The sequence below is a fragment of the Cutibacterium acnes genome, from assembly GCF_003030305.1.
Lineage (GTDB): Bacteria > Actinomycetota > Actinomycetes > Propionibacteriales > Propionibacteriaceae > Cutibacterium > Cutibacterium acnes.
Window position 1 is genome coordinate 56,567 of record NZ_CP023676.1, and the last position, 57,671, is coordinate 114,237.

Annotated in this window: 47 protein-coding genes (2 of these 47 running past the window's edge); 29 read left to right on the top strand and 18 right to left on the bottom strand. The window is 61.4% G+C overall.

Annotated features, from left to right (window positions below; all coding sequences use genetic code 11):
- The 3 genes from CPA42_RS00320 to CPA42_RS00330 all read right to left on the bottom strand — a co-directional run.
- On the bottom strand, window positions 1-59 hold the beginning of the coding sequence (locus CPA42_RS00320; RefSeq protein ID WP_002518585.1) for a carbohydrate ABC transporter permease. 772 nt of this gene lie to the left of the window's left edge; 59 of the gene's 831 nt are visible here — the first part of the coding sequence; its start codon is at window positions 57-59; its stop codon lies beyond the left edge, outside the window.
- The gene (locus CPA42_RS00325; protein ID WP_002518586.1) at window positions 56-952 is read right to left on the bottom strand and encodes a carbohydrate ABC transporter permease; all 897 of its coding nucleotides are present in this window, start codon (window positions 950-952) and stop codon (window positions 56-58) included. The genes CPA42_RS00320 and CPA42_RS00325 overlap by 4 nt, the downstream gene beginning before the upstream one ends.
- 84 nt (window positions 953-1,036) lie before the next feature.
- Complete coding sequence (locus CPA42_RS00330) at window positions 1,037-2,341, bottom strand: ABC transporter substrate-binding protein (RefSeq protein ID WP_002525247.1); 1,305 nt, start codon at window positions 2,339-2,341, stop codon at window positions 1,037-1,039.
- A gap of 346 nt (window positions 2,342-2,687) precedes the next feature.
- Between CPA42_RS00330 and CPA42_RS00345 the strand changes: the two genes are divergently transcribed.
- From CPA42_RS00345 to CPA42_RS00370, 6 genes are read left to right on the top strand one after another with little or no spacing between them, the layout of a single operon-like run.
- Window positions 2,688-3,446 carry a DeoR/GlpR family DNA-binding transcription regulator gene (locus tag CPA42_RS00345; RefSeq protein ID WP_002515785.1) on the top strand — a complete coding sequence of 253 codons (759 nt, stop codon included), beginning with the start codon at window positions 2,688-2,690 and terminating at the stop codon, window positions 3,444-3,446.
- A complete protein-coding gene (locus CPA42_RS00350) occupies window positions 3,443-4,831 on the top strand; it encodes a 6-phospho-beta-glucosidase (protein ID WP_002515923.1) in 1,389 nt (462 codons plus the stop codon). Before CPA42_RS00345 ends, CPA42_RS00350 begins: the two co-directional genes overlap by 4 nt.
- Entirely contained in the window at window positions 4,824-7,952 is a 3,129-nt protein-coding gene (locus CPA42_RS00355) for an alpha-mannosidase (protein WP_002515843.1), read from the top strand. Before CPA42_RS00350 ends, CPA42_RS00355 begins: the two co-directional genes overlap by 8 nt.
- Window positions 7,949-9,004 (top strand): alkaline phosphatase family protein, encoded by a 1,056-nt coding sequence (locus tag CPA42_RS00360; RefSeq protein ID WP_002515768.1) that lies wholly within the window; start codon window positions 7,949-7,951, stop codon window positions 9,002-9,004. The genes CPA42_RS00355 and CPA42_RS00360 overlap by 4 nt, the downstream gene beginning before the upstream one ends.
- Window positions 8,998-9,642 (top strand): HAD family hydrolase, encoded by a 645-nt coding sequence (locus tag CPA42_RS00365; protein ID WP_002515706.1) that lies wholly within the window; start codon window positions 8,998-9,000, stop codon window positions 9,640-9,642. The genes CPA42_RS00360 and CPA42_RS00365 overlap by 7 nt, the downstream gene beginning before the upstream one ends.
- Window positions 9,639-10,934 carry a glycoside hydrolase family 125 protein gene (locus tag CPA42_RS00370; RefSeq protein ID WP_002515827.1) on the top strand — a complete coding sequence of 432 codons (1,296 nt, stop codon included), beginning with the start codon at window positions 9,639-9,641 and terminating at the stop codon, window positions 10,932-10,934. Before CPA42_RS00365 ends, CPA42_RS00370 begins: the two co-directional genes overlap by 4 nt.
- Here the strand turns inward: CPA42_RS00370 and CPA42_RS00375 are convergent.
- The gene (locus CPA42_RS00375; RefSeq protein ID WP_002515908.1) at window positions 10,918-12,456 is read right to left on the bottom strand and encodes a beta-N-acetylhexosaminidase; all 1,539 of its coding nucleotides are present in this window, start codon (window positions 12,454-12,456) and stop codon (window positions 10,918-10,920) included. The genes CPA42_RS00370 and CPA42_RS00375 overlap by 17 nt on opposite strands.
- Before the next feature lie 66 nt (window positions 12,457-12,522).
- Between CPA42_RS00375 and CPA42_RS00380 the strand changes: the two genes are divergently transcribed.
- A complete protein-coding gene (locus CPA42_RS00380) occupies window positions 12,523-13,497 on the top strand; it encodes a carbohydrate kinase family protein (protein ID WP_002518588.1) in 975 nt (324 codons plus the stop codon).
- 18 nt (window positions 13,498-13,515) lie between these two features.
- Here the strand turns inward: CPA42_RS00380 and CPA42_RS00385 are convergent, their stop codons facing one another.
- Window positions 13,516-14,886, bottom strand: a complete 1,371-nt coding sequence (locus tag CPA42_RS00385; RefSeq protein WP_002515816.1) for a sensor histidine kinase — start codon at window positions 14,884-14,886, stop codon at window positions 13,516-13,518.
- Window positions 14,887-14,993: 107 nt separating this feature from the next.
- Between CPA42_RS00385 and galE the strand changes: the two genes are divergently transcribed.
- The gene (gene galE / locus CPA42_RS00390) at window positions 14,994-16,055 is read left to right on the top strand and encodes a UDP-glucose 4-epimerase GalE (protein WP_002518589.1); all 1,062 of its coding nucleotides are present in this window, start codon (window positions 14,994-14,996) and stop codon (window positions 16,053-16,055) included.
- A gap of 72 nt (window positions 16,056-16,127) precedes the next feature.
- Here galE and CPA42_RS00395 read toward each other — a convergent pair whose 3' ends face one another.
- The gene (locus tag CPA42_RS00395; RefSeq protein WP_024513528.1) at window positions 16,128-16,760 is read right to left on the bottom strand and encodes a TetR/AcrR family transcriptional regulator; all 633 of its coding nucleotides are present in this window, start codon (window positions 16,758-16,760) and stop codon (window positions 16,128-16,130) included.
- Between the two features lie 116 nt (window positions 16,761-16,876).
- Here CPA42_RS00395 and CPA42_RS00400 point away from each other — a divergent pair, with 116 nt between their 5' ends.
- The 3 genes from CPA42_RS00400 to CPA42_RS12640 are packed head-to-tail and all read left to right on the top strand — an operon-like array spanning window position 16,877 to window position 22,152.
- Window positions 16,877-19,609, top strand: coding sequence for an MMPL family transporter (locus CPA42_RS00400; protein ID WP_002515814.1), 2,733 nt, complete (start codon window positions 16,877-16,879; stop codon window positions 19,607-19,609).
- Entirely contained in the window at window positions 19,606-21,975 is a 2,370-nt protein-coding gene (locus CPA42_RS00405) for a YhgE/Pip domain-containing protein (RefSeq protein WP_002515790.1), read from the top strand. The genes CPA42_RS00400 and CPA42_RS00405 overlap by 4 nt, the downstream gene beginning before the upstream one ends.
- 21 nt (window positions 21,976-21,996) lie before the next feature.
- Window positions 21,997-22,152, top strand: coding sequence for a hypothetical protein (locus CPA42_RS12640; protein WP_002512781.1), 156 nt, complete (start codon window positions 21,997-21,999; stop codon window positions 22,150-22,152).
- Between the two features lie 8 nt (window positions 22,153-22,160).
- On the opposite strand, the gene CPA42_RS00410 is transcribed toward CPA42_RS12640, so the two are convergent.
- Together CPA42_RS00410 and CPA42_RS00415 are read right to left on the bottom strand one after the other, a co-directional pair.
- Entirely contained in the window at window positions 22,161-23,615 is a 1,455-nt protein-coding gene (locus tag CPA42_RS00410; protein ID WP_002518590.1) for an FtsX-like permease family protein, read from the bottom strand.
- Complete coding sequence (locus CPA42_RS00415; protein ID WP_002515702.1) at window positions 23,609-24,361, bottom strand: ABC transporter ATP-binding protein; 753 nt, start codon at window positions 24,359-24,361, stop codon at window positions 23,609-23,611. The genes CPA42_RS00410 and CPA42_RS00415 overlap by 7 nt, the downstream gene beginning before the upstream one ends.
- 214 nt (window positions 24,362-24,575) lie before the next feature.
- Between CPA42_RS00415 and CPA42_RS00420 the strand changes: the two genes are divergently transcribed.
- The 7 genes from CPA42_RS00420 to CPA42_RS00450 all read left to right on the top strand — a co-directional run bounded on the left by CPA42_RS00420 (window position 24,576) and on the right by CPA42_RS00450 (window position 33,897).
- The gene (locus tag CPA42_RS00420; RefSeq protein ID WP_002518592.1) at window positions 24,576-25,445 is read left to right on the top strand and encodes a class I SAM-dependent methyltransferase; all 870 of its coding nucleotides are present in this window, start codon (window positions 24,576-24,578) and stop codon (window positions 25,443-25,445) included.
- Window positions 25,446-25,665: 220 nt separating this feature from the next.
- Window positions 25,666-26,676 (top strand): ABC transporter substrate-binding protein, encoded by a 1,011-nt coding sequence (locus CPA42_RS00425; RefSeq protein ID WP_459166219.1) that lies wholly within the window; start codon window positions 25,666-25,668, stop codon window positions 26,674-26,676.
- On the top strand, window positions 26,676-27,845 hold the full coding sequence (locus CPA42_RS00430) for a FecCD family ABC transporter permease (RefSeq protein ID WP_002515839.1): 1,170 nt from the start codon (window positions 26,676-26,678) through the stop codon (window positions 27,843-27,845). Before CPA42_RS00425 ends, CPA42_RS00430 begins: the two co-directional genes overlap by 1 nt.
- The gene (locus CPA42_RS00435; protein ID WP_002517542.1) at window positions 27,838-28,605 is read left to right on the top strand and encodes an ABC transporter ATP-binding protein; all 768 of its coding nucleotides are present in this window, start codon (window positions 27,838-27,840) and stop codon (window positions 28,603-28,605) included. Before CPA42_RS00430 ends, CPA42_RS00435 begins: the two co-directional genes overlap by 8 nt.
- A gap of 82 nt (window positions 28,606-28,687) precedes the next feature.
- Window positions 28,688-30,145, top strand: a complete 1,458-nt coding sequence (locus CPA42_RS00440) for an NAD-dependent succinate-semialdehyde dehydrogenase (RefSeq protein WP_002515931.1) — start codon at window positions 28,688-28,690, stop codon at window positions 30,143-30,145.
- Between the two features lie 44 nt (window positions 30,146-30,189).
- Window positions 30,190-31,476, top strand: coding sequence for a chloride channel protein (locus CPA42_RS00445; RefSeq protein WP_002515888.1), 1,287 nt, complete (start codon window positions 30,190-30,192; stop codon window positions 31,474-31,476).
- Between the two features lie 54 nt (window positions 31,477-31,530).
- Entirely contained in the window at window positions 31,531-33,897 is a 2,367-nt protein-coding gene (locus CPA42_RS00450) for a glycogen/starch/alpha-glucan phosphorylase (protein WP_002515833.1), read from the top strand.
- 64 nt (window positions 33,898-33,961) lie between these two features.
- On the opposite strand, the gene CPA42_RS00455 is transcribed toward CPA42_RS00450, so the two are convergent.
- The 4 genes from CPA42_RS00455 to CPA42_RS00470 all read right to left on the bottom strand — a co-directional run bounded on the left by CPA42_RS00455 (window position 33,962) and on the right by CPA42_RS00470 (window position 38,674).
- Window positions 33,962-34,354, bottom strand: coding sequence for a hypothetical protein (locus CPA42_RS00455; protein ID WP_002515781.1), 393 nt, complete (start codon window positions 34,352-34,354; stop codon window positions 33,962-33,964).
- A complete protein-coding gene (locus CPA42_RS00460) occupies window positions 34,339-34,974 on the bottom strand; it encodes a sigma-70 RNA polymerase sigma factor region 4 domain-containing protein (protein WP_002515718.1) in 636 nt (211 codons plus the stop codon). Before CPA42_RS00460 ends, CPA42_RS00455 begins: the two co-directional genes overlap by 16 nt.
- Window positions 34,975-35,161: 187 nt before the next feature.
- Entirely contained in the window at window positions 35,162-37,378 is a 2,217-nt protein-coding gene (gene gnpA / locus CPA42_RS00465) for a 1,3-beta-galactosyl-N-acetylhexosamine phosphorylase (protein ID WP_002515765.1), read from the bottom strand.
- A gap of 129 nt (window positions 37,379-37,507) precedes the next feature.
- On the bottom strand, window positions 37,508-38,674 hold the full coding sequence (locus tag CPA42_RS00470) for an ROK family transcriptional regulator (RefSeq protein ID WP_002518597.1): 1,167 nt from the start codon (window positions 38,672-38,674) through the stop codon (window positions 37,508-37,510).
- A 433-nt stretch (window positions 38,675-39,107) separates the two neighbouring features.
- On the opposite strand from CPA42_RS00470, the gene CPA42_RS00475 reads away from it, so the two are divergent.
- The 7 genes from CPA42_RS00475 (at window position 39,108) to CPA42_RS13005 (ending at window position 45,726) form a co-directional block, all read left to right on the top strand.
- Complete coding sequence (locus tag CPA42_RS00475) at window positions 39,108-40,427, top strand: carbohydrate ABC transporter substrate-binding protein (protein WP_002525244.1); 1,320 nt, start codon at window positions 39,108-39,110, stop codon at window positions 40,425-40,427.
- 100 nt (window positions 40,428-40,527) lie between these two features.
- Window positions 40,528-41,406 carry a carbohydrate ABC transporter permease gene (locus CPA42_RS00480; RefSeq protein WP_002515942.1) on the top strand — a complete coding sequence of 293 codons (879 nt, stop codon included), beginning with the start codon at window positions 40,528-40,530 and terminating at the stop codon, window positions 41,404-41,406.
- Window positions 41,406-42,287, top strand: coding sequence for a carbohydrate ABC transporter permease (locus tag CPA42_RS00485; protein ID WP_002515782.1), 882 nt, complete (start codon window positions 41,406-41,408; stop codon window positions 42,285-42,287). Before CPA42_RS00480 ends, CPA42_RS00485 begins: the two co-directional genes overlap by 1 nt.
- Before the next feature lie 28 nt (window positions 42,288-42,315).
- Window positions 42,316-42,480: a DUF6903 family protein gene (locus CPA42_RS12550; protein ID WP_002518601.1), complete on the top strand. Its 165-nt coding sequence runs from the start codon at window positions 42,316-42,318 to the stop codon at window positions 42,478-42,480.
- 49 nt (window positions 42,481-42,529) lie between these two features.
- Window positions 42,530-43,546 (top strand): LacI family DNA-binding transcriptional regulator, encoded by a 1,017-nt coding sequence (locus CPA42_RS00490; RefSeq protein WP_002525243.1) that lies wholly within the window; start codon window positions 42,530-42,532, stop codon window positions 43,544-43,546.
- Window positions 43,536-44,810 (top strand): glycoside hydrolase family 95 protein, encoded by a 1,275-nt coding sequence (locus CPA42_RS13000; RefSeq protein ID WP_002518603.1) that lies wholly within the window; start codon window positions 43,536-43,538, stop codon window positions 44,808-44,810. Before CPA42_RS00490 ends, CPA42_RS13000 begins: the two co-directional genes overlap by 11 nt.
- Window positions 44,752-45,726, top strand: a complete 975-nt coding sequence (locus tag CPA42_RS13005) for a glycosyl hydrolase family 95 catalytic domain-containing protein (protein WP_023032812.1) — start codon at window positions 44,752-44,754, stop codon at window positions 45,724-45,726. Before CPA42_RS13000 ends, CPA42_RS13005 begins: the two co-directional genes overlap by 59 nt.
- Before the next feature lie 69 nt (window positions 45,727-45,795).
- Here the strand turns inward: CPA42_RS13005 and CPA42_RS00500 are convergent, their stop codons facing one another.
- On the bottom strand, window positions 45,796-45,975 hold the full coding sequence (locus tag CPA42_RS00500; RefSeq protein ID WP_002518605.1) for a hypothetical protein: 180 nt from the start codon (window positions 45,973-45,975) through the stop codon (window positions 45,796-45,798).
- Window positions 45,976-45,980: 5 nt separating this feature from the next.
- On the opposite strand from CPA42_RS00500, the gene CPA42_RS00505 reads away from it, so the two are divergent.
- Window positions 45,981-47,213, top strand: a complete 1,233-nt coding sequence (locus CPA42_RS00505) for a 6-phosphofructokinase (RefSeq protein ID WP_002515919.1) — start codon at window positions 45,981-45,983, stop codon at window positions 47,211-47,213.
- 37 nt (window positions 47,214-47,250) lie between these two features.
- Here the strand turns inward: CPA42_RS00505 and CPA42_RS00510 are convergent, their stop codons facing one another.
- The 3 genes from CPA42_RS00510 to CPA42_RS00520 are packed head-to-tail and all read right to left on the bottom strand — an operon-like array spanning window position 47,251 to window position 51,657.
- Window positions 47,251-47,832, bottom strand: coding sequence for a helix-turn-helix transcriptional regulator (locus tag CPA42_RS00510; RefSeq protein WP_002515926.1), 582 nt, complete (start codon window positions 47,830-47,832; stop codon window positions 47,251-47,253).
- A complete protein-coding gene (locus tag CPA42_RS00515) occupies window positions 47,829-50,570 on the bottom strand; it encodes a multicopper oxidase domain-containing protein (protein WP_002515794.1) in 2,742 nt (913 codons plus the stop codon). Before CPA42_RS00515 ends, CPA42_RS00510 begins: the two co-directional genes overlap by 4 nt.
- Window positions 50,563-51,657 carry a hypothetical protein gene (locus CPA42_RS00520; protein WP_002518607.1) on the bottom strand — a complete coding sequence of 365 codons (1,095 nt, stop codon included), beginning with the start codon at window positions 51,655-51,657 and terminating at the stop codon, window positions 50,563-50,565. The genes CPA42_RS00515 and CPA42_RS00520 overlap by 8 nt, the downstream gene beginning before the upstream one ends.
- A 469-nt stretch (window positions 51,658-52,126) precedes the next feature.
- Between CPA42_RS00520 and aspA the strand changes: the two genes are divergently transcribed.
- Complete coding sequence (gene aspA / locus CPA42_RS00530) at window positions 52,127-53,599, top strand: aspartate ammonia-lyase (RefSeq protein ID WP_002515727.1); 1,473 nt, start codon at window positions 52,127-52,129, stop codon at window positions 53,597-53,599.
- Between the two features lie 6 nt (window positions 53,600-53,605).
- Window positions 53,606-54,904 (top strand): anaerobic C4-dicarboxylate transporter, encoded by a 1,299-nt coding sequence (locus tag CPA42_RS00535; RefSeq protein WP_002515884.1) that lies wholly within the window; start codon window positions 53,606-53,608, stop codon window positions 54,902-54,904.
- A gap of 100 nt (window positions 54,905-55,004) precedes the next feature.
- Here the strand turns inward: CPA42_RS00535 and CPA42_RS00540 are convergent, their stop codons facing one another.
- The gene (locus CPA42_RS00540) at window positions 55,005-55,286 is read right to left on the bottom strand and encodes a GNAT family N-acetyltransferase (protein WP_002518609.1); all 282 of its coding nucleotides are present in this window, start codon (window positions 55,284-55,286) and stop codon (window positions 55,005-55,007) included.
- Window positions 55,287-55,423: 137 nt separating this feature from the next.
- On the opposite strand from CPA42_RS00540, the gene CPA42_RS00545 reads away from it, so the two are divergent.
- Window positions 55,424-56,875, top strand: a complete 1,452-nt coding sequence (locus CPA42_RS00545; protein ID WP_002515777.1) for a catalase — start codon at window positions 55,424-55,426, stop codon at window positions 56,873-56,875.
- Window positions 56,876-56,912: 37 nt separating this feature from the next.
- On the opposite strand, the gene CPA42_RS00550 is transcribed toward CPA42_RS00545, so the two are convergent.
- A protein-coding gene (locus tag CPA42_RS00550; RefSeq protein WP_002515844.1) for an ABC transporter ATP-binding protein crosses the window boundary here: on the bottom strand, window positions 56,913-57,671 show its 3' portion. 987 nt of this gene lie beyond the right edge of the window; only the last 759 of its 1,746 coding nucleotides appear in the window; its start codon lies off the right edge, out of view — the gene reads right to left on this strand; it ends in the stop codon at window positions 56,913-56,915.

Below are 57,671 nucleotides of genomic sequence, written 5' to 3' on the forward strand. Positions count from 1 at the left end.
CCGCCCAGAATGAGGAACAGGTGTCGGAAGAACGCCCCGATGTGCACCCGCCGTCTCATCGTGCCACCTTGCGATCATGCTCGCGGGTAACGAGCCAGTTAATGATCGAGAAGAACAGCACAACGACGAATACTCCCCAGGCGATCGTCGCTCCATAGCCGTATCGGTTCTCCTGAAAGGCCACTGAGTAGAAGTAGAGCACCATCGTCAAACCGGAATTGTTCACCCCGCCTGCCGAGGCCGCCCCGGCGGACTGAGAACTCGTGAGCACCTGCGCCTCGGTGAAGCTCTGCAACGAACCGATCGTCGACATGAGGGTGATGAACAAGACGATGGCACGAAGTTGGGGCAAGGTGACATGGAAGAACGTCTGCCACCCGTTGGCCCCGTCAATGGCAGCCGCCTCATACTGCGTCTTGTCGATGGCTTGCAGACCGGCGAGGATGAGCAGTGCGTTATAGCCGACGAATGACCACACTGTCAGGGACGAGATGGCGATCTTGATGCCCCACTCGTTTTGCAACCAGGCGATATTTTCCTGACCTAGCAAGTTGCGCACGGCGTTGGCCAGGCCGAACTGGCTGGAGAAAATCGAGCTGAACAAGATTCCCATAGCCACCATGGACGTGATATTCGGGACCAAGTAAATGACCCGATAGGTCGTAGAGAACCGCATCGTCTTGTTCAGCATGAGGGCGACGATCGTGGCAATGATGAGTGTCGGGATCGTGCCCATCGCCCACAGAATAAGCGTGGTGCCCAGCGACTTGTAGAACAGGTGGTCGCTGATGAGATAGGTGAAATTCTCTAAACCGACGAAATGGGCACTCCCCAAGCCTGACCAGTCAGTGAAGGCTAGTAGCAGGGTAAAGATCATCGGTATAGCGGCGAAGACAAGGAAAAAGAAGAAATACGGACTCAAAGCGGCATAGATCGGCAAAGCCTTGCGCATTCGCCGACCCACGGACGGGTGATGCAGCTCGTCCGTGGGCGTGGCGGTGACGGTATGTGGTGAACTCATCTCGGTACAGACGCCTCACCTGACGGTGAGATGCAGTTGCCTGGCGATGCGCTTAGCCTCGGAGACGGCATCGTGCCAGGCAGTTTCCGGATTCTTTCCCGAGGATTCGACCCGCTCGAGCTGGGCCGCAAACGGGGCGGAGACGGCGCCGGAGTTCGAGTCCTCGAAGAGCGGACGTACCGACTCGGCAGCCTTGCCGAAGACCTTCGCCGCATGCTGACCGCCAAGGAAGTCCACTGGACCCGAGACTTTCGGATCGTCGTAGGCTTTCGGGGAGACGGGGAAGTTGCCATTGTGGACGTACTCGCGTATCTGGGACTTTACGCTGAGCAGCTCGCGGATCGCGGCAAAGGATGCCTTGGGATCCGAGGCGCCGGCCGGGATAGACAGGAATGAGCCTCCCTGGTTGATAGCCGGGCCAGGGTGGGCGCACACCCGCCACTTTCCTTTCGTTTGGGGGGCATCAACCATGAGGTCAGCCAGGTGCCAGGAGGCACCGAAATCGGCAGGCAAACGTCCCTCGTTGACAGCGGCTGCGGCGTCGGAGGTGTCGGACTGGATCGTAGCGATGATGCCGGCCTTGAGTGCCTTGACGGTGATGTCCCACGCGTTGCGAATGTGGTCCTGGTCACCGATGAAGGTCTTCTTCTCGTCAATGAATCCCTTGCCCGACTGCGGCCAGATCGTGCCGAACAAACCAGCGGCGTTGCGCACTAGGTAGGTCTTCTTCTTGGCGGCTAACAACTTGGTACCGAACTCGATGAAGGCATCCCAGGTGGTCATCTGGGCGGCAACCTGGTCAGGATCGCTGGGAAGTTTGGCCTGCTCGAAGATGTCAGCCCGGTAGAACAGGGCTGTGGGACCGATGTCGGAGGGGATGCCCAGCTGCTTGCCGTCAGTGGTGGTCGCCTGGGCCCACTTCCAGCCCAGGTAGTCGGACTCGATGTCTTTGGCGCCGAGAGTATTGAGGTCAACAAAGTACCCAGCGTGGTCACGGAAGAACGCGATGTCCTCACCCTTGACGCCGGTAAGGTCGGGTAGCCCGGAGCCCGCAGTGAAGGTCGTTGTGAGCTTCTGCTTGAAATCGCCGCCGATGATGTCCTGACGCACGTTATAAGACGGCTGCGCTTTGGCGACGGTAGCTAACGTCTGCTTGTCGAAGCCTTCTGGCCACATCCATAGGACGAGCTTCTTAGCGTCACCGGCGTCCGTATCGGACTTGGGCTCGGTGGAGGTGGAGCATCCGGTCAACGCCGACACTCCCAACACGCCCAGCCCGGCGAAACCGCCGGAGAGCAGATGACGACGCGACAGATTCATGAGGTCCCTCCTTGGGTTGAACGGGAATCGTCACTGACAAAATCGCTCAATAATGTTCAGATGTCGGCGGGACGTGGGCCCGTCCCTTCGTGGTGCGAACGCCTTCTCGGGGAATATTTGGGGCTTGTGTACCCGCCAAGGATTCAGGGTGTCACGACTGTGTGCAACTGAGGTTAACTGTAGGTGATCTCCAGGCAACAACCTTGTCAATGCTTGATTCGAGTATGGTCAAACCAACCGACAAAGGTTGGTTTGTGAGATCACTGTAGCGGTCGGTGGGCGATGAGTTGCTGAAAAATGATTGAAATGACGAAATTGTGTAGACGGATGGTCATGGATCGGTACCATGGGGCACATGCTCAAGGCCGCTCGTCACGACGCGATCGTCGAACTGCTCCGGGACCGGCCTGCCATGCGAACCGTCGACGTCGCTCGGAATCTGAACGTGAGTATGGCCACGGCCCGACGCGATTGCATCGCCCTGGAAAATAAGGGCATCATCGAGCGTTCCTGGGGAGGTATCCAACTCGTTACGAGCGTGGACGACCACTTCGGCGACGTCATGAACCATCACACTCAGGCCAAAGCTGCGATCGCCCGCAAGGCCACCGAGCTTATCCACGACGGCGACACGATCATCATGGACATCGGCACCACCGTCCACCACCTGTCCGGGCTGCTCACCGGGCGCTCCATCACCGTGCTTACTGCATCCCTGCCCGTCTTTGAGACTCTCAGAACCGCCCCGGACGTCACCGTTGTCGTGCTCGGGGGAGTGTGGTCGGAGCGGTACCAGTGCTTTGACGGTCAGTTCGTCGCTGACGCGCTGACCCGCCACCAAGCTGATCTGGCCTTCCTAGGCTGCTCAGGGGTGAGTGCTAACGGGCGAGTTCGAGATACGAGTCGTTCCCAGGCTTACATCAAGCAGGCGATCATCGCTGCCGCGAGTCGGAGCTACTTGCTCGTCGACTCCGAGAAATTCCCGGGCGTCGGAGCGCATTCCCCGTTCACCCTCGAGGAGGTCAGTGGCGTCATTACCACCGGGCCGCTGCCACCGGACTTCGACGCACACTGCGAATCAACAGTGGAGGTCATTACCGCATGAAGCTCACCATCCTCGGTGGCGGAGGATTCCGCGTTCCGCTGGTATTTAAGGCCCTTGCTCACGACACCTCGCCGCAACGAGTCACCGAACTGCGGCTCTACGACACCGACCCGCTCCGGCTAGGCGTCATCGAGACGGTGGTAGCCCAGCTGGCCCGCGCCCTGCCTCACGCGCCGTCAGTGGTAGCTACCACCGACCTGCCCACCGCTTTGGCGGGAACCGACTTCATCTTTTCGGCCATCCGCGTCGCCGGCACCCATGGACGTGCCCTCGATGAGTCGATGTGCCTGGCTCGCGGGGTCATCGGTCAAGAGACCGTAGGAGCTGGCGGTATTTCGTATGCTTTGCGGGGGATCCCGGTGGTACTCGACCTCGTCGAGCAGATCACGCGGTATGCCCCCGACGCCAAGGTCATCAACTTCACTAACCCGGCGGGGGTGATGACTGAGGTCATGCAGCGTCGCCTGGGAGACCAGGTAGTGGGCATCTGCGACTCTCCAGTGGGTCTGGCCCGTCGCATCCTCACCACCCTGCAGCGTGCCGGGCTGGCACCGGCCGACCTGGGGTCCCTATTCGACGGCGACGGGCGCATTCACATCGGCTACAGCGGACTCAACCACTTAGGTTGGCTTACCAGCCTAAACGTTGATGGGGTCGACGTCCTGCCGCGTCTGCTTGAGCGACCCGACCTCATTGAGAGCTTCGAGGAAGGTCGTCTCTTCGGTGCCGACCTGGTGCAAGCCTTGGGCGCCGTGCCTAACGAATACCTGCATTACTACTACTATTCCCGAGACGACCTCGCCGCCGATCGGAAGGCTGAAGCCCCGCGCGGAGCCTTCCTGGAGGCCCAGCAGAACCAGTTCTACACCCAGGCCCAACACACTGACGATGTCGCTGGCCTATGGGAAGCCACCCGTCTGGAGCGAGAGGAGACCTACATGGCCACCAATCGCGAGGTCTCGGGTGAATTCGAGCGCGATGAAGCCGACTTAGAGACCGGCGGATACGACAAGGTTGCGCTGGCGATCATGCACGCCATCGCCAACGACGTACCCGCCGAGCTCATCCTCAACGTCGCCAACCACGGGGCCCTTCCCGACCTGCCCGACGAGGCCGTCGTGGAGGTCCCGTGCCGGGTAGACGGTGCCGGGATTCACCGGCTGCCCACTCCCGCGCTGCCCGACCATGCCCGAGGACTTGTCGTTAACGCCAAGTACGTAGAACAACGCACCATCGACGCTGCTGTTAACCACAGCCGTACCGCCGCCCTGCTGGCCCTGAGCCACCACCCGCTTGTTGACTCCGTTCACGTCGCCGAACAGCTGCTTGACGACTTCGCTGACGCCTTCGACGGCCTGGAGTACCTCAAGGACGCCCATGCATGATCACACCGAACTCATCCAGGACCGGATTGGCCATCTCAAGGAACGTCTCGAACGAGAAATCACCGAGAAGATCTGTCCATTGCAGGTGACGGCCTGGCAGGTCCCCGGCGAGCCAGTGAGCTTCAAGGAGGCCGCTGCCGCCAATTACCAGCCATTTCCGCCCGGGACGTGGTGGGGTGCTCCATGGAGCACCTGGTGGCTGCACGTTACCGGCACCCTGCCTGCTAGCCACGCTGGTGAAGAGGTCGATCTCTCGATGGACCTTGGATTCGTTGGTGATTGGGCTGGTAACCAGTCCGAAGCGATGGTCTACACCGCGAACGGACGCCCTCTCAAGGCCCTCAACCCACGCAACCACCGGATCGGGCTTAACCATGGGGCGCTCGCTGCCCGATTCACCAAAGAGGGCGAGCCGCTCATTGGGGCCGACGGGGACGTCGAGTTGTGGGTAGAGGCCGCCGGCAACCCCGACATGACCCAGCACTTGGGAGGACCCACCGAGCTGGGGGATCGTCGCACTGCGGGACATGAGCCGCTGTGGCAGTTCAAGGGAGCGGAGCTTTCGGTGCGCCGCAATGAGGTGTGGGGCTTGTGGCTTGACATCGACGTTCTTGACGGGCTCATGCGCCAGCTACCAGCCGAGTCCACCCATCGCGCCAGACTTCTCCGCGGCTTGGAACAAGCTGCTGACGAGGTCGATCACCAGGGGATCGTCGCCGGTGCCGGACCGGCCCGGCAAATCCTTGCCGGGTACCTGGATTCGGGGGCAAACTCATCAGCCCAACAGATGACGGCCATCGGACATGCGCATATCGACTCGGCCTGGCTATGGCCGTTGCGTGAGACCCGCCGCAAGGTGGTGCGCACCTTCTCCAATGTTGTCGCCCTGGCGCAGGAGTACCCCGACTTCCACTTCGCTTGCACCAGTGCCCAGCACTATGCCTGGCTCCAAGAATCCTCACCAGAGCTCTTCGAACGCGTTCAGGAGGCCATCGAGCGTGGCCAGTGGCATCCGGTGGGTGGTATGTGGGTGGAGTCCGACGCTAACCTGCCCTCCGGGGAATCGCTGGTGAGACAGTTCACCAGCGGTCTGCGCTGGATGCGCGAACACCTCGGGGTGCGTCCGGACTGTTTATGGCTGCCGGATTCTTTTGGCTACACCGGTGCGCTGCCCCAGATTGCTCGACTTGCTGGCATGCGCTGGTTCTTTACTCAGAAACTCAGCTGGAACACGGCGAACACGCTTCCCCACCACACCTTCTGGTGGGAGGGCATCGACGGCACCCGGATCTGGACGCACTTCCCGCCAGTGGACTGCTACGACTGTGTTGTCAGCGCCCAAGAGGTCAAGAAAGCTGAGGCAAACTTCAAAGAGAAGGGCGTGGCCGGACGCTCAATCCTGCCATTCGGATACGGCGACGGCGGCGGTGGACCTACCGCCGAACAAGTGGAACGCGCCCGCAGGTTCGCCGACCTGGAGGACGCGCCGCAGGTGCGGCTGGGCTCTCCGGACGACTATTTCGACCAGGCGCAGGAGGACCATCCACAGGCGTCAGTGTGGCGCGGTGAGATGTACCTGGAGTTCCACCGGGGCGTCTACACCTCCGCCCACCCCCTCAAGAACGGCAACCGACGCGCCGAGGCTGGGCTCGCGGCTGCCGAGTGGCTCGCCGTTATGGCCGCCCGTACCGGCCACCCCTACCCCTACCAGCAGCTGGAACAACTGTGGCAGCGCACCCTGCTGCTGCAGTTCCACGACATCCTTCCCGGATCGTCGATCGCGTGGGTGAACCAAGAGGCCATCGCCGAGTTCACCGCCATTCGTGCCGAGTTGAATCAGCTCATGGACGACGCCTGGCAGGCACTATTGCAGGCGAGTGGCGGCGAGACTGTGGGGGTGAGCCTAGTTAATCCGTCCCAGGCGGACCGGCGCGAGGTCCTCACTGCCAGTGACCGACCCGTACTCGTGCAGGTGCCAGCAATGGCGGCGAAATCGCTGACCGATGCCGTGGTTGACCCCGAGCACCCGGTGCATGTGCAGCGAGGTCGCGACGCGATCCGGATGACGAACGGACTCGTCGACGTGTGTATTGACACTCGCGACGGGCTGGTGAACTCGATTGTTGACCTGGTATCTGACCGCGAACTCCTGCTGTCTGGACAGCGCGCCAACCGGCTCGTCCTGCACCCAGACTATCCCGACTGCTTCGATGCTTGGGAGCTGCAGCAGCAGTACCGTCACAGCGGCGATCCGGTGGACCGGGTCACTGATTTGCGCGTCACCGAAAGCCTGCTGCGCGCCCAGGTGCGCGTGGAGCGTCACGCCGGTCAGTCCAGCTTCGTCCAGACCATCACCCTGGACGCCGACAGTCGGGCGGTGGAGTTCAGCGTCGACGTCGACTGGGCCGAACGGGCTCGCGTGCTCAAGGTGGACTTTCCTCTCGACGTGGCCGCCCGCTCCAGCCGTGACGAGATCCAGTTTGGCCACATCGAACGGCCAATCGAGGCCAATACCTCCTGGGACGATGCCCACTTCGAGAGCTGCGGGCAGCAGTGGATGTTGCTGGCTGAGCCAAGGTACGCGGTGGCGCTGGTTAACCAGTCCAGCTATGGTCACGACGTGAGCCCGGCCGGTGGGGACGAGCACATCCCCACTATGGGGGTCATGGCCCGACTCACCCTGTTGCGCTCACCGCAGAGCCCAGACCCTCACCCCGACCAGGGATGTCACCACCTTGTCTACAGCCTGCTTACCGACGCCCGGGTCGAGTCCGCGCACGTCGAGGCGGCACGGCTTAACCAGCCGCTCCAGGTGCGAAGCGGGACGGTGGAACTGCCCAGTACGGCCCGGATCGAGCCGGTGCACGGCACGGCTGTCATCGACGCCGTCAAGCAGGCCTTTGACGGGTCTGGGGATCTTGTCATACGCATACATGAAGCCGAGGGTGCTCGCAGTCGGGTGCGTCTACTGCTGGACCGGGACGGTTGTGTGAGCGAGGTGGATCTGCTTGAGGACCCGATTGACGAGCCGACCCAACAACTGCCGGCCAGCACCTGCAGCAGGGTGGAACTCACCCTGCGTCCCTTCCAGATTCTGACACTGAGAGTGAGCCAGCGATGAAACTTCTCCTGGTGTGCATCGACGGGTTGCGCCTCGACATCGCATTGCCTGGGGCATTGCAACGCGATCCGGGATTCACCCACCCCGATCACCCCGCCGATCCCCGATTCGTGCGGGGCGTGGGGCAGGGCGAGCCGGTCCCCGAGCATCCGGCGCCGGCCCTGGACCACACCCTGCCCGTCGATCGAGCCCCGAAAAACCTGGCTCCGACCCTCGCTCGCCTGGTGCGAGGGGATGACCGCTCCCAGGGCACGATCATCCCCATGTGGATGACCCCGCCCACCGACTCTGCCCCCGGCTGGACGACGATCCTCACCGGCGCCACCCACGAGCAGTGCAATGTGTGGTGGAACGAGTTCGTCGGCCACGATCTGGCACGTCACCCTGACATCCTCTCCCAGGTGTTCTTCGCCAACCCATCGGCGCGCACCCTCGCCGCAGCCACCTGGGACGCCTTTGTGAGCCCCTACGGGCCCGGCCCGATCATTCACCAGCGGGTGGACCAACAGCGCACCGGACAGCACCAGCTCTTCGGCCCCGACCTTTCCCAAGGCATCGACCGGGCTGATGAGCAAGTGTCGTCGTGGGCCGCCTGGCATCTGCTGCACGAGGGCCCGGACGCCGCCGTCGTCTACTTCGAGGGGGTCGACCACGCCGGACACAGTTTCGGGGCGGACTCCGAGCAGTACCAGCAGGCAGTGGGGCATGTCGACGAGCTCACCCGTCACCTCGTCAAGGCCGTCGCCGAGCGCCACGAGCAGCTCGGGGAGCAGTGGCTTGTCGCCGTCACCACCGATCACGGTCACAAACCCGAAGGGGGTCACGGGGAAGACGAGGTGGAGGTACGTCGCAGCTTCCTGGCAGCCCACCACATCGGTGGGACGCTTCCCGAGCCGTTGCTGCGTACCGCTGCCCTTCGCAGCCACGAGGTGACGCCGCTGCTACTGCAGGCAATGGGAGTGCACCCTGGCCATATGGACGCCAGCGACGTCGGCGTCTTGCGTGACGTGGAACCGATCGGCCCAAGTAGAGAGATGGATTTTGAATGGTGACGATGTACCCGCCGCAGTATGTGGATGCCGTCCTCTTTGACATGGACGGAACCCTGCTCAACACCCTGCCGGCCTGGTGCGTGGCATCTGAGCATCTGTGGGGCACTTCTCTGGCTGACGCTGACAGCGCCAAGGTTGACGGGGGCACCGTCGACGACGTCGTTGAGCTGTATCTGCGAGACCACCCTCAGGCAGATCCCCAGGCCACCGTCGAGCGTTTCATGGACATCCTTGACGCCAACCTGGCTGGCAACACCGAGCCGATGCCCGGAGCTGACCGCCTCGTGAAGAGGCTGTCGGGTCATGTACCCATCGCTGTGGTGTCGAATTCCCCGACGCGTTTGGTGCGTGACGGATTGGCCTCACAAGGCTGGCTGGAACTGTTCGACACCGTCCTTGGGGTGGACGAGGTCGCTGCCGGCAAACCGGCCCCCGACCCCTACCTCACCGCAGCGAGGCGTCTAGGGGCCGACCCGAGCAGATGTGTCGTTGTCGAGGATTCCGCTTTCGGATTGCGTGCCGGACGGGCTGCCGGAGCGTGGGTTCTCACGGTCGGACGCAGACTCAAGGGACAGGGGGACATGTGGGTTCCCGGGCTGGACGATGAGCGGGTGACCTCCTGGGAACCCCATCGATGAGGGCGTGCGAGCTGACACCTGCCCTACGGCAGCGTCTAGACGAGATCGGTGCCCAGATCAGCCAGGGCGTAGGCAAGGGCCTTGACGAGGCGATGGGCCGGCAGGCTGCAAGCCGATTCGTGGCCTGGATGACGGACACGTGGACGCGCACTATGTCCCGCGACGAGCACGGCGTCTTCGTCGTCACTGGCGATATTCCGGCTATGTGGCTGCGCGACTCCTCGGCGCAGTTGTGGCCGTTCCTGATTATGTGCGACCTCCCCGAGGTGACTCGTCAGATCGGCGACGTTATCGCCCGCCAGTGGCACTGCATCGACGTTGACCCCTACGCCAACGCCTTCAATTCCGGCCCAACCGGGGCGCACTTCGACGCCGATGACCTCGATGTGGCCGACGAGCTATGGGAGCGCAAATACGAGGTGGACTCGCTGGCGTTCCCCGTCGACCTGGCATGGCGGTACTGGCAGGCCACCGGCAGCCCGGAGCATCTGAACGGTGCGGTCCACCAGGGGTGCATACGCATTATCGACGTCTGGAGCCTGGAGCAGGATCATGCGCGGTCTACCTACCGCCATGTGCGCCCCGCCGAGCCGTCCGACACCCTCGGCCGCGACGGTTCGGGCACTCCGGTGGGACACACCGGGATGACCTGGAGCGGGTTCCGCCCTTCCGACGACGCCTGCCGCTACGGCTACAACATTCCGGCTCAGTTCATGGCGATGCGTGCCCTGCGTCAAATTCGCGAGTTCTGTCGCGTCTGGGATGACGAGGATCTTGTCGAACGCGCCACGAAGCTGGCCGATGAGATCGATGCCGGGGTGAGGCAATTCGGCATCGTCGAGGACCACCTTGCCTACGAGGTGGACGGGCTTGGATCAGTGCTGGAAATGGACGACGCGAACATGCCTTCCCTGTTGTCTTTGCCTCTCACCAGTGACCTCGGTCGTGACGATCCGCTCTACCAGAGCACCCGCCGCTGGGTGCTCAGCGCGGCTAACCCGTACCTGTTCAGTGGCCCGGCAGCCCGGGGAATTGGTAGCCCGCACAGTCCAAAGGGCTATATCTGGCACATTGGTTTGGCGGTGCAGGGACTCACTGGGGACGATGCGGAGGCCCGCGACTGCCTGGAGACGATCCTCGCCACCGATGGTGGTACTGGCTGGACCCACGAGAGCTTCGATCCAACCGACCCTACTCGGTTCACCCGAGGGTGGTTCAGTTGGTCGAACTCGATGGCCTGCCTGCTCATGATGAACGTGGCCGGTATCGATGCCATTATCGGTGCCAATTGACCCCCATCGCGGTGAGACGGCGAGTTTGGGCCTCTAATTCCGACAGCGGTCGAGCCGGGTTGCCAGTCCACAACTGTTCGGCGATCGACGTGCCGCGCGGGAAGGCGGCATCCTCGACCTGAGCAGGGGTGCACAGATATTCGGTCCACAACTGGAACTGTCCACCCAGCAGGTGGGGTGAGTTCACCGCGGCCAGCACGTCGTGCAGCCCGGCGACATCGTTCATAGTCATCGGGGCGTCGATTGTCACCGGTGCCTGCGGGCCCGTCTCCATGCCGTGATCTAAGTAGGTATGCCGGGCGGGTGCGGCAATGACATCGTGACCTGCGGCAGCAGCGCGGGCGATGTCGTCGGCATCCCGCCACACCATCACGGTGACCTCCTCGGGCGCACCGGCTTCCAACACCTCGTCCCAGGCGATGACCTGACGTCCAGCAGCGACGACGTGGCCACAGATCTGGCGCTCGAACCACGCCTGAGCCTGGTGTGGGGTCGTGATGCCCAGCTCGGCTAGCCGGGTGCGGGTGGGCTTATGTCCAAACCACTCCTTGCCGGGGCACTCGTCGCCGCCGATGTGGATCGGCGAGTTCGGGAAGATCTCCATCACGGCATCCAGGACGTCGCGGCAAAAACCCAGCGCAGCATCGGTGAGGTTGATGTGGTGCTCCGACACCCCGAAGGCGGTGCGCGGATGGCTGATCGGTGCTCCACAGCCCAACTCGGGGTAGGCGGCCACCACCGACTCGGTGTGTCCCGGAAGATCGACTTCCGGGACGACCGTGATGCCCAACAGCTGAGCTCGCTCGTCGATGGCGCGCAGCTGGTCGACGGTGTAGGCACCACCGTGGGGTATGTGGTCGTGCTCAGCGACGTCGTCACAGCCGTTGTCGTCGGGTGGCGGTTGGTGCCCTCGTACCGTTCCTGGACGCCACGCGCCCACCGTGGTCAGCCGCGGCCAGCCCGGTACCGGCAGACGCCACCCCTGATCGTCAGTGAGATGTAGGTGCAGCCGATTGAGCTTGTGTACGGCCAGCACGTCCAAAAAGTTCATGATGAACGAGGTGGGCATGAAATGCCGCGAAACGTCTAGATGGGCCCCGCGCCAACTGTGGTGTGGCGCATCGACGATGACGCCTTTCGGAAGGCATAGGTGCTTCAGCGCTAGCGGTCCGGGCCCGTAAACCCACGGGGTGAGCAGCTGGAGCAGGGTTTGCACTGCCCAACGCGCTCCAGATGGACTGCCGACAGTGATGCGGACCTGCGCGTCGATGTCAATGCGATAGCCCTCCGCTTCTAAAGCGGGATCCACTATGACGGTGAGGGAGGCATCGTCGGTGTGTGATGTTGCTCGCACGACGTCGAGTGCTGGAGCCAGTCGCTCGGTGAGGATCGTAACGGCGTTGATGACCTCGTCGGGGCCAGTCCAGGTGAGCACCGACGGCAGGGGGAATTGTCCTTCGGTGAGTTGTACCTGGCGGGGCTGGGGGCACAAGCCCCGGATGAGGGTGTCGTTGGTGGGCATCTCTACTCCTCGGGGCATCGCCTGCCAATGGGGTGTTTCACAGGTTACCGGGGTTAGTAGCTGTCTATGCTGAAGGGCGACCAATCGCGCACAGGAGCCATGCCCATGTCCGTCAACCGTCATCCTCGGCTGCTTACCGCCGGTATCACCTTCCGCGACCTCGTCATCTCTGGAATCGACGAGTTGCCCGGTCTGGGTGAGGAGCGTTACGGCACCGACTTCGTCACCACCTGGGGTGGGGTCGCCAACACGGCACGGATCGGGGCAAGCCTGGGTGCTCGGGTCCAGTTACTGACAGGTCTAGGCGACGACCCCAACTCCGAGATGTGTCGTCGGGAATTGACCGAGTGGGGCATTGACCTGACCCCAAGCCCGATCAACCCTGGCTGGACTCTCCCGGTGACGATGAGCCAGGCGTGTGGCACCGAGCGGGCCATGACGACGGTGGAAACTGCGTTACCAGCCCCACTTCCCGCACCGAATCTTGACGGAGTTGACGTCATCGTCACCCATGTGTCGGTTCCCGCTGACGCCTGGCTACATGACGCCGCCGACGCAGGGATTCCGGTGATCGCAGACCACGGATTCGAGGAAGGATACGAACCCGGATTGCTTGACGCGGTGTCAGGATGCACCTGCTATACGCCCAACGCCGCTGAGGCGATGCACCTTACAGGCGCCGACGACCCTGTACGGGCAGCTCGAGCCCTCGCCGAGCGCGTTCCAGTGGTTGTCGTCACCTGTGGCGGTGACGGGATCGTCGGTGTGGATTCTCGTACTGGCGAGGAGGTTCACGTTCCGGCGGTGAACATAAACCCGGTCAACACCACGGGTGCCGGAGACGCCGCCTTGGCCGGTCTGGCTTGGTGCTGGGGGTGGCAGGTGCCGTTGGCCCGCAAGCTCGACGTCGCCGCCCTGGTGGGGGCTATTGTCACCTCGCGAGTGCACGGAACTGCCGGACCACTCACACCTGAGGATGTGCTCGCCTGGGTACCGCGGGCCCCGGAGCGGCTAGGGTTCCTCCCCGAACTGTTGGGGTAAGTGACGTCGGAGCCGAGTTCATCTCTGACGGGAGTCGGCTTGGACCGGCAGTTTCGCCATGACGCGGAACCCGCCCTCTTTGCGAGGTCCTGCCGACAGCTGTCCACCCATTGACGTGACGCGCTCTCGCATTCCCTGGAGGCCGTGTCCCCGACCGTCCCCCTGGACGGCAACCCCGTACCCGTCGTCGAGAATCTCCACGTAGATCGCGGTAGGTGAATAGGCCAGGGTCACAGTGGCGTGGGCGCTCGGGCCAGCGTGTTTGAGGACGTTGGTGAGGGCCTCCTGAACGACTCGGTAGATCACAAGCCCAAGAGCCTGGGAGACCACCGGCTCCTCCCCAGTCACCTTGAGTTCAACTTTCACCCCGGACTTGTCCACCAGGTCGGGAATTTCAGCCAGGCTAGGGGAGGGGGAGAACTCGGCGTCGGTGTCCTGACGCAACACCCCGACGATTCGCCTCATTTCAAGGAGGGCCTCACGTCCGGTCTCGGCGATCGTCTCAAGCACCTCGGGGGCCTTCTCCGGCTTCTTCGTCGCCAGTGCTTTGCCGCCTTCGGCCTGCACAATCATGACCGACAGCGAGTGGGCGACGATGTCGTGGAGCTCTCTGGCGATCTCGTTACGGGTGCGCTCCTCGGCCACCCTGGCCTGCTGTTCACGTTCGGCGAGGATCGCCCGGTACCGCTGGGCTTTGACGATGCGTTGCTGGGAGTCGATGAGGGCGGACTCCCGCAGTCGTCGACCTACCGCGTATGGGGTGAGGACGAGGCCCGCACACACCGTCATGGCCAGCACCAGTAGCACCCAGGGCGTTCCCGATGAGGGATCGTAACCGGCGGCAATGGTGGGGATCCACCTCATCGGTCCAATGACTGACCCCACGGCTCCCACCCACAGCACCCAGCGGGATTGGTGGCCGTCGACCCACCTCGCCACCGAGTAGGAGGCGATCGGGACGACGAAGATGCTCAACACCGGGAAAGGCACGAAGAAGAACTGGATCGCAGCCCCGATAGCGACCAAGGTCATCATGAGAAGAGGATGCTCGCGACGCATCGGCAGAGAGGCCACCATGACCATCGATGACAAGAGGGCGGCGATGTACTCCGGGCGCGGCCACTCCACCAGACTGACGAGGTAGGGGGCGATCGTCACTACGGCCATGATGAGGGTCAGGGTGACGTCTCCCCACCATGCCCGTTCGGTGTCAGCCGGGCGGCCGTCATCGAGCTTGGGGTCCAGCACCTCCTCCATACCGGGGATGTTGATTTGGGGAACGTTATTGCGGCTCGGATTGAACCGATTGAGACGGGCGCGTACCCCCGCCCCGCGGGAGCCGGTGGAACGGTTCTCCGTGGGCAAGGTCTGCGATCCGGTGTCCTCCATAACAGCAATTCTAGAAACCAGCTGTGGAAGATTGGTTGGGCACGCCAGTTAGCGACGCGTGGGCTGGCAACGCGCACCGTTCGTGACCAATTCACCACACGCAGCCCGTGCCCGCCATCGAGGCTGGCGAGCCGCACCTAGACTTGACGGCGACGAGATCGACGTTACGGAAGGTTCCCATGAAGATTCTCATCACCGGCGGGGCCGGTTACATCGGATCAACGGTTGGTTCGGCATGTGAGGAGGCCGGCCATGAGGTCGTCGTGCTGGACGACCTATCCGCGGGACGCCGCGAATTCGTTCGCGACCGCACGTTCTACGAGGGCGACATCGCTGATCAGGACCTGCTCGATCGCGTCTTCTCCGAGAACCAGATCGACGCCGTCGTCCACTGCGCAGCCAAGATCATCGTCCCCGAATCGGTTGATGAGCCGCTGACCTATTACGGCAACAATGTCGGCAAGACCGTTGCTCTGCTCAAGGGAATGGAGCGCAACGGCGTACACCGCATCTTGTTTTCGTCCTCGGCGTCGATCTATGCCACTGACGAGGAGTTCAAGGTCACTGAGGAATCCGCTCTGGACCCCGGTTCCCCCTATGCCACCACCAAGTTCATGGTGGAGTTCATCTTGCGTGACGCCGCGCACGCCTCTGATCTCAAGGCATTGAGCCTGCGGTACTTTAACCCGATCGGTTCAGACCCGAAGCTGCGTACTGGTCAGCAGATTGAGCATCCCACCCACGTGCTCGGCAAGATGATTGACGCCTGGATGGAGGGTTCCACTTTCACCGTCACTGGAGTGGACTGGCCGACTCGTGATGGGTCAGGTATTCGCGACTACATCCACGTTTGGGATCTGGCTCGCGCTCATGTTGCTGCTTTGGAGCATCTCGATGAGGTTACGACCGACGACCCGTACCAGGTATTCAATATCGGTACCGGAAGCGGCGTTACCGTTAAGGAGCTCGTTAAGGCCTTCGAAGAGGGTACGGGTAAATCCCTCAATGTCGTCTACGGCCCGCCGCGTCCCGGCGATGTCGCAGGTGCCTACACGGTGTCCCGCCGGGCCAAAGACCTGCTCGGTTGGAGCGCGGAGCTGACCCAGGCGGATGGAATCCGTGACGCCATTGCATGGTTGCCCGAGCGCAAGAAGATCCTGGGTTACTGATTCTTCCCTGTTGCCACACCACCGGCCCTGCACTTGTGCGGGGCCGGTGCTATGTCGGGGCCTGTCGCGGGATCACATGGGGTGGACGAAGGTCAGCACCATCATTGTCAGCTGGTTGGTCATGCGGTCGATGTCGGCCTGGCGTCCTGACGCCATTGCCGCCAGCACCCGAAAATCGAAGACGGCTTGGGTGACCTCGACGAGGTCGGAAACCGCGATGGTGGCGGTGGCGGCGTGTTCACGCAGAGCCTGCTCGACCATTTGGCACAAGGCAGGAGTGATAACGTCCCCGACCTGCCGGTAGGCCTGACGCAATCGTGGATTCCGTGCTGCCTCGATGGTGATCTCCAGGATCGCCATGGCCGTCAAGGGATCGGAGCCGACGGTTGAGGCGAACAGGGCGATGATGCCGTGGATGCGGTCACGCAACGCTTCGTGACCGTCGTTGGGGAAGTCCAGAGAGGACCCCAGGGTCGCAAGATTCTTCTCGGCATAACGACGTAGCACCGTGGTGCACAGGTCGTCTTTCGAGGTGAAGTTGGAGTAAAAGGCGCCGCGGGTGAACCCAGCCTCCTCGCAAATCTCCTCGACGGTCGATCCCGGGACCCCCTTGCGGGCAAAAACAGCAACGGCGGCATCGGCCAGCCGAGCTTGGGTGGCGGCGCGGCGCGCCGAGATCGGAGGGGTGTCGCTGGTTGTAGTCATGAGGATCCCGAGGCAGTGGACGTGCAACCACTCATGGGGTGGATGTATCGGATACGATGCTACCTCGGATACATAAGTGTATCGAGTGGTGTTCGTGTGATTCCAACCGAGGGGTGATGATGTCCTCCTTGCTCCACGATCTCGGGGTGTGGTGTTTCCGGCGGGCCAAGACCGTTGTAGCACTGTGGCTGGTCCTGCTGGCTCTGCTTGGTGTGGGAGTTGCCGCTCTGCACGGTGACTACGACGATTTCTTCACCATCCCCGGGGCGCCTTCCCAGGTGGCCTACGACAAACTCCAGGTGGCCTTCCCGCAGGCCTCTGCGCTCAGCGCCAACGTCGTCGTCACCGTCCCTGACGGCACCAACATCTCGTCGAAGCTCATCCGCTCCCGGATCGAAAAGGGGGTGGACGAGCTCAAAGACCTCCCCCTCGTCACCGGGGCGACATCACCGTGGAACAAGTACGTTACCGGGATGGTCAACAAGGACCACACCGCGGCCGTCATCCAGGTAGAGCTGGGGCAGAACAACGCGGTGACCTTTCCTGATTCCGGACGTCACGACCTGATCAGGGTTGGCAACGAGATTCAATCGGACCTGCCATCAGGGTCCCATGTGTACGTAGGGGGACAAGCCTTCGAGGCGACGCTACCCTCCCTGTCGATCACCGAGGTCATCGGAGTCGGGGTGGCCCTCGTTGTCCTCTCCGTCACCCTGGGATCCCTGGTAGCAGCTGGAATGCCCATCGTTACAGCCGTGCTCGGGGTCGGGGTCACCTATTCAGGCATGGCGATTCTCACCAGATTCACCACGGTCAACTCCGTCACACCGATGCTGGCGGTCATGCTTGGGCTGGCCGTCGGGATCGACTACGCCCTGTTCATCCTGTCGCGCCACCGTGACCAGCTGCGTGACGGTGCCGAGGTGCAGGAATCGGCTGCCCGAGCCGTCGCGACCTCGGGTTCGGCGGTGGTCTTTGCCGGGGCGACGGTCGTCATCGCCCTCATCGGCCTGTCCATTGCCAGGATCCCCTTCCTCGCCGTCATGGGTATCTTCGCAGCCATTGGTGTGGCCCTGGCCGTCGTCATCGCCCTGACGATGCTCCCTGCCTTCATGGGGCTCATGGGGGAGAGGTTGCGTCCGAGGAGATCCCGCGCGGACACGAAGGCCAGGACTGCCGGGGAAAAGGAACGTTCCGGGGGCATCTTCGGATGGTGGGTGCGCACTGTCACGCGGGTGCCGCTGGTAACCATTCTTGTCGTCGTAGTGGGGCTGGGGGCCTTGGCTGTCCCCATGAAGGACCTGCACCTTTCCCTGCCCACCGCTGCAGAACTGCCGGCCAGCAACACCGCTCGGCAGACCTATGACGTCCTGGAGCAGAAATTCGGGCCGGGGTTCAACGGGCCGGTCATCGTCACCGCCGACGTCGTCTCCTCGCACGACCCGATGAGAATAGTCAACGGGCTGAAGGCCGACATCGAGAAGATTCCGGGGGTTGACACCGTTGCCCTGGCGGTGCCGAACCGAAATGCCGACTCCGCGATGATCCAGGTGCTGCCGACCACCGGCCCGGCCGACGAGGCCACTAATAACCTGGTGCGTACCCTGCGTGACCACGAGACTCAGTGGCGCGATACGTACGGTGTCGACACCGCCGTCACCGGCTTGACAGCCATCAAGCTCGATGTCTCGCAACGTCTAGGTGCCGCCCTGTTACCCTTCGGGATCTTCGTCGTCGGGCTGTGCCTAGTGCTGCTGACCTTGGTGTTTCGCTCCATCGCAGTGCCCATCAAAGCCACCGTCGGGTACTTGTTATCGGTGTTGGCCGCTTTCGGGGTCTCCCAACTCGTCTTCAACCGGGGTATCGGGTTGCAGGTGGTGAACCTGGATCGTCTGGTGCCCATCATCTCCTTCATGCCTATCGTCGTCATGGGCATACTGTTCGGATTGGCGATGGACTACGAGGTGTTCCTGGTCTCGCGGATGCGTGAGGAATATGTACACACCGGTGATGCCAAAGGTGCTGTGACAAGGGGATTCATCGGTTCGGGCAAGGTCGTGACGGCAGCTGCCGTCATCATGATTTCGGTGTTCGTCTTCTTCATCCCCGAGGGCATGAACGCCATCAAGGAAATCGCCCTGGCCCTGGCCGTCGGGATCCTCACGGATGCCTTCTTGGTGCGGATGACCCTCGTTCCGGCCGTGATGGCTCTGCTAGGTGACAAGGCCTGGTGGCTGCCCGGGTGGCTGGATCGACGCCTACCCCGCCTCGACATCGAGGGAGAAGGGATCGCCCACGAGGAAAAGCTGGCCGCCTGGCCCACAGCGGATCACACCGAGGCCCTGCACGCCGAGGGGATCGGGGTGGAGGGGCTCTTCGAAGGCCTCGACATGCACGTCGAACCGCGTCAGGTGCAAGCCGTCGTCGGATCGCAGAACAGTGTCTCGGCCGTCCTGCTGGCGATCGGGGGACGGCTGCCCTTGGATCACGGCCGGATGAGGTCGGGAGGATTGCTGCTACCCGAGCGGGCTTCCAGAGTGCGTCGGGTGACGTGGTTCCTCGACGCGTCCGCTCCGGATTTCGTTGACGAGCTGCGCTCAGCGATGACGGTACTCACCCATCTGCCCCGACGACCCAGTAAACGTCCCCGGCTGTTCCTCATTGACCACGCCGACCGGATCGTCGATCCCATTACTCGGGATCTGCTGGAATCCCTGGTTCGCGAAGCCGGCGAGGCTGCGGTGATCTTGGGTGCCCAGCGTCGCGGTCGCATCGATTGGCTCTCCCCACAGATCATCCACAACCTGGCCGAACACCATTTTGAGTCGTCCTCTGGAGGTACTCGATGATGACTGAACGTTCCCATTCCACGATCAGGTTAAGGTGGCCGGCGGTGGTGGTTCTCGTCCTCGTTCCGCTGCTGGTGGTCGCCGGATTGGTCGGGACGACCTGGCATACCACCGACCGGTTGGGCCGGGTGAAAGCGGCCGTCGTCAACGAGGACAAGGCCGTCAAGGTGCGTGGACAACTGGTTCCGATGGGCCGCCAACTCACCGCCGCCTTGATGGACTCTGGCTCGCACACCACTGATGGCCACACCGTCGACTGGACTCTCACCGACGCCCAGGGGGCTGCCGAGGGGCTGCGGGACGGCACTTACTCGGTGGTGGTGACGATTCCGGAGTCCTTCTCGGCTGATGCCACCTCCTTCTCCGCCAACGACGTCAACAAGGCCAAACAGGCCCTCATCGACGTGACGGCCTCCCAGAACTCCCCGGTCACCGACACCACGATCGCTGAGCTCACCGCCCAGGTGGCGCGCCGGTCCCTCAACACCACCCTGACTTCGAAATATCTGGAGAATGTCTACGTTGGTTTCAATCGGTTTGCCGAACAGATGGCCAGGATGGCCGGCGCTGCGGCGAAACTGGACGACGGGGCCACGAAACTCGCTGACGGCACTAAACGTTCTTCCGCCGGCGCAGCCACCCTTGCCTCCGGCATGACGAAGCTCAGCGGGGGAGCTCAGCGGTTGTCAGCTAACGGCGGCAAGCTCACCGACGGTGTCTCCCAGCTCTCCGGAGGGCTCACAACCTTGTCTCATAAGGGCCAGCAGCTCAGCCAAGGGGCCGATGGGCTGGCCAGCGGGGTGGCGACCTACACCGATGGCACGGGGAAGGTCGTCGACGGCATCGGGCAGCTGTCGGCTGGTTTGACGACGATGGATGAGAAGATCGCTGCGGCTACCGGGAAAATCGATCCCTCCCAGCTCGACAAACTCGCCGGTGGGGCCGGACAGCTTGCTGATGGCATCGACCAGTTCACCGGCAATCTGGTGGGTTACCGCACTGAGATCCGCCAGTACGCGTCGGGAAAGAAAACCGCGGAACTTAGTAAGGAAGCCCTGTCCCGGGGCGAGGCTGACTTCCTGCGTCGATGCGTGCGAAGCCACACCGCGCAGGAATGCCACGACCTGGTACCCATCGTCCGCGACGCGATGACCGATGGGTACGCCCTGGGCGTGCGGGCTGGGTCGGGGGTGGCCGTCAAGGCGATGGCGATCAAGGATCCGAACTCTGGCAAGAGCATCGACGACGGCATCGACGAACTTGCTGACGGTTCCTCACGACTGTCTCGAGGGGTCAATGAGTTCACCACACAACTGCGCACTGGTTTGCCGAAGATGGTCAGGCAGGTCACCCGGCTACATGAGGGTATCCACCAGGCCGCTACCGGTGCCCAGGCCTTAGCCAGCCGGTCCCAACAGCTCAAGGCCGGCGGGGTGAAGTTATCGTCAGGGGCCGCGACTCTTGCCCACGGGGTCGACGCCTACACCGCTGGGGTGAGTAAGGCTGCTGGCTCGACGCCGAAACTTCAAAACGGCGTTAACCAGTACGTCGATGGGGTAGATCGTCTCTCCGACGGCCTGGCGAAAGCCGCCACGGGGGCTGGAACCTTCGCGTCGGGGATGACCAAGCTCGACTCAGGAGCCCGGAAACTCACCAAGGGCACCGGCGTGTTCTCCAGCCAGCTGGCAGCCGGAGCCAAGAAGGTGCCGACATACTCCCAGAACGACCGCACCAAGCTTGCCGACGTCGTCTCTGCACCTGTCAACGGGGACGGACCAGCTATCGCGACCTCGGTGGCTGTCGTCGCTGTGCTGCTCGTCCTGGGCGCCTGGATCGCTGCTCTGGCGACCTGGTTGGTGGCCCGGACGGTGCCCTCGGGGGCACTCACCTCCTCACGCTCAACCCTGGGGTTATTGGCCCGGACAATGTCGGTTGGGGCAGTGGTAAGCGTTGCGGTGAGCGGTGGCCTGGCCGTCATTGGTGGTACGGCTCTGGGGCTTTCGGTGCCGAGGTCAATCGGTTTGGGTAGCTTGTTGCTGCTTGTCGGGGTGATGTTCGGGCTGGTCAACCACTCCCTGGCGGCATGGCTGCACGGGCTGGGGCGTCTTATCAGTGTCGTGCTGGTCACCGCCACAGTGGCTGCTGGATTAGCCAGCACAGTTCCCGCTCCGGTGCGCTGGGCCGACGCCGTCTCCCCCCTCAACCCGGCCCTGCGGGCGGTGCAGGCCGTGGTGGCCGGCCAGAATCCCGCGTTTGGGTCCTTAGTGGCCGTCGTGGCTTGGGCCGTGGTGGCTCTGGTGGCCAGCATGGGGGCGGTGGGGCGGCGTCGCCAGACCAGCGCGAAGGCGCTGCTGGGCTCGGGGTAGCCGTCGACCTACAGTGGTGCCGTGAACAAACCTTTCCTTGTGGGCCTTGCCGTCGTGGCCAGTACCATTGCAGTGGTCAGCCGGATCAGCTCAGTGAGGAGGGGCTGGATCGACGAGGTTTGGCGATTCGGTATGGATGGGATCGACGAGCGCCCCGACGATGAGCAGCGACGCTGACCCTTTTCCTATTCAGTCCGGGCTAGCCCATCGTCGATGACCCGGCGCAGAGTCGGGCGGGTAGCCCACAGACCCAGCCGAACCATGCCCGCTCCCGCCACAATGGTGGCGACCGTTACGAGGACCGTTGCTGGCCGGGTGATGAGAGCAATTCCGGTCGCCGGGACGAGCAGCAGCCCGGTGGCAATAATGCCGGTGACCATGGCGAACCGCATCGGTGAGATGACAGTGATGCGTCGCACCTTGTCCTGGGTTTGCAGATCCATCCCGACGACGTCCAACCCCACTTCGACAGATCGACGGTCGAGGATCGCGGAAGCTTGATTGACTCCCACCGAGCAGGCAACGGTGGCGAACGCGAAGATGATGAGGAGGATCACCCCGGTCTGTAGGTCTCCTCCGACGATGCGGGCGGATTTCGTGGCCGGGGGATCGTTGTTGATGGTTTGCATCATTGCGGCTCCGGTGCCTCCCAGCATTCCGACCACGCACACCGCTCCTAGCGAGGCTACCTGGGTCCAGGCGGCGCGCGGGTTCTCCAGCACCTGGCGGGCTGCCACGAGATCGGTGGCATCTTTGGCCCGTTGTAGACGGTGCTGGAAGTACATAGCCAGTAGCTTCGGCCCAATGATGTTGGCGAGCTCGACGACGGCAGCCAGAATGACGGCGATAAACACGTACACGCCGACCATGCCTGTTTGGTGACCGAGAAATCCCAACACGGCCTTAGAAAAGACGATGAGCAGGACTATGGCACCACCGATTGCCAGCCGAACCCACGAGACTGACCGAGGTTGGCTGCGCATTCGCACTCCAAGCGGGGAGACGTCGACCTTACGCAGGCCGATCGCAGAGCTGACAAGGGCTAGTAGCACGAGAGTGAGGATGACTCCGGCCACGGGGATAGGCCTGAGCAGGATTGAATCTGCGCCGACCTTTCCGCCGTTGAAGGAGAGCTGTCCTAGCAGAGGCAGGCACAGTACGTATCCGGTGATGCCCAGGATGGAACCTACAAGGGCTTGTAGCCCGGCCTCGGTCAGGGCCACTACCCGCAACAGGTGGGACGAAGCGCCCACAAGTCGTAGAGAGGACAACCGGTCGTCCCGGCGTCGCGCCGATAATCGTGCCGCCGAAGCTGCCAGGGTCATCAAGGGCAGCACCAGCAGGATGACGGCAATTGTCGAGGTCAGCTTGTAGAAGCCAGAGTTGTCTCCCGGTAGATGCCACATCATGACGGCACCGCCAGTGACGTCGAGGATGATGGTTGCAATGACAGCGAAAGCAACTACCGGCAGCCGCCAGGTGGAGTGGTCAGCGGCTGAGGCACGGAGGGTCATGCTGAGGATCGCAGCAGTGGTAAGACGTCCGGGCGTAGCTCCCAGTGGCTCGGGGACGGTGAGGGACGGGATCCTTTGATCGGCGGTTCCCGGTTCGATAGGTGGCGTCATAGTCATGATCACCACCTCCCATCGGAATGACGTACGTCGTCAGAGACGATCCGACCGTCGTGCAGATGAAGGATGCGCTGGCAGCGGCGGGCGACGTCCTCATCATGGGTGACGACGACGAGGGTGCGTCCCCGCCCGGTCGTCGCCGAAAGCAGAATGGCCATCACTTCGATGGCGGTGGCCGAGTCGAGGGCTCCGGTGGGTTCGTCAGCGAAGACAATCGACGGATCGATTACCTGGGACCGGGCAATAGCGACGCGTTGAGCTTGGCCCCCGGAGAGCTGACCAATCCGACGATCCTCCATGCCGCCTAACCCCATCGATTCAAGCCATTGGGTGGCATACCTGACCGCATCGGTTCGGGATACGCCGTTAAGCATGAGGGGTAGGGCGGTGTTCTCGACAGCAGTGAGCTCGGGTACGAGCATTCCTTGTTGGAAGACGAAACCAAGGGATTGACGGCGTAGCTTTGCTCGGCCTTCGTTAGAGAGGTTTTCGACGTTGACGGTGCGGTCCGGCAGAGCCAGTTCGATACTGCCAGAGTCAGGCGAGAGGATCCCCGACAAGCAGTGCAGCAGGGTGGTCTTGCCTGACCCGGACGGCCCCATGACGGCGACCGACTGGCCAGCTGGGATGGCGATGTCGATGTGATCGAGGGCACGTGTCATCCCGTAGGTTTTCGTCAGTCCGAGGGCGCGCAGGTGAGCACCACGGATGGTTGTGTCAGCGGCGCGGGGATGTGGGCGAGTTGTCGTCAACATGGCATCCACTGTGTTGCTGGAACCCCTCGTCACGCATCGTGCTGGCGAGCGAATTAGCTGGTCCTTCTGTGGTATGAGCGTGTTTGCGGCCGGTTATGCGCAAACCAGATCGGGTCCGGGCAGTCGGGCTCAGCGGGTGCTGTGTCAATCTTGTTCGTGATGAGGGTCAACACCACCCACAGTGGCAGCACCCCGGGTTACGAACGTGATTGCCATGGGTGCGGGTGGGTACATCGGTCATAGGGGCCGGTACCGTTTACGGGGCCAGGCCATGCAGGGAGGCGGGATGGAGATCATTGATTACTTCGGGCTGTGGGAGCATGACAGGAGCTGTGATCCCCAACGCAGGACTCTGGAAGAGGAACGGGAATTCTGGCGTTGTTATGCCCGGGTCTATGACCAGCACGCCGGGGAGACGGGTGGCTCGTTGGCGCAGATCGCAGCCGTAACCGAGATCGTGGAGCCGGGATCTTCGGTCCTCGACGTTGGTGGAGGAACGGGAAGGTTTGCGATTCCGCTGGCACAGCGCGGGTGCCGGGTGACCGTGCTGGATCGATCCGAGGACATGCTAAGTGTCTTGGAAAGTTCTGCCGAGGAGAAAGACGTCGAGATCGATGTCGTTCATCAGGAATGGCCAGCGGACCTCGGTTGCCAGTTTGACAGCGTTATGGCAGCGTGGTCGTTGTACTGGAACCTCGACCTACAGGCATCGCTCCAGGCCATGGTGCGGCAGACAAAGAAGCATCTCATCATCATTGACACCACTGGGTCGCCGACCGTGTGGGATCACGCGCTTGCGGTGGCTAGAGGGGGAGGAATCGTAGCGTCTCAAGCCAGGCATCTGTTGTTTGCCGGGGGTTTGGCACAACTTGGCATACCCGCGGAAATTCGGGTGCTAGAAGAGTATCGAGTTATCGGTGAGACCGAACTGGAGCGCGAGATCGATGCCCACGGTGGCAGCAAGGTAGCTGCAATGGAGTACCTGGACACTCACGCTGTGAGGATTCGAAGCGGTTGGCGTTACAAGCGGACCGTTGGTCTGATCCATGCGCAGGGAAAGAACATTCCAGCACGGAATTTGTGACATATTGCATATAGAGATGCCACTGACTGGCGCGATTGGAAGCTGAAGATGGAGTGGCACGTCCTGCCATGAGTGCACGCTGGTGATCGCGAATTCTATTAATTGGACCATTGCTATGCTTTCCCTGTTGGCGCATTCAAGCGAGCGCGAAGAAACTCTTGTTGGACGTGTGTCCTGTGGGCAAGGTCGTCGATGGGCGCGCGGTTGAAAGGATAATTTGATGGTGCGAAAACGCGTGCGAATGACCGCGCTTATTGCCGCGATGGCGATGCCTATATTCAGTCTTGTTGGTTGTGGAAGTGCTGTCACTGATCCCAGTATTTCGAAAGCATCGACTGCAACGTTGCCGGTGATGCAGGGGCACACTTCGTATCCTCTGACTGTCACCAGTTGTGGTGTCAGTCAGGTATTCGAATCTGCTCCTAAGCGTGCCGTAACCTTGACCTCCACCGCGACCGAGACGATGCTCGAACTGGGTCTCGAAAAGCGGATGGTTGGAACGGCATATCAACGTAATCGTCCTATTGGATCGCAGTACAAGAAGGCATACGATTCCATTCCGATTCTCGCCTCCGGGCAACCGTCTATGGAAAAGCTCCTCTCTGTTAACCCAGATTTCGTTTATTCGGGATATCCGGATGGATTCTCGAAGAGTAATGGACACACTAGAGAGGATCTCAAAAAGCTTGGAATTAAGACCCATCTGAGTCCGGTGGGGTGCTCTGACCAGGTGAATACCCTTGAAGATGAAACCAAAGAGATTAGGACGATTGGTCAAATCTTCGATGTCAACGATAAGGCGGAAAAGGCTGTTCGCAGGTTCAATTCCAAGGTTAGTAGTGTCAAGAACTCTGTAAAGGGTAAGGATCGCCCCAAAGTATTCCTGTATAATTCAGGCATAGAAGCTCCGATCACTGTAGGTGGATGGGCCTACGCATCAGTGATGATCGATGCGGCAGGGGGAGAGAATATTTTTGCCCATGAGCCGCTGAGATGGGGAAAGATGTCGTGGGAGCAAGTAGCCAAAGCTGATCCAGACATGATTCTCATCTACGACTATAAGACGCCCAGTGTGGATCAGAAGATTAAGACGCTAAAGTCCATTCCTGCTCTTAAGGATACTAAGGCTGTTAAGAACAACGCCTTCCCTGTCATTAGCCTGTCTTTAGCCCAGCCAGGTCCCCGGTCCGCCGAGAGTATTGAACAACTTGCTAAACAGTTCCATAGCTGATGCTAGGTGCGCACAGTGAGGGTGACGATACGTCCGTCAGGTCCGTGAGCGACCAGGGTGATCTCGTTGCTATCTTAAATCGCGTTCCGGCTCGGTCCTTGGAGGACGTGACGAGTTACCAATCCGATTTACGTCGGGGGCGTTCGGTGGTTCTCATTCTGGTCTTCGTGACGGTTCTACTTTTCGTTTTGGGTACCGCGCTGTCCATTGGATCGGTCCAGGTTCCATTCACTATGGTGTGGAAGGTTGTGGCTCACCGGGTGTTTCCAGAAGGCGTTATATCGGTCGAATGGACCCCAGCTATCGATCGAATCGTCGCTGATACGCGTCTACCACGGGTGCTCCTGGCTGCTGTGGCAGGTATGGCATTGACCACTGTTGGTACGGTTGTGCAGGCGCTTTTGCGTAATCCTCTGGCCAACCCGACTATCCTGGGTGTTTCATCGGGAGCGGCAACGGGAGCCATTGCGGTAATGCGGTTCGGGTTACTCATCGGAGGCACTGTGTCGCTGGGGTTGGCGGCATTCGGTGGCGCATTTTTGACGCTTCTTCTCGTAATCATGGTTGCACGCCAACGACAGACCATGACCGCAGGAACTTTGATACTCACTGGAACGGCTGTCTCGGCTCTGCTGTCGGCGGTTAACAACTTTATGGTGCTGACATCACCCGACCCACAATTGGCCTCACAGGTGTTGTTCTGGAGTCTAGGCGGTTTTGGGGCGGCCAAATGGGAGAATCTTTTGTTTCCTTCCGGCGTCCTGGCGATCGGGATAATTCTGTGCCTGGCGCAAGCCTCGAACCTCAATATCCTGCTCGCTGGTGAAGAAAGTGCGGGTTCCCTCGGTCTGAACGTAAATCGATTTCGAACATGGATGTTTGCCGTCGCCGCCGCTATCGTCGGCGTGACCGTTGCAGTATGCGGAGTTGTTGGTTTCATAGGGCTGGTCATGCCGCACATTACGAGGTTGTGTGTGGGGGCGGATCACCGTAGAACTCTTCCCATCGGGCTATTGCTGGGTGCGATCTTCACTGTACTAGCAGACCTTGGCGCCCGAATGGTTATCAGGCCACAGGAATTGCCGGTTGGTATAGTCACCGCCTTAGTCGGTGCCCCATTCTTTCTTTTTCTCTTGCGTCGCAACGGCGGGAGGCGGAAAGATGATTAAAGGTGCAAAGCTTGTTGTCGATAACTTGGGTGTAGACATCGATGGACATTGCATTGTCGACGGCGTCAATTTTTGTGCCCGACCAGGCGATGTTGTGGGAATTCTTGGTCCAAATGGGAGTGGTAAATCGACGATATTGCGGTCGATCTTTCACTCGAGGAAACCCGCGAGGGGATCTGTAACCTTAGATGGAGTAGACGTCTGGTCACGGGACGCAAAGTGGTCGGCGCAACATATCTGTGTGGTCCTGCAGGAAACACCTGCGGAGTTTCCGCTAACCTGTGGTGAAATTGTTCGGATGGGGAGAGCTCCTCACAAAAGGTCGTGGCAGTCGCTGGGAGCTGGTGATCTCGAACTGTGCCACGCGGCGATGGAGGTTATGGAAGTCGACAATCTTGCAGGATCGTCTTTTTCGAGGATTTCTGGGGGTGAGAGACAGCGAGTGACGATCGCGAGGGCGCTTGCTCAGCAAACCGGCATGATCGTCATGGATGAGCCGACTAATCATCTCGACATCCATCATCAACTCAAGCTGATGCACCTACTCCGTCGTCTCAATGCGACGACGGTAATCGCACTCCACGACATCAACTTGGCGGGTCGCTTTTGTGACACGTTGGTTTTGATGTCAGGGGGAAGCTGCGTTGCCTGCGGTGCTCCGTCGACTGTGCTGTCTCCGAACGTCCTCGACGATGTTTACCACGTGAAGACTGATGTCGTTCGGCAGCCTAACGGAACGGTCCATGTGACCATCCTGTGAGTGATTCGATTATGGGAAGTGTTCTCCCCACGTGAACGTCGAACCCTGCCATAGCGTCGACACCCCGTCGTAGGGTTGTTTCATGATGACCAACGACCGTTCGCTCCCCTCCGATCTTCCCACCCAGTTGCTCATTGACGGAGAATGGGTGGACGCCGAGGCGTCCCGCACCTTCGACGTCATCAATCCCGCCACCGAGAAGCCCCTCGTCGCCATCGCCGATGCCTCTGTTGACCAGGGCACCGATGCCCTTGACGCTGCTGTTCGCGCCCAGCACTCTTGGGCCGACACCGCCCCGCGGGAGCGTGCCGAAATCCTGCGCAAGACTTTTAACCTCGTCACCGAGCGCAAGGATGACTTCGCCCGCCTCATGACCCTCGAGATGGGCAAGCCGCTCGCGGAGTCCTACGGCGAGGTCACGTATGGCTCCGAATTCCTGCGCTGGTTCTCGGAGGAGGCGGTACGCATCCGCGGTGACTACGGCTTGCTGCCGGAGGGCAACATCCGTCAGTTGGTCACCAAGCGTCCCGTCGGTCCGTGCCTATTCATCACCCCATGGAACTTCCCGTTGGCGATGGCTACCCGCAAGATCGCCCCGGCTCTGGCTGCTGGGTGCACTGTGGTGATTCGCCCGGCCTCGGCTACCCCGTTGACCACCTTGCTGCTTGCCAAGACGTTCCTCGAAGCTGGTCTGCCAGCCGGTGTTCTCAATGTCATCACTGGTCTGGATCACGCTGTCACTGACGCCATCCTGGAGGATCCGCGACTGCGCAAATTGTCCTTCACCGGGTCTACCGGGGTGGGTGCAAATCTGCTGGGCAAGGCTGCCAAGCACGTATTGCGCACCTCGATGGAACTTGGTGGCAACGCTCCCTTCATCGTCTTCGACGACGCCGACCTGGACCAGGCCATCATCGGGGCCAAGGGCGCCAAGATGCGCAATATGGGCGAGGTATGCATCGCTGCGAACCGCTTTATCGTCCACGAGTCGGTGGCCGAGGAATTCACCGACAAGATGATCGAGATGATGTCCGGTTTGGTCGTCGGGGACGGGTTGGACGAAAAATCCGAGGTCGGGCCCATGATCACCGAGCGTGACCGCGAAAAAGTTGACGGCCTGGTGCGTTCAGCTATCGAGGCCGGTGCCACCCTGCGTTGCGGTGGTGAGATTCCCGAGGATAAGGGCTGGTTCTATCCACCGACGGTGCTCTCTGGCGTTCCCGCTGACGCTGAGATCATGCAAACCGAGATTTTCGGGCCAGTCGCCCCGATAACGACCTTCCGCACCGAAGAGGAAGCGTTAGCCCTCGCCAACTCGGTTCCGGTGGGACTGGCCGGGTACGTGTTCACCAGTGACACAGCTCGCATCCTACGGATGGGACAGAAGCTGGAGACCGGCATGATCGGTGCGAACCTAGGGGTGTTCTCTAACGCGGCTGCCCCATTTGGTGGCGTCAAGGAATCCGGGCTGGGACGCGAGGGTTCCTACCAGGGTATTGAAGAATTCCTGGAGACGATCTACGTCGCCCTTCCAGCGTGATTCATAGGCCGTGCTCTTAAGGTTGTGGCGGTAGCGTCTGACTCGTGGTCACCTCACGGATCCGATTCGTTGCCGCCGTCGTACTGACGGGGTTGGCGTCGGGACTCATCGGTGGCCTTACAAGCGAACTGTCCCACCTCATTGAGGTCTGCGCCTTCGGTGTGCCCTTCTCCTCGTCGACGACGGGTGTTGGGGAAGTCGTTATGTGGCGACGCCTCGTCGCGCCGATTATGGGTGCTCTCATTGCGGGCTTGACGTGGCGGTGGCTGCGTCCGTTCCCATCGGGGTCGATTACCTCGGTGCGACAGGCCATCGACTCTCCGACGCGGCTACGCCCAGTCGAGACCATCGTTGACGCCCTCGCCCAGCTCGTCGTCGTCGGGTCAGGAAGCTCCCTAGGCCGAGAGGCGGCACCGCGTCAGATGGCTGCCCTGGCTGCCCAAGGGCTATCCGACACTTTCCGAGTCGACGTCGCCACCCGGCGGGTTGTGCTGGCCAGCGCCGCCGGTGCCGGCCTGGCATCGGTCTATAACGTGCCCGTCGCTGGAGCGCTGTACGCCCTAGAACTGACGGTGCGCCCTGATCTTCGCACCAAACGTGGCTGGGGACAGGTGGGAATAGCCGGCGTCATCTCCGTCCTATCAACGGTGACGGCATGGTTGTTGAACCATGACCGCCCCATCTATCGTTCACCAGCCGCCACAGTGACAGGTCCCGGCCTTGGCTGGATGGTTCTTGTCGTTGCGGTTTCCACCGTTGTAGGAGCCGGGATGGGAGTGCTCTTTGGGGAGATGAAACGGCGAGTCCCGGTTACCTCCAGGCTGTGGTGGACGGTTCCGTTGGGATCGGCCGGAGTGACCGCCATCGCTCTGGCGGCACCTCAAGTGGTCGGAAATGGCCAGGTCATCGTCAATCTGGTGCTGGCCCATCCTGTGGCTCCAGCTAGTTTGGTGATCCTGCTCGTCGGCAAGATTCTCGCCACGACGGTGGCATTACGCTCCGGTGCTGCCGGCGGTCTACTCACCCCGTCCCTATCCGCAGGCGCCCTGGTCGGAGCTCTGGTAGCCGTGGTGGCAGGGATCGACGCACCCTCCCAGATCGCCATGATGGTGATCGTCGGTGCTGGATGCGTGTTGTCTATGACCCAGCGTGCCCCGCTCTTCGCCGCCGCCTTCGCGCTAGAACTGACTCGTGCTGGAGCGCTAGGGATCCCGGTCGTTGTCGCAGCGGTGATGCTCGGTTGGACAGGGTTCGTTCTCGTTAGTAGGCGTGGTCTGGGACTCCACGGACGGATTGGTCGGGCTCCGGGCCATACGTCTGATCCGCGGTAGTGTGAACGCAATGTACCAGCCGCGGTGCGGCGCACCCATATCCAAGGAAGGCACATGACTCAGGACCTGGCTTCAGCAATCGCATTCCAGGTGCGATCGACCTCAGGACGTTCCGTTACTGCGTCGACCCCCATGGAGGTGTGGCAGGGATTATCGGCCTGTGTCGTGGGCCGTATCGCAGATGACTGGCAGGACACCGACGCTGCGTACAAAGCCGAGCGCCAGGAGCACTACTTCTCCGCTGAATTCCTCATGGGACGAGCCCTGCTCAATAACTTGTCGAACCTCGGACTCGTCAACGAGACCCGCGAGGCCCTCGCCAGTTTCGGTATCGATCTGTCCGAGGTGCTCGAACAAGAACCCGACGCTGCTCTAGGTAACGGTGGCCTAGGTCGTCTGGCCGCCTGCTTCCTCGATTCCTGCGCCACCCTGGAACTGCCTGTTACTGGTTACGGAATCCTCTACCGTTACGGCCTGTTCAAGCAGCTCTTCGACAACGGCTTCCAGACCGAACACCCAGACCCATGGATGGAGGAGGGCTACCCCTTCGTCATCCGTCGTGAAGAGCAACAGCGTATCGTTCGCTACGCCGACATGTGGGTGCGCGCCATCCCTCACGACATGCCGATCACCGGTTATGGGACCCGCAACGTCGGGACGCTGCGGCTGTGGAAAGCCGAGCCGATGGAACAGTTCGACTACCAGGCTTTCAACTCCCAGCGCTTCACTGACGCTATCGTCGAACGGGAGCGCACCTCCGACATTTCGCGCGTGCTCTACCCCAACGACACCACCTTCGAGGGCAAGGTGCTTCGGGTCCGTCAACAGTATTTCTTCTGCTCAGCCTCCCTGCAGGAGATCGTCGACAACTACATCGAGCACCACGGCGAGGACCTTACTGGCTTCGCTAAATACAACTCGATCCAGCTCAACGACACCCATCCGGTGCTGTCCATCCCTGAGCTCATGCGCATCCTCCTCGATGAGCACGGTATGGGTTGGGACGAGGCGTGGGAGGTCGTTACCCATACCTTCGCCTACACCAATCACACCGTGCTGGCCGAAGCTCTCGAGAAGTGGGAAATGCAGATCTTCGATCGCCTGTTCCCGCGCATTTCCGAGATCGTTCGCGAGATTGACCGTCGTTTTCGCGAGGACATGAACAAGCGCGGTGTGGACGGTCAGACCATCGAGTACATGGCCCCGGTGAGCGGCAACCAGGTACGGATGGCGTGGATCGCCTGTTACGCCTCCTACTCCATCAACGGTGTCGCCGCCTTGCACACCGAGATCATTAAGCGCGAGACCCTCAAAGAGTGGCACGCAATCTGGCCGCAGCGGTTCAACAACAAGACCAACGGCGTCACTCCGCGTCGCTGGCTTAACCAGTGCAATCCGCGTCTGGCGAGTTTGCTGTCCGAGGTCACCGGCTCTGACACCTGGGTCAAGGACCTTTCAGTGCTCGCTAACTACACTGATTCCGTGGACGAGTCGGTCTACGACCGCATCAACGAGATCAAACACGCTAACAAGGTCGACTTCGCGGCTTGGGTAGCCGAGCGTGAGGGCGTCAAGATTGATCCGGACGCTATTTTTGACGTCCAAATCAAGCGACTGCACGAGTACAAGCGTCAATTGCTCAACGCCTTCTACGTGCTTGACCTCTACTTCCGCATCAAAGACGACCCGAGCCTCAACGTTCCGAAGCGGGTTTTCGTCTTTGGCGCTAAGGCCGCTCCCGGCTACATCCGTGCTAAGGCGATCATCAAATTCATCAACGAGGTGGCTCGTCTGGTCAATAACGACGAGGACATCAACGGTCGGATCAAGGTCGTCTTTATTCACAACTACAACGTCTCCCCGGCCGAGCACATCATTCCGGCCGCTGACGTCTCCGAGCAGATTTCGATGGCCGGCAAGGAGGCCTCAGGTACTTCGAATATGAAGTTCATGATGAACGGCGCTCTCACCCTGGGCACCTTGGATGGGGCCAACGTCGAGATCCTCGACGCGGTAGGTGACGACAACGCCTACATTTTTGGTGCCACTGAGGAGCAGCTGCCTTCCCTCAAGCGGGACTACGATCCGCGTTGGCATTACGAAAATGTACCGGGCCTCAAGCGGGTTATTGATACGCTGACCGACGGCACCCTCGACGACAATGGTTCTGGCTGGTTCCACGATCTGCGTCAAAGCCTCATGGAGCCCGGCTGGGAGGTTCCCGACGTCTACTATGTGTTGGGCGACTTCGCGTCCTACCGGGATGTCAAGGACAAGATGGCCGCTGATCATGCTGACGCCCGTGGTTGGGCGCGCAAGGCATGGGTGAACGTCACCAAGTCTGGTCGGTTCTCCTCTGACCGCACCATTCGCGACTACGCCGAGCAAGTGTGGAAGCTGGAGCCGGTTAGGGCTGAGTGAGCTCCGGGGGCTGATAGCGCATCGTGGGGTCCGGGCTGGTCGCGGACCGCGTGTGTAGCTGTGGTCAGCCCCACAGGGCTTTAGCTGTCACCGTGAGCAGTACCGACCATAGAGCCGATGCCATCGTTCCGATGATGAATTGCTCGATAGCTGCGCTCGACTCCTTGTTGGCTTGCGCCGCGTCCGATCCCGGAGTCGGTTGCGACTTCAGCTCAGCGTAGCGGGCCAGAGTCTTGACGCCGAGGATGACAGCGATCCCGGCTGGGTAGCTGGTGAGGATGGCGATGACGATCCCGAGTCGCTCCAGGTAGCCGATCCACAGACCTCCGCGCAGCAGACCGGTATCCCCGCCGGCCCGGACCCCGGCGGCGCGAAAGATGAGGGAGACGACGTACTTGCCGCCCCACACTGCGGCGATTACGAGGAGGGCGGCCACGATCCTCATGGTGACGGCCATTGCGCCTCCTGAGCCAGGTCGACGGCGAGTTGCCGAATCCCGACGAGGTACTCCCAGCGAGCGCGGGTAAGTCGCTGACTGACGGCCGAGGTGCTGATTCCGAGGGCCCGTGCAGTCTCGTCGCTGCTCATAGACAGATCGTAGAACTTGGCGACATCGCGGGCGGCTGGGCGCAGCCGTCGGGCGAGATCGACGACGACCTGGGCCACTTGGGAGAACCGGCGCATTCCATCGGTGCCGTCGGCAAAGACGTGGATTGCTGCGCGACGTCGTCGGCACTCGTCGATTGCTTCTCGTGCCGATATATAAGCGGGTCCTCGTGCTGCGCGCGTGGAATCGGGCAGCGGAGTGTCGACCTCGCCATGGGAGACTCCGATACGCCATGGTCCCGAACCGGATGTCCACACGGCGTGGATGAGGCTGGCGGGGTCGGTGGTGAGCGCCTGGACTTCGTCACCAGAGGTCCGCTCTGGGGGGAGGACCCATTGTGGGGTGCCGACCGTGTAACCCGTGGGGCTCACCAGCAACCCGGGGGAGGTCAGGGCAGTGAGGAGATGGGGGACCTCGTCGTTGTGGCGTCGACTGTCGACTTGGTCGGCAAGAATGACCCAGGCGAGCATGGAGCGCTCCTTCCCGTGGTGCTTTGGTCTGCCGTCGTTGGTTTAGAGAATAACCTAAATTGTGCGCCGGTAAAGGGTAGAGCCTTATGTGGCTGCCTCGGGGCGAGCGTGTGGTGGCTGTCGAACGGACTTGCCCTGTTGTTGTCCGACCGTGAGGATTCCAAGGCTAAATTGAGCCTTGGAGGGTTCAGCCTGGGATGTCCAGGGGGTGAAGTTCGAGGTCGAACCACAGGTGCCCTGCGGCTTCCATGTGCACTTCGCGGACCGTCGTAGGGGTCGACACGGTGGTGGTCACCTGGTCCAAAGAGTTGTTGATCACCAGCAGTCGGTCACTGTGCGGATAGACGGCGACTTCTGCACGCACGTCGCTGCTGGTCCACGTGGTGAAGGCGTCCTCACGGTGTCCGGCCCAGGCGAGGGCTCGGTGCAGCAACCGGGCATTCTGCGACGAGTATGGGAGTCCGGCCAGGTAAACGGCACGGCCGCAGCCGAACTGGTTGACTGCGAGGTCTACTTGCTCGTGGTGAGCTGCCAGGACAGTGGTGGTGGCGCTGGCGCAGAACACGTCGGGAGTGCCTTCTCCCACGTCCAAGCGGCTCGACAAATCGAGGGTGACGAAGTGATGATCGCTGGTGTGCATGGGGCGGTGCGTGCTCAGGCCCCACCCGAGTTCGCGGTCGACACCAAGGACATCGCTGAGCTGGTAGACCGCTCCGCGGGCGGGGTGGGCGGTGGGGTCACCGACGCCGACCAGACCGCCTCCGGCTGCGACAAATCTGCGCACTGCCGAGGTGACACGCTCGTCGGCCCATTCGGATCCACCACTGAACGCAGTGCCGGCGGCACCGACGTTGATCAGCACCTCAACTCCCTCGGGCACGCCGTTGCGGATGTCGTCGAAGCTGAGAAAGTCCACCTGTAGCGGCAGCCCACTGAGCGACTCAAGGACGCCGAGGTACGAGTAGGCCTGTCGGTAGTGCAGGGCATGGGCGACCATGTGGGTCTGCCAGCTGCGCAGCGCCCCCCAGCAGTTCACGATGGCAACCCGGGGGCCGGTAGCGATGGGTCGCTGACCGGCAGCAGCCGCATGGATAGCGCGGAACTCGTTGACGATCTCTTCCATGCGGTCTACGAATTCGGGGTGCTGGACGGCCAGGCTCAGGTATCCGCCGTAGCCGATCCGGTCCAGGGGAGAGCGCACGATGGCGCGACGTGCAGCTAGCCACGAGGCATTGGCCTCGGTCACCGGATCTCCACCTGGATAGAAGACGTGGGGGAAGAAGTATGGCAGTAGGCGTCCCTCCGTGTAGCGGACGCCGGGGATGTCGGAGATCATTCGGCAGGTAGCCCCACTGCCCACGGATCCGACTACCGCGTCTATTCCAGTGTGCGCGAAATGGGGCCCATAGGGTTCAGTGCCGATCCAGTTGTCGCCTAGGAACATCATGGCCTCGCGGCCGGCGGCATGGACCTGTTCCACCAGCTCGGCCATGCGGGATGTCACGAACTCGTGTTGGAAAGAGACCCAGTCCCGGAAGGACTTGCGGGGTACCCGGAAAGGCGAGTTGTACCAGCCCTCGTCGATGAAGTCCTCGGCCTGCAATGGGTAGCCGAAGCGTTTCTCAAAAGCTTCCATTGCAGGTACCGAGACGGAGGCGGAGTAGCCGAACCAGTCGACGAAGCGCTCGGTTCCATCGGAGCCGTAGACGAGGGTGAAGTGGTAGAAGAAGGTCGTGAAGCGTACTACGTCGACCTGGGGGTTATCGGCCAGCCACTGGTCCAAGGCGTGGCGTACGTGCTGCCAGGTCTGGGGATAGCGGATGTCGTAGGGCGATTCTTTGATCCGTTGTGGATCGTCGGCCCAACCGTTGGTGAGATAGTTATACATCTGGGTGGGGTCCCAGCGCTGCACAGCCAGGAAACCGACGGTGTAGACGTGTCCGGCCTGGGCCTGGTCCATCGTCACGCTCAAGTCGGCTGGGTCAACATGCCATGCGCCGGGGGCGATGACATCCCCGGTGGTGCGATCGATCACCTGCCACCACCGCTCGACATCGCAGTCGGTGTCGGGATACACCTGGTCAACGAACCAATTCGTCATCAGGTCGATCGATAGCTCACCGTCTGCTAGCGCTGGGGTCCGTTCGCTCATCAGGTAGATCCGGGTCAGCTCCCGGGGGTGGGTTTGGGCCCAGTCCTGGTCTCCGCGCCCTACGAAGTAGGTTTGGTAGATCTTCGTGGCGAGCTTATTAACGATCTCCGGTAGTTCGGTGCCGTCGCTGTTGCGCACAGCATCGGCTTGGAGTCGCTCGAGCAGCTCTGCGACCTGCGCATCCATGCCCTTCTCCACGGGCAGGGTCAACCGCCCGGCCCGGCTGGTGGTCTGAGACGTGCTGCTAGACATCGGGCTCCCTCAGCTTAAATGTTCATGTTCTGCCGAAAATATGACATGCGGCCGCGCGACTGTCAATGCTCTCCGGGCCGTCGGTCCCGGATTGGGTGCCTGGTGCTTGAGGAAGAGGAGGTGATGGCGTCAACATTGAGGAACTGATAAAGGGTTGACGAATACACTGTCCAGGGCCGTCAGGGCAGCCCCATGAGCGGAAGAGACCATGCCGAGTTGTGCACCGGCGAGCAGCGCACCCGCGCCTGGATCCAGTCGGCGGGCGGTCAGATCGGCCGCTATCGGCGGAATGAGGAAGTCAGTGAACCAGCTGAAGTAGCCGCCCAGGACGACCACACGGGGATTGAGCATGTCGATGACCACGCTGAGGCCCTCGGCCAGGCTGGTAGCCAGGTCATCGAGGGCATTGAGGACCTGCTGGTCCCCACGGGTTGCACGATCCTGAATTTGGGTGAGTAACCGGTCGATAGGTTGGGCGCCCAGTCGGTCCCCGGTATGCGCCAGGAACTCGGGTAGGCCGACGCGCGCCTCCCAACAGCCTGTGCGGCCACAGTGGCAGGGTAGGTTGCGGGGGTCGAGGTGCAGGTGCCCGACTTCTCCAGAAAATCCCGACCAGCCGCGCATCAGCTGGCCAGCCGCGATGATACCAGCGCCGACACCGATGTCCCCGGATAGGTAGACCAGGTCCCGCACGTCGGAGTCCTCATATCTGCGGTACTCGGCGACCGCTGCGAGTTTCGCATCGTTCTCCACCTGCAAGCTGATGTCGGCGTCCAGTCGCTGGAGCAGCTGAGAACGCAAAGGGACGTCGCGCCAACCGAGGTTCGAAGCCAGGTGGACGGTACCTGCGGGTTGCTTGATCACACCCGGGGCGGACACCATGACCTGGGCCACGTGCCGTCGTGCGCTATGGAGTTGTTCCAAGGTATCCCGCATGATCCCGGCAACTTCGTCGAGGACATCGGAGATGGGTAGCGAAGCCACGTCGAATGGCTGAGCCCGGTCGTATAGCACTGTCCCGCACAGGTCTACAACGCACACGGCGAGGTACTCGGCGTTGATCTCCAGCCCGACACCGCACACACGCGCACCTTCCAGCGTAAGCATGGTGCCGGGGCGCCCCACCGTGCCGTTGCGGTCCGGGCTTCCCTCGCGCACGAGCCCCCTCGCCGCCAGCTCGGCGGCCAGGCTGGTGATGCTGGCTTTGGATAGATGGGTCCGTCGGGATAACTCCGCGCGGGAGATCGGTCCTGATCGCAGGGTTCCAAGCAGGAGGGCAAGATTAATCGTCCTCATCGTGCCATGATCGATGCGTTCCGCACCCACTACTGCTGAATGCATGTCCCCCTCCCCTCTGCCGTCCTATCTCGATAGGGTACCTGCCGGAGTGACTGACAAAACGCTTAGCTCGACTGGCGCTTCCTGTCGGACGTGGCACGTTGATAGATCGTTGAGGTGATGCCATCACTGCCACGCACAATCTTGCGGTCCGGAATGGTCTCAAAGCTTTCACCGATGGCGGCCGCGTCACCTCTCACCGGAGAGGGGGGTAGAACAGCATCAATGCCATAATCTCGGCAATCTCTGAGAACTCATGACATCGATAACATTTCGTGCCAAACTACTGATGACAGGGAGCGCAGGGTCACAGCGGGGTGACCCCGAGCACTCGTTACGCCCTCATGTCCGCGCGAGAGGACTTCCCATGCAACTCACTAGACGAGCCTTTATGGTCGGCCTGGCTGCCTCCGCGGCTACTGTCCCCTTAGCCGCCTGCTCTCCGGGTTCGAGAACCACGGCGTCTACCTCGGGTGGTGCGGGGAAGGCCAGCGGGGTTATCAAGGTCGCCGCTTTCGAGAATGCTTACGGCGCAGCCATCTACAAGCAGGTCGCCGAAGCCTTCGAGAAGGCCACTGGTGCCAAAGTCGAGCTCACCGTCAGTAAGACCATCGATCAGGAGTTGACGCCGCAGGTGGCGGCAGGCAATTTCCCGGATGTCGTGTTTATGGGGGTGGGTGGCAAAACTGGTTTCACTGACAAATTTGTGCAGAACAAGTCGCTGGAACCACTCAATGACATTCTCAAGATCACTAACAAAGGCGAGACCACGACCATCGGCGACAAACTCCTGCCGGGTATGGTGGGCAACCTCACCACCAATCCTTATGATGACGACCGGCTGATGCTGGCGCCGACGTTCATGGCCCCGGCTGGACTGGTTTACAACAAGACCCTCTTCACAAAGAATGGTTGGACGTTACCGGCTACCTGGGACGAGTTCTTCGCTCTGGGTGACGAAGTTAAGGCGAAGGGCGTATCGCTGTTCACTTACCCGACGGCCGGATATTTTGACACCTTCTTCTTTGCGCTGCTGTCGAGCATCGGCGGTGATGACTACTTCAAGAAGGTGATGAGCTACGAGAAGAACATCTGGACAGGCAGTGAGGCCACCCAAGCGCTCAACCTCGTCGGCAAGCTCCTGACGCAGTACACCCTGCCGCAGACGGTCGGTTACGCGAACAACCAGGATTACACCAAGAACCAGGCGGCCCTCATGGCGGACAAGGCTCTCTTCTGCCCTGACGGTTCCTGGGTGGCGGGGGAGATGAAAGACGCTCCGCGCAGCGCCGGCTTCGCGTGGGGGCTCACGACAGTGCCGGCCATGAAGAAGGAAGACCGGCACCTCACCAGCTTCATCGAGAGCGTGTGGATCCCCAGTGGCGCGAAGAATAAGGCCTCGGCGAAAACCTTCATCGCCTGGCTCTACTCCGACAAGGCCACTGGCTTATTCGCCAAGGCTGGTGCAGCAATGCCTACCAAGACCGGAACAAAGGGCCTGCCGGCCGAAGTGGCACCCTTCTATACCGTCTACGATGAGCCAGGCCTCAAGTCGACTATCGGTGGATTCAAGTCCGCCAAGGCCGTACCCGGCATCGACATGAAAACCGCGCTGCTCGACTCGGTGGACTCCGTGGCTAGCGGAAAACTGTCGGTCAAGGACTGGCAGGCGAAGGTCAACGAGGCCAGCAACAAGCTGGGCGGTTACTGACCCCTGATCCCTCTGTGCTGATCATGGATGAATCGAGGCTGTCTTGACTCTTCCCATAGCGACTGTTCCAGCCGGCCGCCGGGCCCGCCGCCGCACGCCTATGGGTGGTGGTGGCCCCTTTGCTGCATTGTGCATTCTGCCGGCGCTGGTCCTTTATGTACTTTTCCTCGTCTATCCGACGCTCAACGTATTCCATATGTCGTTGTTCGACTGGAATGGGCTGGGAAATGCCCCTAGCTTCATCGGGCTAGACAACTTCGCCGCCCTCATCCACGATCCCGCTTTCGTCCGGGCGTTTGAGAACACATTGTTTATCCTCGTCGTAGTGACGATTGTGACCATTTGCAGTTCCATCTTTATCGCGGCGGTCCTCACTCGGGAGACCTTGGTGGGAGCTGGCTGGTACCGGTTTGTGCTTTACCTGCCGTCGGTGCTGTCCATCGTCGTCGTGGCAGCCATCTTCTCGGCAGTTTTCGATCAAAACAACGGACTGGTGAACGGCCTCCTGCAAGCGCTGGGACTGGGACACGGGCCAGTCTGGCTCGGCGATCAGAACGTGGTTATGTACTCCGTTGCCATCGCCATGGTCTGGCAATCGCTCGGCTACTATGTGGTGCTCTACATGGCCGGCATGTCGTCGGTGCCAGTCGAGATCTACGAATCGGCCTCGCTGGATGGTGCCGGGCGGATGACTCAGTTGGGATCGATCACCATTCCCCTAATTTGGAGCAACATCCGTACCACCCTCACCTTCTTCGTGCTGAGTTCGGTGAATCTCGCCTTCGTGCTGGTTAAGGCTCTGACTGATGGTGGGCCCAACGGTAGCTTGGAGGTGCTGCTCAATTACATGTATAAGCAGGCGTTCACTAACTCAGCTTATGGTTACGGTATGGCGATTGGCGTGGTGACCTTCCTGTTCTCGTTCCTCGTCGCGATGCTGATCAGCCACGTGACTCGCAGAGAAGTTCTTCAGTACTAATGAGCGCCGTCCCGACCCCCTCGCGTGCCGACCGGCGCTACCGACTGGCCGCCCACGCCCTTCTAGTGATCATCAGCATTCTCATCATCGTCCCGGTGGCCTGGGTCGTCATGGCCGCCTTCAAGACGAAGCCCGAATTCTTCGGCAGTCCGTGGCGGCTGCCCGACGGACTGCACTGGCAGAACTTCGTCGACGCCTTCGTCACCGCCAAGATGGGCATCTACTTCACGGATTCACTATTCGTGACCGTGCTTGGTCTGGTCTTCTCACTGAGCGTCGCAATCCCTGCAGCCTATGCCATCGCTCGTGTCCCCTTCCGAGGACGGGCGCTGGTAGAGGGCTTCCTCATGGCCGGCCTGTTCATCAACGTCAACTACATCGTCGTCCCGATCTTCCTCATGTTGTTGGGCTGGGATCAGGCGCTGGCATCCTGGCTACCGAACGGTTTCTTCATCGACAACCTCGCGGTGCTGGCTCTGGTCTACGCTGCCGCCAGCCTGCCGTTCACTGTTTACCTGCTAGTCTCGTTTTTCCGCACCATCCCTGCGATCTACGAGGAGGCCGCAGCACTGGATGGGTCGAGCAGACTGCGCACAATGCTGTCGATCATGGTGCCGATAGCACGCCCAGCCATCTCCACGGTGATCCTGTTCAACTTCCTGAGCTTCTGGAACGACTTCATCATCTCTCTCACCCTCATCCCCGGAGAGCATAAGACCTTGCAAGTGGGTCTGCTGAACCTGTTCCAGGCTCAGCGGGCGGCCGCCGACTATGGTCGCCTCTACGCCGGCATGGTCATCGTGATGGTTCCAGTGCTTTTGCTCTATGCCACCATCCAAAAGCGGCTAGTCACTGGCATCGGTGGCGGCGGACTCAAGTGAGAGGAATTGGTAATCCGTGTCTGACAAGATGTCTCAAGTGTTCGGGTGGCTGGCGTTTGCGCTGGTACTGGGCGCATGCGTCGTCGTCATGGTGGCGATGCGCACTACGGGATGGGTCCAGGCAGGAATCATGGCTCTTGCCCTGGGCGTCGTCATCGCCGTGCTCGGTGTCTACAACCGCCGATACGTGTGACATGTCCGCGAGCGGCTTCTCCCCGCCTCTGACCGGTCGGGCACCGACAATGGCCGACGTGGCCAGGAGGGCTGCCGTGTCGCCCCAAACGGTGTCGCGGGTGGTTCGAGGCCAAACGAACGTATCCGAGGTAACCCGACTCAAGGTGGAATTGGCGATCGACGAATTGGGCTACCGGCGCACTGGCATCGCTCGAGCGCTGGTGACCGGGCACACGATGACGCTAGGGGTCCTGACCCAGGGCTCGGTCGCTTACTCCCGTGCTGCCTACGTGGACGCTATGACGTCGGCCGCCCGCCGCCACGGATATTACGTGGCCGCAGCGTCGGTGACGTCGACTGCCCCCGAAGCGGTGTGTCAGAGCATCGAACACCTGCGTCAGCAGGGAGTCGACGGTATCGTCGTGGCGGTCCCGGTTTATGACGTCGATGCTCTCGCGCAAGCGGCAAGGGGGCTACCTGCTGTCGTATTTGGTGGCTCGTCGAGCGAGGCGGTGCCGGATGGCTTCTCGGACGGCACTGGGCACCACGCGGTGTGCATCGACCAGGAGCGGATAGGCGTACTGGCCACGGAGCACCTGCTAGGACTTGGGCACGACACCGTATGGCATGTTGCCGGACCCAGCACTTGGGCCGACGCGTCGGGCCGTCAGGCGGGCTGGGCGGCGACGCTGGCCAAACACGGGCGTCCCGAGCCGCCGGTGCTCATCGGTGACTGGAGTGCCGAGTCCGGCTGGAGGCTCGGGACCCTGCTGGCTCGGATGGAGGAGGTAACGGCTATCTTCGCGGCGAGCGACGACATGGCTTTCGGGATTCTGCGCGCTCTGGTTGACCGAGGCCGACGTGTACCCGAAGATGTGTCGGTGGTCGGCGCCGACGATGTGCCGCTGGCTGCCTTCGCTCCGGTTGCACTGACCACGGTGCGCCAGTCCTTCCAGGATCTCGGAACCGCCGCTATCGATCTGCTTGTCGACATGGTCGAACGACCCGACCGAGAGCACCACGGCGTGCTGATGGAGCCGGAACTGGTGCTGAGATCATCGACTGCGCCGCGTCATGCTGGCTGAGTCATGGCGTCTGCACTACCGCTCACCTGCAGCGAAGTGGGAGGCTCACGGGCTGCCGATCGGCAACGGCCGTCTCGGGGCCGTCCTACGGGGGGAAATCGCACGTGACGTGGTGCAGTTCAACGAGAACAGTTTGTGGGCGGGGTCCAACAACTACGCTAACGGCCTGTGCGGTGTCGCTGACGACGTTTTCGACACTTCGATGCACGGTTTCGGGCGTTACCTCGACTTCGGTCGAGTGACGATCAGCTTCGCCGATCTCGATGAGTCGACCGTTAGTGGCTACGAGCGCGCACTGGACCTGCGCCATGCCGTGGCATATGCCTGTTTCGATGCTGGTGGCGTGCGGCACCAGCGTTCGGCCTTCGCGAGTCGTGAGGCAGACGTCATCGTTTTGCGGTATTCGGCATCGGCACCTTTCGGGTGCACGGTGAGACTCGAATCGGCGCAGGGGGTGCCTTCGCGCGTAGCTGGCGACACATCCGTTGTCTTCGATGGCGTACTGGGCAACGGGCTGCGCTACTGCGCGAGCTTGGTCCTCCTGGAGTGCGATGGCCGGTCGATAGCCCATGGCGATCGAATCGTCGTCGAGGACGCGACGACATTGGCGCTCGTCCTTGACGCCGGTACCGACTACGCGTTGAGTGCCGTAGCCGGGTGGCGTGGCGTTAACCCACGGCCGGTCGTCGACGAACGAATCTGCTCGGCCACGGCCCTGGGATGGGAGCGGCTGCACGACGCTCATGTCACTAAGTTCTCAGCGGTGATGGACCGGTGTCGCCTGCGCTGGGGTCGTCCCGTCCCAGAACTCGACGCGCAGCCCACTGACGTACGGCTGCGACGCTATCGTGACGGGGCCGCCGACGTGGGCTTGGAGCAGCTCGCTGTCGTGCTGGGTCGCTACCTGCTCGTGTCCTCGTCGCGGGCGGAGGGGTTGCCGGCCAATCTGCAAGGCCTGTGGAATGACAGCAACGATCCTGCGTGGGGTAGTGACTACCACACGAACATCAATGTTCAGATGAACTACTGGGGCGCGGAGGTCACCGGCCTGAGCGAGGAGCACATTGCCTTGCTGAACTTCATGGAGGAGGTAGCTGTCCCTAGCCGTTCCGCTACCCGGGCGATGTGTGGCCCCGATGTCCCCGGCTGGACGGCGCGCACGTCCCAGAGCCCGCTGGGGGGGCAATGGGTGGCAACCCAATACCGTGGCAAGCGCCTGGTACGCCCACCACGTCTACGAGCACTGGGCCTTTACTCGCGATGACGAGTGGCTACGTACTCGGGGTCTGCCGATGCTAGCTGAGATCTGTCGTTTCTGGGAGCACCAGTTAGTGGAACGTGACGACGGGATGATCGTCGCGCCGGCAGGATGGTCGCCCGAACACGGCCCACGCGAGGACGGGGTAGCCTACGACCAGCAGATCGTATGGGATCTGTTCACCAACCTGCTGGAATGCTCGCGGGCCTTGGGCGTCGAGGACGACCTCTACTATCGGGTGGAGCGCCTGCGAGACCGGCTGGCGCCCAACCAGGTGGGCTGCTGGGGCCAACTGCAGGAGTGGCAGGACGACCGGGATGATCCCACCGAGCTGCATCGCCACACCTCGCATCTCTTCGCCGTCTATCCCGGGCGCCAGATAACCACAGACACACCCGAGCTGCAGGCGGCTGCGCTGGTGTCCCTGAAGGCGCGCTGTGGGGAACCTCCGCCGGTGGCGGGTGCACCTACCGTGGCACCATTTCGCGCTGAGATGGTAGTAGGCGACAGCCGACGCTCATGGACGTGGCCCTGGCGTGCCGCGCTCTTTGCCCGCCTCGGGGACGGATACCGGGCCGGTGAGATGGTACGCGGGTTGCTGACCTACAACATGCTGCCGAACCTGTGGACCACCCATCCGCCCTTTCAAGTGGACGGCAACCTAGGGCTGGTAGGGGCCGTCGCGGAGATGCTGTTGCAGAGCCACGACGGTCGGATTCGCTTGCTTCCCGCTCTGCCACCGGCATGGGAGGCGGAGGGCGAGGCGATCGGTCTGCGGGCTCGCGGCGGCTATCGCGTCTCAATGCAGTGGCGCGACGGCCAGGTTATCTGGTTCGAGATCGTGGCAGACCGCGGCCATGCCGAAGACGTCATCGTCGTGGTCAACGGGCGCGAACACCGGATCCGCCCTGATAAACGCTGATAGAGGTGTCTATAACTGTGCGGTCGCAGCGACGGAACCATCCATCAATGGCCTATGCAGCAGGGTATGTCACGCGGGAGTGAGGCTCCCATCAGTGACCATCAGATCGAGGCCGCCACTCATGCGCTCCACCTTATCGGTACTCCGTAAGCCGACGACGAGTGGCTCCTCCACCCAGCGGGTTATCTGACCGAGGCCCCGTCTCTCCGGCGCTGTGGCAATCCTGCCCGGGAGGACGCCAGCTGCCACGACGAATGGCAGTCGTCACAGTGACGCACATGATTGCCACAATGGACCGCAGTGTTGTCGGTGCCATCCATGGAAGGATGGGTACCACCCGACACAGATCAGGAGTCGTCATGTCCAAAAAGAAGAAGGTCGGCATCCTCACCGCAGGCGGTGATTGCCCCGGGCTCAACGCCGCTATCCGCGGATTTGGCAAGGCTGCCATCCGCCAGCACGACATGGAGCTCATCGGTATTCAGGACGGCTTTCTTGGATTGGCAGGGAACCGCACCATCTCCCTTGACCCGCGTGCCCTCTCAGGCATCTTGACGGTCGGCGGGACCATCCTGGGAACTAGCCGTGACAAGGTCAATCACATGATTATCGACGGCGAGGAACGGGATATGGTCCCCACCATCGTCGAGAATTACGAGAAGCTGGGACTTGACGCTTTGGTGACTTTGGGTGGCGGTGGCACCGCCAAGAACGCGTACAAGCTCGCTAAGGCCGGACTGAACGTCCTGCATCTGCCCAAGACGATTGACAACGACATCGTCGGAACCGACGACTCCTTCGGGTTCTCGACAGCACTGGAGATTGCCACGGAGGCCATCGACCGGCTGCACTCCACCGCCCATTCCCACCACCGCATCATCCTCGCTGAGATCATGGGCCACCGTGCCGGCTGGCTGGCCCTCGGCTCGGGCATCGCTGGTGGCGCTGACGTCATCCTGCTGCCCGAGGTGCCCTACAAGCTGGACTCCATCGTCCAGGCGGTGGAAAACCGGCAAAAGCAGGGGTTGAATTTCTCGGTCATCGCGGTGGCTGAGGGAGCTCGCGATGAGGCTGATTCGGCCGCGATGGCTGGAGCTCAGGCCCTCGTTGACGCTTCCAAGACCTCCGAGACAAAGGCGGCTGCCAAGAAGGCCAAGAAGGACCTTGAGCATTCCATGCGTGACAACACCCTCAAATTGGCTACTCAGCTTGAGGAGGCCACCGGGCTGGAATCGCGAGTCTCGATCCTCGGCTATGTGCAGCGCGGTGGTATCCCGTGCGCCCACGACCGTCTGCTCGCGACCCGGCTGGGAACCGTGGGTGCCAAGCTCGTTGACGACGGCGAGTTCGGCATCATGGTCGCCGCTCAGGGCGGAGACGCCACGACCGTTCCGTTGAAAGATGTCGCTGGCAAGGTTAAATACGTGCCTGCCGACCACCCATGGGTTAAGGCGGCCCGTCAGGTCGGAACCGGTCTAGGCGACTGAGGTTCTGCCCCTAGCCCCTCTCAAGGGCATCCGTCACTCAGGTGTGTATCACACACCGGACTCCGGGGTTAGCGTCGATAGTCGCGGCTTGCCCCGTCACACCCTCGACGACCCCACAGTGTAGGGAACACACCACCTGGGGGTGATCGCGGGCCAGGTCGAGAAAGGGACAGTGGCGCAGCACGATGCCGCCCTCTTCTGCGGCCGGGGAGAAGCCCATGTCATCGAGCACTGCGATGAGGTCGCCGCGGCGATGCCGACCCCAACGCTGACCAATGCGCATGGCCATAGCTGTCGGGTTGTTACTGATGGCGACCTCGTCGACGAGCATCTGAGCTAGCAACCGATAGGCCCGCGGCCCTTCATCGCTGACGAGGGTAAAGACGGTGTGCGGGCGCCCCCGGGTCGCCCGATGTCGACGTGTTGCCTCCACTCGTCCCTGCTCGACGAGACGGTCGAGGTGAAATCGCGCCGTCGAGGGATGAATCCCCAGGTCGGAGGCCAGTTCGGCGCTCGTCGCTGAACCGCCACGTCGTCTCAGGGCGTCGGCGACCTCGTCGATACGCTTCTGTGACCCCGGATCGACCAGGCTCGCGGTGTCATCGTGCCGAGTGCTCATGTCGTCACCTCAATGAATCCTTTAGCGCCACGCTCCATCTCCACGAAGGAATGGTTAACAAAGGTGTAGCGTCCTGGCTCCTCAAAGACCATCTCGACAAAACCGCCCTGGGCGCTGGCCAGGTCGAGGGCTTGGCAGCCGCCACCTTCCGGATTGCCACGTTTAAGGGTGTAGGCGCCCTCCTTAAAAACAGTGTCGAACTGGGTTCCGACGACGTGAAAGGAACACCCCCGGCTTGGACCAGCCGCGAGCACCCAGATGCGCACTCGCTCACCGACCCGGGCTTTGAGGGGCTCAAAGACGTACTGGTTGGCGTGACCGTTGAACATCGTCAGATCAGGGGTCTCGTTGGCAATCTTGGCAGTATTAACTTCCGCCCCATTGTGCTCACTGAGGTAAGTCTCCGACTGCACCAGGTAAAACTCCCGATCAGCCCGAGGCAGGTCGTGGGGCGGCACGATGACGGCACCGAACATGCCTGCTGCAATATGGGCCGACATTGGGGCGGTGGAGCAATGGTAGAGCCAGATCCCGGCGCGATGCAGGGTGAAGTTGTAGTCCAACTCCTGCCCCGGAGCGATGGTGCGCATGACCCTGGTGGGGGAGACAGTACCGGCGTGAAAGTCCAAAGAGTGACCCATAGTGCCCCTGTTGACCAGATGGACCCTCATCTCGTCGCCGATGCGCGCGTGGATAACCGGAGCCATGTAACGGCCGTTGTAGGTCATCGCGTCGATGGTGGTTTCGGGGGCGATCTCCTGCACCGACTCCTGGGCGATGAGCGTCATCCGGTGAACACGTCCGGTCATCAGTGGTGGTAGCACTGCATCTCGGGTCCTGAAATCCTTGCCTGGGGCCTTGGCCAAGTCGATCCTGCGACGGGGATCGGCGGTATCGACGTGGTCGTCCCGGTCGTGTACACCGGACATGCCGGCGACCTGTACGTCGAGTACCATTCCCATCGATTTGTGTCCGACGATGGTGCACCAGCCCTCGGTTGGCCCGGCGATGACCCCGACTTTGACGGTGGCGTGGTCTCCGGGGGTGAGGCGTGGTGAGTGAGCCCCGTTGGCGAATTGAAGGTCGTGGACCTGGTTGGGGTCTTTGTTGGTGATCTCGACGACGAGCTGGTCACCAGCTGGAACGGTGATGGTGCTGGGGTGGTATTTCATCCCCTTGGCAGTGATGTTGACTGTCGTGGTGTGACCGGTGGGGGCGACGTGCCCGACGACCGCTGCCGAACCATTGGTGTCGTCGGTGGGTGTGGTCTGGTCGAGATGGTGACCGACCGCGGCCGCCGTCAGGGCAGTGGCCAGACCGGCGAAAGCCCCGACGAAGGAGCGGCGATTTGGGGGAGCGGTGGGCGCAGGCTCGACGGGTTTGCTGGTGGCAGAGCGATCTAGGGAGGCGACGGGCGCAGCCTGGGCCGGTCCATTGTCGGGATCGGGGGCTTCGCCTATCTCCGAAGCAGCCTTTCGAGCCGCCATCTGGCGTCCCTTCTCTTTGAGCATGGGCACTCCGGTGCGCACCATCGCCGCAGTCGCCGGCAGGAAGGTGGCCAATCCGACGACGGTCAGCACCATGCCGATGCGACGGGTCCAAGTGCCCATCGCGAGCACCCACAGCAACAGGCCGGCGTTGGTGATCGTGGCGCGCAGTGCTCCGTAGGCGTGCATCTTGGCGTTGGTGGCTCGGACGATCTTCGGCCCGCCGCCCATGACCATCGGCATGAGGTAGCTCATCGCGCCGATGAGGAGTTGGAGCAGGAATCCGACGATGACGGGTACCGACAGGGTGAAGATGTCGTCAGCGAGCAGCCTGGTGCCGTTGGAGGCTAACTTCCATGCCAGCCAGGCGAGCCACACCAGCATCCAGCAGATAGCGGCCCCCATGGTGAACCCGGGGAAGTCGCGCGGCGGTTTGTGGGCAGCGCAGGCCACCAGGTCGCCCAGCACGATACAGATTCCGACGATGTGGGCCGTCACGCCGAGGGCAGCCAGCCACCACAACCCGCACAGGGCGCCGGTGGTTGTCGCCGCCACCGCAACGAACATGACGCACAGGGAGATTTTCCCGTGGCGATCTTGGGCGGGCTGCATCTTGGTGCGCAGCACCGTCGGCCACAAAGTGATGAGGGTGCCGACGACGGTCAGACCGACGAAGCCGAGCAGGTTGAGCGCCTGGTGGGCCACCAATAGACGAGTTCGCCACGGCTCGGTGGGGGAGAAGGCCATGATCGCGCCGAGGGTCGCCCCCAGTGGCAGTAGACATGCGGCCGCGCAGTAAAACCACACCGTCGAGTCGAACCGCCCCGGCAGAGCGTGGCGGACTTGGTGGCCTAGAGCGAAGGCGTACCAGGTCAGCGTCGATCCTATGACGGCGGCGCCGGTGACGGTTATCCATGGCCAGGTCACCACCATGCCGATACAGGTGATGACGATGCCGACTGCGAGCAGTCTGATACGTAATACCTGACGACTACGGTCAGTGTCGGTGAGGTTGTTGTGCAGGATCGCCTCGGTGAAGTATTGGCCCCACACCATGATCGAGGTAGTCGCTACGCCGAGTGTGACCATGTGCACCAGCAGCCAGCGTGACTGCGGAATCCACGGGTTCGCAACCGCCACGATGAGCAGGGCTACCAGCCACCCTGATACCGGACGTGACGCTTTACGGTGCCAACTGCGCTTATTCGTGTCGGGTTTGCGACCGACGGGCGCGGATGTGATCTCAGGCATGGTCCTCTCCTGACCGGGAGCGTGGAGTAGATTTCAGGTGCGTTCTGGCCCTGGTGCGGGGCTGGATATGGGTGGCGATGACAGCTACTAGGGTCAATAGGCTGAGTACGTTGACGGTCCCGCCCGCCTGCACCGCGGCGGAACGGTCCAACCCGTCGCCGATACCGATGCGCACCAGCAGGGAGGCCTCCAACAGGAAGGCTGGGAGCCAGAACCACGTCGTCCATTCCAGCCGGACCTGCAACACGGCGGGCAGGATGATGGGGGCGTGGCCGAGGATCATCCCCATGGTGAATCCGAGGAAGAGCGAGTGGACGACGGCGTCATACCCATTTCGGGAAGTGGGTGGTCCTTGAATCGTGCAGACGATACCGGCTGTTGCGAGCCACAGGTAGCCGATCATGAGCAGGGTGCCAATGTAAGCGGCCTGGCCGCCGCGTCTCAGGCCGCCACGGGCAACGTCATGGCGGCATAACCACACCGCCAGTCCGATGAGTACCACACCGAGTACTCGCCATCCGATCGCCGGGCTGACCACCGAGACGAGTAGGGCTGCTACCACCGCCAGGCACAAAGCTGACAAGGCGCGATTACGCGCCATCGTCAGTCGTGACAGCTCCAGCCTCTCCCCGCAGATCGTCAGGATCATGTAACAGGCCAGCCATCCGACGATCTGGGAGACGTGTGCCCCGGTTGTCAGGAGGGCAGCGGCCCCGGCGGCGCAGAAGGCTCCAGCGCCCTGGATGACGACGGCGTCGTCGTGACTGCGCCGCCATAGGGGGACGTAGATGGTCAGCAGCCCCAATTGGGCAAGAGTGAGCAGAGCAAGCCCGGCGCGGGCGGAGTCGAAGGGCAGAGGCGCCAGCAGGACGATGACGCCAAACCCGGACATGGCCGGGACGAGGTAGGCGAGGCGATGGCCGAGGGCCACCGCACGTTCCAGACAGATGACGGTCCCAACGAACCCGAGCACCATGAGGGGTCCATGCCACTTGGATAGTCGCGTCGACATCACCGGTGACCACACTCCGAGTAGTAGCAGGGCGCCGTCGAGGCCGGCAAGTAGAGAGATACCGGCTCCGACCATGAGCCAGGCGCGGTGCGATCCGGCGGAGGAAGTAGGCACAGGAGAATCCTTTTTCGGCTATCGTATCCTCAAAATACTATGTGCGCCGAGGCCCTTTCTACCTATTCCACCTGGGATGGCAGGAGTAAGTAGGGTCCTTGGTTGATGTGGTTCAGAGTGTGCAGGCATGGGTTGATCTTGCCCGTCAGGGGTCAGGTTGTCCATCATGTAGAGGCGTGCTAGCATATCCTAGATACGTGGTGTCCATAAGGAGGTGGGCTTATCGCCATTCATTCCGTGCCAATCTTGTAGTTTACGGTTGTGCTATATTCGGAATGATGGCTATCTTCTGGTATCTATGGAGCGCCATTTATTGGCTTACATGAAACCTCTGTTTCTTCGCCTTTAATGACCCTATTGTTACGTATGTGGTCAAAGACGGGTGTGCGAGTTTAGATGACAAAACAACATATATTGGTTAGGAGTAAAGTTGACTGAGATCCGGATCGAAGAAGATCTTCTTGGGAAACGGGAAATCTCGAATGAGCACTACTATGGAATTCATACTTTGCGGGCTTTAGAGAACTTCCAAGTATCACGCGGATGTATGAATGACGAGCCTGACTTCATTCGTGGAATGGTTCAGGTAAAGAAGGCAACAGCTCTGACGAATAAGCAGTTGAAGGTTCTCCCGAGTGATGTCGCTGACGCCATTGTCGCTGCATGCGATGCGATCTTGGATGATGGGCGCTGTATGGACCAATTCCCGACTGATTCCTTCCAAGGAGGAGCGGGAACCTCGATCAACATGAACACCAATGAGGTTGTCGCCAATTTGGCCCTCGAAATGTTGGGATACCCGAAAGGCACCTATGACGTCATCCACCCCAACGATGATGTCAATAAGTCCCAGTCGACTAACGACGCTTACCCCACCGGGTTCCGGCTCGGGGTGTACGCTTTGCTAGAGGGGCTGAAGCGAGCCGTCGCCGACCTCGCAGACAGTTTCGATGCCAAGGCTGAGGAATTTGCCGATGTACTGAAGATGGGGCGTACCCAATTGCAGGATGCCGTCCCCATGACTTTGGGTGAGGAGTTTGACGGGTACGCACACAACATCCGTGCTGAACTGGACCGGCTTGATATTGGAAGCGATCTTCTCGTAGAGGTCAACCTGGGCGGCACCGCCATCGGAACTCGGATCAACACCCCAGACGGATATGCTGAACTTGCTGCTGAGAAACTGGCCGAGGTGACCGGATACCCGATTCGTCCCTCCACCAACCTCATGGAATCGTCTTACGACAACGGCGCCTACATTGCTGTCCATTCTATTATCAAACGCCTAGCAGCGAAGATCTCCAAGATCTGCAACGATTTACGATTGCTTTCATCTGGACCGAGGGCTGGGCTCAAGGAAATCAACCTTCCAGAGATGCAGGCGGGATCGTCCATCATGCCGGCGAAGGTGAATCCGGTCATTCCCGAGGTCGTCAATCAGATCTGCTTCAAAGTATTTGGAAACGATGTCACCGTCTGTTTCGCTGCCGAGGCCGGTCAGCTAGAACTTAATGTGATGGAACCGGCGCTGTCGCAAGCAATGTTCGAGTCCATCCACCTGCTGACCAATGCCTGCGACACGTTGCGTAGCAAGTGCATTGACGGGATCACCGCAAATGTGGAGCGGTGCCGGGAGTATGTCACCAATTCCATCGGTATCGTGACCTACTTGAATGATGTGATTGGACACCATCAAGGCGATCTCATTGGCGAGGAAGCTGCCCGTACCGGAAAGTCAGTTCGTGAGGTCGTCCTCGAACACGACCTCATCCCGGAGGAAAGGCTGGACGAGATCATGTCGACCCAGAACTTCCTGCACCCCCGGTATTCCGGACGTACCTACGAGCCGAGTGACCGCGGTCTCCCGGAGGATCCCAGGACATTCGTGTCCGAGCGTTGCTGACACGCGATGATGCTCTTCATTCAACTGGCCGTCGTCCTACTATTCATCTTCCTGGGGGCACGCAAGGGAGGACTTGGCATCGCCTATGCAGGGGGTGCCGGCGTCATCGTCCTGGGATTACTCGGCTGCAAGGTCGACCCAGGTACTGGTATTCCGTGGGACGTCATTGGGGTCATCATCTCAGTGATTTCTTGCGTGGCGGCGATGGAAGTAGCCGGCGGCCTAGAACTGCTGGTGATGCTCAGCGAACGGATATTGCGGCACAACCCGAAGAGAATCACCTTCCTGGCGCCCACCGTGACGTTCTTCATGACCGTGTTGTGTGGTACCGGACATGTCGCATTCGCCACTCTTCCCGTCATTGCGGAAGTGGCGAAGGAACAGAAGGTGAGACCCTCACGCCCACTATCCATCGCGGCGGTGGCCTCGCAGATCGGCATATGTGCCTCTCCGATTTCGGCGGCGATGGTGGCGATGGCGGCCATTGTTGGCCCCTTGGGGGTTTCGTATCCGAAACTGGTCCTGGTCTCGATCGTTGGGGGTTACGTTGGCTCGATGATTGGTGCGGTTGTTTCCTCAAAACTCGGATGCGAGTTGGAACTCGACCCGGTCTATCTACAGCGACTGGAAAAGGGCCAAATCTCGCATCGGGAGGCGGACAACTACAACATCAAGCCCTACGCAAGGCGTTCGCTGATAATCTTCGTGGTATCCCTGGTCGTGGTGATGGCTTATGCCGCTGCCATCACCGCCGTGGACAAGCCCCCGCTGCCGCGAGGCGCCGCCATCATGACGTTTATGATGACTGCCGCCCTCGTCATAGCCACCCTGTGTAAAGTCCCGCTTAACGAGATCACTTCCCAGGCAACCTATAAAAGTGGCACCTCTGCTGCCATCTGCGTGATGGGGGTCGCTTGGCTAGGCAACACCTTCGTGAGTTCAAACATCGACACCATCAAAGCTGCCGGATCGGGAGTCATCCACTCGGCACCGTGGCTGTTGTTCGTGGTGCTATTCCTGGCTGCATCGTTGCTCTACTCGCAGGCCGCAACCACGGTTACGTTCATGCCGGTTGCTGCGGCTCTTGGGCTTCCAGCGTCGGTCCTGGTCGGATGTTTCGCGGCGGCCTCGGCGCTGTTCCTGCTACCCACGTATCCCACCGTGGTGGCTGCGGTCGAGATGGACGATACCGGGACAACGAGGATCGGAAAATACATCTTCAACCATTCGTTCTTGATCCCCGGCATCGTCTCGATATCGGCTGCCTGTTTGGCTTCCTACGGGGTGATGCTCGTAGTCGGATGAATGCCGCCATTCGCACAATCCGTTGAAGTACCCAGTGTGAAAGCGCGTGGGTGGGGCTCAGCCTTGGAAAAGGCTCAGCCCCACCCACGCATTTGGGGGCTCAGATAACGTTCACCGGGTGGTCGGGGTGCTTGTCCAACCACCCTTTGATGAAGGTGCAGTCCGGACGCACCGACAAGTTCTGGCAAGCAATGTCGTCGAGGGCGAAGCGCGCCAGAGCGCTGCCGACACCTTTGCCACTGAAGGCTTCGAATGTTTCGGTATGGGGCATGACGATGACATCCCCCTCGCGTCGGAATTCGGCGAACCCGGCGAGTTCACCGCCGATATAAGCTTCGTAGCGTGACTGCTGGTCGTTTTTGGTGACGGTGGTTTCACTCATACACCCCATTGTCGGGTCATCGTCCCTGGGTTCTGCCTTTCTTGTACAGACTTTCTCCCGTGGCGTTATGAGCTTGGAGATGACCTTGTTGGGGGGCAATCTGGAAGAGAGCACTCAACTCATAAAGAGGAGTCGTCATGCCTATTGATCCCAGCAAGCCGTCAACGAACACCAACGGGTCGCCAGCGCCTAGCGACGAATACTCCCTGACCGTCGGCGCTGACGGCCCGGTAGTGCTCCACGACGCACATCTCATCGACACCCTGGCCCATTTCAACCGGGAAAACATCCCCGAACGCAAGCCTCACGCCAAGGGATCGGGGGCCTTCGGACATCTCGAGGTTACCGCTGACGTCTCGGAGTACACCAAGGCATCCTTCCTGCAGAAGGGGCGCGAAACCCCCATGCTGGCCCGATTCTCCACAGTCGCCGGTGAGCTCGGCAGCCCTGACACCTGGCGTGATGTGCGTGGATTCTCGTTGAAGTTCTACACCGACGAGGGCAACTTCGACATGGTCGGCAACAACACCCCGGTGTTCTTCATGCGTGACCCGATGAAGTTCCCGCATTTCATCCGCTCCCAGAAACGGTTACCGAATTCCGGACTGCGCAGTCCGAATATGATGTATGACTATTGGAGCCTGTCCCCCGAATCGGCCCATCAAGTGGCTTACCTCATGGGACCGCGCGGCATTCCGCTCAGCTATCGCACTATGAACGGCTACTCCTCGCACACCTACTCATGGGTTAACGCCGAAGGGAAGATCACCTGGGTGAAATACCACTTCATCAGTGACCAGGGTGTTCACAACATGACTGCTGACCGGGCCAAAGCGATCGTCGGTGATCACCCAGACATCCACCGCGAGGACCTCTTCAACCACATTGCCGACGGCGACTATCCGTCCTGGACCGTCAAGGTGCAGCTCATGCCCTATGACGAAGCCAAGGATTACCGGTTCAACCCGTTCGACATCACCAAGGTGTGGCCGCATAAGGATTACCCGCTGCACACCATCGGCAAGTTCACTCTGGACCGCAACCCGGAGAACTTCTTCGCCCAGATCGAGCAAGCGGCCTTCTCCCCGTCGAACACCGTTGAGGGCACTGGGTTGTCCCCAGACCGGATGCTGCTGGGTCGTGTCTTCGCCTACAACGATGCCGCCCGCAACCGTCTGGGGGTCAACTATGAACAACTCCCTGTGAACCGGCCAACGACGCCGACAAACCAGTACACCTTCGACGGCCAGATGGCCTTCGAACACTCCGGTTCGGCACCCACCTACGCCCCGAACTCCTACGGTCGCGACTTTGCCACCGGATACCGAACCGGTTCCGAAGCTACCTGGGAGGCTGACGGCGAACTCGTTCGTTCCGCCCAGACCCGGCACGCGGAAGATGACGACTTCGGTCAGGCCCACGCCCTGGTGCATGACGTCTTTTCCGACGCAGAGCGTGACGAGCTCGTCGATACTTTGGTGGACTTGATGACCAATTTCGACATGGAAGAGCCGGTCATCGGCAACGCGCTGTCCTACTGGCGCAACATCGACGCCGGTATTGCCGAGGCAACCGAGGGCAGAATCTGACGTGTTGATCGTTCCCAGCGCTGGGCTGTACTGCAGCTCAGTGCTGGTTTGACCACACCCGCCACAGCGCCGCAAATGGGCCATCGCTTTGACGCAGTTGCTCTGGTGCCCCGACTTCGACGATCCGGCCGTTGTCCATGACGGCGACCTCGTCGGCCATCGTCACCTGGGACAGTCGGTGGGCCACCACGAGGGCGGTCCGCCCCCTGACAGCCTCAGCTGCGACACGGTCAAGAGCCGTGGCACCGGAGCTGCCGGCCTCCGCCGTCGCCTCATCAAGGATGATGACGGGCGGGTCTGCCAGCAATGCGCGCGCCAGGGCGACCTGTTGCGCCTGGGCAGGTGACAGGCGGATTCCCAACCGTCCCACCACGGTGTCGACGCCGTGAGGGAGCTGCTCGACCCAATCGGCCCCGACCCGTTCCAACGCGGCGAGGACGGCGTCGCGGACGCGCTCGTCAGGCCAGTCCTCGGCCTGCCCGGCTAGCCCCAATGCGACATCGTCGAAGAGGGTGCCGGAGAAGGTGTGGATTTCCTGGCTGATAAGCACCGTCCGGGCATGGCCCGATGTCATGGTGATGCTTCCCTGCCGGGGTTCCAGCAACCCCGCGACAAGGGCCGCCAAGGTCGACTTGCCTGCCCCCGACTCCCCGACGAGCACCACGGTGTGTCCGGCCGGAATGTCCAGACTCACCGTATGCAGCACATCGGGCCCGTCCTGATAGCCAAAGCTCACCTGATCCACGTGGATCGACGTCGGCCCGCGCTGGTACCGCTCGGAGACGGCCGGTTTGTC

What these genes read in the sequence shown, in the direction of transcription:
- CPA42_RS00375 (WP_002515908.1), bottom strand. Translation starts at nt 12,456, where the DNA reads ATGCCCACCAACGACACCCTCATCCGGGGCTTGTGCCCCCAGCCCCGC.
- CPA42_RS00370 (WP_002515827.1), top strand. Translation starts at nt 9,639, where the DNA reads ATGAGGGCGTGCGAGCTGACACCTGCCCTACGGCAGCGTCTAGACGAG.
- CPA42_RS00535 (WP_002515884.1), top strand. Translation starts at nt 53,606, where the DNA reads ATGATGCTCTTCATTCAACTGGCCGTCGTCCTACTATTCATCTTCCTG.
- CPA42_RS00350 (WP_002515923.1), top strand. Translation starts at nt 3,443, where the DNA reads ATGAAGCTCACCATCCTCGGTGGCGGAGGATTCCGCGTTCCGCTGGTA.
- CPA42_RS00515 (WP_002515794.1), bottom strand. Translation starts at nt 50,570, where the DNA reads ATGCCTGAGATCACATCCGCGCCCGTCGGTCGCAAACCCGACACGAAT.
- CPA42_RS00325 (WP_002518586.1), bottom strand. Translation starts at nt 952, where the DNA reads ATGCGCAAGGCTTTGCCGATCTATGCCGCTTTGAGTCCGTATTTCTTC.
- CPA42_RS00380 (WP_002518588.1), top strand. Translation starts at nt 12,523, where the DNA reads ATGCTGAAGGGCGACCAATCGCGCACAGGAGCCATGCCCATGTCCGTC.
- CPA42_RS00415 (WP_002515702.1), bottom strand. Translation starts at nt 24,361, where the DNA reads ATGTTGACGACAACTCGCCCACATCCCCGCGCCGCTGACACAACCATC.
- CPA42_RS00460 (WP_002515718.1), bottom strand. Translation starts at nt 34,974, where the DNA reads ATGCTCGCCTGGGTCATTCTTGCCGACCAAGTCGACAGTCGACGCCAC.
- CPA42_RS00345 (WP_002515785.1), top strand. Translation starts at nt 2,688, where the DNA reads ATGGGGCACATGCTCAAGGCCGCTCGTCACGACGCGATCGTCGAACTG.
- CPA42_RS00395 (WP_024513528.1), bottom strand. Translation starts at nt 16,760, where the DNA reads ATGACTACAACCAGCGACACCCCTCCGATCTCGGCGCGCCGCGCCGCC.
- CPA42_RS00365 (WP_002515706.1), top strand. Translation starts at nt 8,998, where the DNA reads ATGGTGACGATGTACCCGCCGCAGTATGTGGATGCCGTCCTCTTTGAC.
- CPA42_RS00540 (WP_002518609.1), bottom strand. Translation starts at nt 55,286, where the DNA reads ATGAGTGAAACCACCGTCACCAAAAACGACCAGCAGTCACGCTACGAA.
- CPA42_RS00510 (WP_002515926.1), bottom strand. Translation starts at nt 47,832, where the DNA reads ATGAGCACTCGGCACGATGACACCGCGAGCCTGGTCGATCCGGGGTCA.
- CPA42_RS12550 (WP_002518601.1), top strand. Translation starts at nt 42,316, where the DNA reads ATGTCTCAAGTGTTCGGGTGGCTGGCGTTTGCGCTGGTACTGGGCGCA.
- CPA42_RS00490 (WP_002525243.1), top strand. Translation starts at nt 42,530, where the DNA reads ATGGCCGACGTGGCCAGGAGGGCTGCCGTGTCGCCCCAAACGGTGTCG.
- CPA42_RS00360 (WP_002515768.1), top strand. Translation starts at nt 7,949, where the DNA reads ATGAAACTTCTCCTGGTGTGCATCGACGGGTTGCGCCTCGACATCGCA.
- CPA42_RS00455 (WP_002515781.1), bottom strand. Translation starts at nt 34,354, where the DNA reads ATGGCCGTCACCATGAGGATCGTGGCCGCCCTCCTCGTAATCGCCGCA.
- CPA42_RS00435 (WP_002517542.1), top strand. Translation starts at nt 27,838, where the DNA reads ATGATTAAAGGTGCAAAGCTTGTTGTCGATAACTTGGGTGTAGACATC.
- CPA42_RS00330 (WP_002525247.1), bottom strand. Translation starts at nt 2,341, where the DNA reads ATGAATCTGTCGCGTCGTCATCTGCTCTCCGGCGGTTTCGCCGGGCTG.
- CPA42_RS00545 (WP_002515777.1), top strand. Translation starts at nt 55,424, where the DNA reads ATGCCTATTGATCCCAGCAAGCCGTCAACGAACACCAACGGGTCGCCA.
- CPA42_RS00400 (WP_002515814.1), top strand. Translation starts at nt 16,877, where the DNA reads ATGATGTCCTCCTTGCTCCACGATCTCGGGGTGTGGTGTTTCCGGCGG.
- CPA42_RS00420 (WP_002518592.1), top strand. Translation starts at nt 24,576, where the DNA reads ATGGGTGCGGGTGGGTACATCGGTCATAGGGGCCGGTACCGTTTACGG.
- CPA42_RS00485 (WP_002515782.1), top strand. Translation starts at nt 41,406, where the DNA reads ATGAGCGCCGTCCCGACCCCCTCGCGTGCCGACCGGCGCTACCGACTG.
- CPA42_RS00405 (WP_002515790.1), top strand. Translation starts at nt 19,606, where the DNA reads ATGATGACTGAACGTTCCCATTCCACGATCAGGTTAAGGTGGCCGGCG.
- CPA42_RS00440 (WP_002515931.1), top strand. Translation starts at nt 28,688, where the DNA reads ATGATGACCAACGACCGTTCGCTCCCCTCCGATCTTCCCACCCAGTTG.
- CPA42_RS00430 (WP_002515839.1), top strand. Translation starts at nt 26,676, where the DNA reads ATGCTAGGTGCGCACAGTGAGGGTGACGATACGTCCGTCAGGTCCGTG.
- CPA42_RS00425 (WP_459166219.1), top strand. Translation starts at nt 25,666, where the DNA reads ATGGTGCGAAAACGCGTGCGAATGACCGCGCTTATTGCCGCGATGGCG.
- CPA42_RS00450 (WP_002515833.1), top strand. Translation starts at nt 31,531, where the DNA reads ATGACTCAGGACCTGGCTTCAGCAATCGCATTCCAGGTGCGATCGACC.
- CPA42_RS13000 (WP_002518603.1), top strand. Translation starts at nt 43,536, where the DNA reads ATGCTGGCTGAGTCATGGCGTCTGCACTACCGCTCACCTGCAGCGAAG.
- CPA42_RS00470 (WP_002518597.1), bottom strand. Translation starts at nt 38,674, where the DNA reads ATGAGGACGATTAATCTTGCCCTCCTGCTTGGAACCCTGCGATCAGGA.
- CPA42_RS00505 (WP_002515919.1), top strand. Translation starts at nt 45,981, where the DNA reads ATGGCAGTCGTCACAGTGACGCACATGATTGCCACAATGGACCGCAGT.
- gnpA (WP_002515765.1), bottom strand. Translation starts at nt 37,378, where the DNA reads ATGTCTAGCAGCACGTCTCAGACCACCAGCCGGGCCGGGCGGTTGACC.
- CPA42_RS00480 (WP_002515942.1), top strand. Translation starts at nt 40,528, where the DNA reads ATGGGTGGTGGTGGCCCCTTTGCTGCATTGTGCATTCTGCCGGCGCTG.
- CPA42_RS00385 (WP_002515816.1), bottom strand. Translation starts at nt 14,886, where the DNA reads ATGGAGGACACCGGATCGCAGACCTTGCCCACGGAGAACCGTTCCACC.
- CPA42_RS00475 (WP_002525244.1), top strand. Translation starts at nt 39,108, where the DNA reads ATGGTCGGCCTGGCTGCCTCCGCGGCTACTGTCCCCTTAGCCGCCTGC.
- CPA42_RS00520 (WP_002518607.1), bottom strand. Translation starts at nt 51,657, where the DNA reads ATGGTCGGAGCCGGTATCTCTCTACTTGCCGGCCTCGACGGCGCCCTG.
- CPA42_RS00355 (WP_002515843.1), top strand. Translation starts at nt 4,824, where the DNA reads ATGCATGATCACACCGAACTCATCCAGGACCGGATTGGCCATCTCAAG.